Consider the following 57,671-nt stretch of genomic DNA (forward strand, 5'->3'; position numbering starts at 1 on the left):
TCTTTGACTTTTTAATTGTCTTATTTGAAATAAAAAATTTCTTTTTAGTATGTTTATACCAAGATTTTTTGGGATTTTTTTTCCATTTCGCACATACATTAATAAGGGTTGGAGGGTTAACCCTCGCAATTTTATCGACCAACTTGACGGCTTTTTTGGGTTCCATACGATTAAGCCAATCACATAACCACGTATCAAAATGTGATTTTTTACCTGTTAACTGTAGGACGATTAGACCAGCGCATAAATGTTTTTCAATGTTCTTACTATGAGGTTTTTCGTATTTCAGGGCCATATGCAATATGTCATAATTCTGGAGTGCAAGGTCGTTTGATTTTTCAACAGGGTAATGCATCACCGCTAAATATAAAGAGGCCTGTTGATAAACAAACCAAGGAATATTTTCTGTCCCGACTATAACCAAGGCCAACCGTCTCAACTCATTTCTATAGCCCGCAATATCTGAATGCTCAGGATAACTTACATCACGATGAAAACCTGTTTCTATTGCACCAGCTTTCAACAGATCAGCAAGAATATAATAAGCTACTATTTTTTCGTTCTCGTTAATGTCTTGCTGTTTATAAAAAATTTTAGCTTCTAAGGCTTGCAGTACAGGAATAAGCAAATCTGGAGATGGAAACAAATCCATACCACAGCGTAATACACCTGTTAGAGCGGGGTTCTTCGCCCAGCATGCGATCAATTTACGCGCAATGGTTTCAATTTCATGATCTAAAGATTGCTGCTCACTTACCGATTGCAGGGCAACACCATCTTTTATACGTAAAACAGGATCAGCCATACTTCGTCGAAGACGAAGTACGGTCCTCAATCTGTTGGCGGCAAAGCGCTGGATAGTATCATCCCGGACATCCATTTTAGGTTTTGCGATATTTGCAAGAGGTAAATTAGAGTCTGTATCCTTACCTTCCTCAATCGTATCAGCCAACCAAAGCAGATGATCCAAATTTCCTGTAGCATTTGCAAGTGTCGTCGGGTCTGGGGCTTGGCTTATTTGTCCTTGTACGTCCCTCATAAAACGAGATGTACTTCCCTGAACAGCATAATCTTCCCAAGGAACAACCTCCGTTTTTTCTCCATTGAGAGTTAGTTTATTAGAACAGCCCTTGCAATACGCTTTCAGTTTATCCTTAAATAGATTTGTTAGCTTATCGCCTACTTCTAATGCTGAAAATTTCTTTTTAGCAGCAACCACGACCCTCATATCATCAACATACCGACAATAATCTAATAAGCGGAATGTGTCTTCACCTTCAGGTAAATCTTTTTTTATAAGGCCACCGATATCCTTATCAAACTCAAACATATAGGCGTTGGCAAAAAAGCCACCAGCCACTAAGCCTTGTGGTAACCCATCTGGTAATTGAATATTATTTATACTGTCGTCATTATTCCATTTCCATGACATAAGTTGCTTTAAAAGCTTAAAAAACGCTTCCGATTTATCCTTTAAATTTTCATCCTTACGCGTGATGTGAGTACCAAAACTTTCGATATAATCAGCACTAATTTTCGACAGTTTATTAATCAATTTGGTACGATCAATACAATCGTAAAATTTTGATAAATCTAATTTGATTACATATAATTTCTCATCAAATAGTTGACCTAAAGCATCTTGGCAGACTTGGGATGGCCTGTATAAAAATCGCTCATAGTCTTTGAAAAATTGACTATATGTAGCAGCACTACCCCAACGATAACGTGCCTGCTGTTTCCCACCAGAACGTTGAAGCCAGTCACAAAACAGCCGATTCCCATAACTATAAACGCCTTGCTCCTGGGCATCCTGAATGGTTGATTGATCTGTATTACCTTGCATAGATTCAACGGCATCCGCCAAACACAACATTGCGGCAGTAGCAAGCGACTGCTCTCTAATCCCTAAATGAGCTAATGGCCTTAGCGGTGGTCCACAAACTTCATCCTCATTTATGTCATCTTCAGATTTTGCTGGCGCATAGATCCATGATTTTGCAGATTTTTTTTCTTTTATGAATTTCCATTTAGCATTCTTCGGTGCCTGGACCAAACGCATATCGCTTTTTGGTTCAACATCACCTTTTTTAACTTCTATACACCATTTCTTCACCCAAATTGGCACCATTAAGGAGGCTTGCTCTAACTCCAAAATATCGGCATACCAATTGTGCATACGAATATAAATGTCGCACTTCTTCCAAGCTTGCGCCAGCACAGCCTCATCGCTAAGAAATTCAATATCTGGACTCAATCGACGATACTTTTGATCTACAACAGCCATAATTTTCAACCTATGCCAAAAAAATATTATCTTTTTTATTTATTGAATTCTCGCAAAATCCCACACAATACTATGAAAATAGAGTTGTATCACCTTGACTTTTTTCCACTTAACAAACGATGGTAAAAATCAACTTCAGATATAGCTCACCTCACCGCCGAAGGCACGCCCCCCATATTCAACAAATCAAACACCACCCTCGCAAACCCTGCCGCCCGCGCCGGGTCCGACAGCAGCTGCATCATCTGGTTCTTATGGGCCTCGCCGCTGTCCATCACGGCATCGTCAATGGCTTTGGGAAAGCCGCCAAGCATCGCCTGTTCGGGGGTGTTGTTGGCAATCTGCATCATCACAAGCTCGTTTTCCCTCACCTTGTCGCGAATGGTGTAGGCGTAGCTCACCATATCGTTGGTGGTGAGCTCGTCGGTGATGAAGAGTTCGTTCAGGCGGGTGATGATCTGGGAGATGAATTCTTCCTTGATGTCCTTGGCCTTGGCCGTGCCCAGACCTTCGCCCGGTTCCAGCTTAAACTCGGTGCAGTCCTCCCGGAGCTTCAAGTCCTGGCGCCTGATCTCCGAGAGCCGGTAGTGGGTGAGCATCACGCTGTTGAGGTCGATCTGATCATCATCAAGGAGGGTCTCCCGCAGCATGGGGCGCAGGTTGCGGGCGTAGAGGCTGAGCTTCTCCAGATCCTTGTCATCGTAATCTACAATCTGGGACATGAACTCGTAGAAGCGGACAAAGGTGCTTAGATCTTTTTTAAAAATCTCAAGGGCATCTTTCTCTTTCTTGCACTCTTTGAAACTGGTCTCCGCGTTGGCGATGAGGACGGGGTCTTTGGTTTTCTTGGTGCGATCAAACATCTCCTTGGCATTCTTATACGCCCCAACCGCCGACGTGTAGCGATGCTTCCAGCGCTCCACCGCAGGCTTGCAGATGTTGGCGATGGCCGCGCTGCTCTTGCTCTTCTGCAAAAAAGCCTCGCAGAACTGCTCCACCTCGTGCCAAAGGAAAATCCCGGCCTCGCGCAACTTGTCAAAGAGATCAAAAATCAGGTCCGGATTGGAGACATCCGCCAGCTCCGCCGTCTCATAGTAGGCTTGGAAGGATTCCAGGATCACCTCGGGTTCGTTGAAAAAATCAAGGACAAAGGTGCCGCTGTCGGCCTTGCCCGGATAGGTCCGGTTCATGCGGGAGAGGGTCTGCACGCACTCCACGCCCCCAAGCTTTTTGTCCACATACATGGCGCAGAGCTTGGGCTGGTCAAAGCCGGTCTGGAACTTGTTGGCCACGATCATCACCTGATAATCATCGGAATCAAAGGCCTTGCGCATATCACGCCCCTTTAAATTCGGATTCATATTCATCTCGGTGAATTTTTCCCCCAACAGCCCGTCGACGCTGGGATCGTTCTCGTTAAACTCCACCTCGGAAGAGAACGCCACCATGGCGCGGATATTTTTGTATCCCTTCTCGGCGATGTATTTGTCAAACCCGAGCTTGTACCGCACCGCCTCTTTGCGGGAGCTGGTCACCACCATGGCCTTGGCCTGGCCCCCCAGAAGCCCCATCACGTTGTTTTTAAAGTGCTCGGCAATCACCTGCACCTTTTGGGCAATATTGTAATCGTGGAGGCGCACCCACTGTCCCAGCTTTACCCTGGCTTTCTTGCTCTCCACCTCCTGATCCGAGCTCTCAATGGCAAGGGCCAGGTTGTAGGCGACCTTGTAGTTGGTGTAGTTCTTCAACACATCGAGGATAAACCCCTCTTCAATGGCCTGACGCATGCTGTACACATGATACGCCACCGGCATGTTGGTCTTGGATGAGGGTTCCGAAGGATTCGGCAAACGGCCAAAAAGCTCTAAGGTCTTGGTCTTGGGCGTGGCGGTATAGGCAAAATAGCTGAGGTTGGACGAGGCCCTGCGGGAGGCGACCACCGCATCCAGAATATCATCTGACGAGAGCGCGCCGTCATCGTCCGCCTCGGCGTCGATCATCAACACCTCTTTGAGCTGGCGCGCCGTGGCCCCGGTCTGGGAGGAGTGCGCCTCATCGGCAATCACCGCATAGTGACGTTCTTTTAAACTCACGTCGTTTTCAATGGCCTTCAACACAAAGGGAAAGGTCTGGATGGTGACAATGATAATCGGTTGAGAGTTGGTCAACGCAGCCGCCAGCTTCTCCGACTTGGACCCGTTGCCCTCCTTGTTGTTGATGCGCCCCACCACCCCGTCCACATGCTCGAACTGGTAAATGGTATCCTGAAGCTGAGCATCCAGCACCGTGCGGTCCGTGACAATAATCACCGAATCAAACTGCTTGTTGCCCGCCTCGTCATAAAGCGAGGAGAGCTGATGGGCCGTCCAGGCAATGGAGTTGGATTTCCCCGACCCCGCGCTGTGCTGAATCAGATACTTGTGCCCAGGCCCCTCACTCTTCGCCGCAGAAATGAGCTTATTCACCACGTCCCACTGGTGATACCGCGGAAAGATCATCGTCTCTTTTTTGGTTTTGCGCCCCTCCCAGTCCTCCTTCTCCTCGATCTGAAGATGCACGAACCGGGCAAGAATATTGAGAAGGTTATCGGGCAGCAGCACCTCGTTCCACAGGTACTCCGTGGCATACCGGTTCACGTCCTCGGGCACATCATTTCCCGCGCCCCCCTCCTTCGTCCCCTTGTTAAACGGCAGAAAGAAGGTCTCATCCCCGGCAAGGCGCGTGGTCATAAACACATCGTACTGACTCACCGCAAAGTGGACCAGCGCCCCCCGTTTAAAGGTGAGCAGAGGCTCCGGCTTGCGGGTCGCCGGGTCCACCGGCAACCGCGTGGCCTTGTACTGCCTGATGGCATTCTCCACCGCCTGCTTGAACTCGGACTTCAACTCCATGGTAGCCACCGGCAACCCATTGACAAACAGCACCACATCAATGCGCCACGCCTTGGCCTTCACCCCGGTCTCCGCCAGATGCGCGTCCGTTGCCCACGGGCTGTAAACCAGCTCCGGCACCACCCGAAATCGGTTCTGCTCATACCGCTTAAGCGTCTCCGGGTTCAACCCGTGCTCCGGCCGAAACTGACACAACCGAAACCGCGTCCCCCGATCCCGAATCTCATGCCGCAGCGCCCCCAACGTCCCAAAGGTCCGCATCTCCTTGTGCGCCGCATTGGGATCCGCCTTATTCAGCTGCGCAGCCACCCGCCTTGCAAAAACACCTTCAGGATCGTTGGGATACAATTTCTCATACTTCTCCCACTGCTTCCCCTGCGTCTCCTTCACAAACCCAAGCAGATCCTCTTCATAAAGCGCCAACTCACGGTTGTACCCTTCCGCCTTCCCCAACACCCAGCCGTGATCAATCATCTGGCTGATCATCTCATTCTGAAAAACAAACTCCCTGGCCTTGTCTCCACCGTAATAACTCATGCGGCATCATCCTTGTTGGTTGAAACATCAAAAGCGGAAAAAGAAAAAAGCAGCCTCCGGCGGGCAGGGGATAAATCCCCTGCACCCCAGGGTCGCGAATGCTCCCGGCCTTCGTTCCTCAGGCCGATCACATTCGCTGACGGGCTTCGCCCGTGGATAAGGTGTGAAGCATTAAACGCAGCATTTTACGTAAACGGTAACATTAAAACGCGCGTGTGGGTTTTCGCGTTACGCCAAAAGGCCCCATAGCAAACACCATGTCACCTTCACCGGCCATACCACGAAGGCCCGTAGGATGGGCAAAGCGCAGCGTGCCCATCATTGCCCCGTCAACCCTCAACGCGCAATACAACAAAACAGATCGTAGAGATGGCCATACGCATATAAGAATCAGGTTTTAATGAATCATCCATATAAAGTATGGAGCGAAGATGAGCCCAACTCAATTGTCTACGCACTGCGTAGACAATCTCATCATCGGGAACCGTCTCCAGACACGCTCAGCTTTTCGAGTAATGTTCTTCAAAGTTCCTCAAAGGTAACGAGTCTGCCCAATTTTCTTCAGCCTACCAGAATGGCTTTACCGGCTTACATGTGACATCCGGTAGGGTGTGCTTGCGCACCACGTATTCGGAAAACCATCTTCTTTTGCCATGTCTATGCTGCGCGAAGATCATCCGTACATGGGATTTCATGACCGTTACGATTCTTCGGCGGTGCGCAAGCACACCCTACCTCACACAAACCCCACGGCGCAGGGTTCATGTGGCACCAAAGGATCCCATGGCAAACACCATTTCACCGTCACCGGTCATACCACGAAGGCCCGTAGGATGGGCAAAGCGGAGCGTGCCCATCATTGCCCCGTCAACCCTCAACGCGGAATACAGCAAAACAGATCGTAGAACCGACACCACAACCCGGCGTCATCGGTTGAACCCGCGCCCGATGGCACGGCACGCCCTTTGCCATCCTACACATCACGCGGCATTCACCGTGTTGGTTTGCGCTTGCGCCGGGGCCTTCCAATTGCGAACGTCAATTTTGCCGGTGACGGCGGTGGATATGAGAGCTGTGCGGCGCTCGGTTAATGTCGTTACAACCTGTTCTGACTTATCAATTATCAAATCAAAGTGTTCTATTTTCTTTGTTATATGCTCAACAATCATTGCCTGCTCCTCCAAAGGAGGTAATGCAATAGTAAATGCTTCTATATCCGGCATATAAATCGTTTTATGTGTAGAACCCATTGTCAATCGACTCAAATCATTCTTCATCGCCTTAAGGATATAATACAAAAATAATGGCCGAATTTTTTGTCCACAAACCCAATTCGCGAAATCCTGAGTTGTGGCCATATCAACGCTCATTATTCCGGAGAATCCAACAGAAGCCGTTCTCGAAAGAATCACAGTCGATGCTGGTAATAGTCTTGCAGAAGAGTTAGCAAGTCCTATCTCACTCACCTTTTCTTTTGTTTCTTTAACGTAAACTTGCCTCCCATCACGCAGCTGCCACACATCCGCAAGTGTAAACCATGGAATAGTACAATTTTGCCAGTATTCTGCAATCCGACGACTTGGTGTGTGACCCGACTCCAGTTTAGCAATATATTTTAGTTTGCACACCACCCAATGCTCCGGCACCTCCCCCAACCACTCCACCCCCGAATCCCGCATCGGCACACCAGGATCCAACCCTTTGGTCACGGCATGGCTGATCACGGCCTGGCGTTTCTCTTTCAGCAGGGCAATGAGCGTCTGCTGTTTTTCGATGAGGGTGTCGATTTTGGCGGTTTCGTAGTCGAGAAAGGCGGCAATGCTAATTTGACCTGCTAAATCTGGCATTGAGATGGATATTTGATTTAAATGGATAGGCCCATAATGCTGAATAGTAGAGCCTGTTTGCAAAATCCGTATCTGCTCATGATAAGCCTCAGATTTTACGAAATATTTAACAAAGTCTTTCACAATACAATTTGGCTTTGGACGAAGTCTAATTAGGCCAGTATATGGTATTGCACCGACTGTACACGAATCAACTTCTGAAACAAGCCCCGTCGATGCGCTACAACTAATTATAACATCGCCAAATTGGACCTTAAACTGCTTCCATTTATTATTGGCAGTATTGGGATCAAGAAAAGTCTTATAATCATCTGTGACATAATTCTCTTTGATATTTTGAATTCTAAGTAACGGTACCCCAGAGTCAAAAAAATCTTTCGCCAAAATCCCAGGTCCTTCTTGAAAATCGACAACATATTTAAATTTCGTCAACTCCCAATACCTTGGAATACTATCTATAAATTCCACCCCCGAATCCTTATACTCCGGGTACCCCTGATATCTCCCCCCCATCACGAATGCACCTCCTTCAGCAGCTGCATAATCTCCTCACTCACCTGATCCAGCTCTTTATCGATCTCGGCCAGGTCCCGTGGGGGCGTGTACACGTAAAAGTGGCGGTTAAAGGGGATCTCGTAGCCCACGATTCCGATCTCGCCGTCCTTGTCGTCCCGCTTGGTGGCGTCGATCCAGGCATCCGGGACGTGGGGGAGCACCTCTTTGGCAACATAGGCCTCGTTGATTTCGTTGACCGTACGTGACGGATCAAGGGGCACATTTTCGTTGTCCCGGAGGTCCCCGTCGGGCTTGTACTCCACGGTGTGTCCGTCCACCTCAAACAGCCCGTACATGGGATTGGCCACGGCCTTTTTGTGCACCTTCTTGATCACTTTTGCGGCGTCGGGGTTTTTCCAGCTCACGGCAGCGGCGAGCTGTTTTTTCTCTTTGGCGTCGAGCTTGACACCGGATTTTTTCAGGGCGGCATCATATCCATTCATGTCGTCGTGCTGGTCGGTGCCCACGGACTTCTGAATCGTCTTGGCTTTCAGGAGCAGCTCTTTTTGGGCGGTCCAGGTTTTCACGTTCAGGAGATCTTTGATCTGTTTCTCTTTGAGGGTACAAAATTGTAGCTTTATCTGTCGCCGGATTTCGGCTTCGTGTTCGTTGAGTACGCCGTAGCGGGAGCAATCAAGGGCATCGGACCAATCGGTTCCGAACTCATCGTAAACCCACTTCATGGGGGCGCTTAAGGGCTTGGGGGCAAAGCGAAGCTCGCTGAGGCGCTCATCTGTAAACTGGTAGGACTCCCGCAAGGGGCGCTCGATGGTGATGCGGCGATAACCGAACTCATGGGTGGCAAAAATCTTGGCCGCAAAGGTCTTTTTCGTATCACCTTTACCATTGCCATTGGCGGGTTGGCGGCCCCGGTTGCTTTTCTGCGCCACCGGTTTGTCCAGCTCGCGGGCGTCGATCACCTCGAAGGCACCCACGGCACGGGTGATGGTGGCCATGTCGTCGTCATCCATGAGGTTGCGCTTGGAGCCCAGGGATTTTCGCATCTTGCCGCAGAGGTTCACCCCGTTCACCAGCTGAACCGTGCCCTTGCGTTCCTTGGCCTTTTTATTGGAGAGCACCCACACATACGTTGCAATCCCGGTGTTGTAGAACATGTCCGTGGGCAGGGCCACGATGGTCTCCAGAAGATCCGCTTCCAGGATATAGCGACGGATCTCCGACTCCCCCGAACCGGCCCCGCCGGTGAATAGGGGCGAGCCGTTCAGGATAATCCCGATGCGTCCCCCGCCCTCGGAGGCGTCACGCAACTTGCTGATAAGGTGAAGCAGAAAAAGCAAGGAACCGTCCGACACCCGGGGTACCCCCGCCCCAAACCTGCCGTCGTACCCTTTGAGGGTGTTCTCATCTTTGATCTCCTGCTCGATCTTCTTCCAGTCCACCCCAAAAGGCGGGTTGGAGAGCATGTAATCAAATTTATTCGCGTAGAGATGATCATCGGAGAGGGTGTTGCCCAGCTTGATGTTGGAAACCTCCTGGCCTTTGATCAGCATGTCCGCCTTGCAGATCGCAAAACTTTCGGGGTTCAGCTCCTGGCCATAGGCCCGCATCACCGCCTGGGGGTTCAGCTCGTGCACGTACTCCATTCCGGCCGAGAGGAATCCGCCCGTACCCGCTGTTGGATCATAAATCGTTCGGACAATGCCCGGCTTCGTCAAGGCCTCGTCATCATTCATAAAAACAAGAGAGGTGGTGAGCCGCACAATATCGCGTGGGGTGAAGTGCTCCCCTGCCGTCTCGTTGGACCCCTCGGCAAATCTCCGGATCAGCTCCTCAAAGACCAGCCCCATCTCGTAATTGGAGACGGCTGACGGGCTTAAATCTGCGCCCCGAACCTTTTGAACCACCTTGTAAAGAAGGTTGGCGTCGCCCAGCTGGCCTATGAACTCGGTAAAGTTGAAATATTCAAAAATCTCCCGGGCATCCTTGGAGAACCCCTGGATGTAAGATTCCAAGTTATCTTTGATCCCGGTCTCCCCCAGCTTGGAGAGGTCCATCTTGGAGACGTTGAAAAAGGACAAATCGCCCGTGGCCCGGAGGAGCAGCTTCTCTGCGGCCTCTTCCGGCAAGTTTTGCGCAAGAAGGGCCTCATGTTGGGCCAGCACAGCCTCCTTGCTCTCTTCCAGCACCCCTTCCAGGCGCCGAAGAAGGGTAAAGGGCAAAATAATGCGCCCATACTGGCTCTGCTTGAAATCCCCACGTAATAAATCAGCCAATGACCAGATGTATGCGGCCAAGTTGTTTGTTGCTTGCGTCATAACCTCTGCTTTCTTTATGAAAATATATCGGACGCCCACACGGGGCGCGGAAAAAGCCTCCGGCGGCCCTGCCGGGGGCTAAACTTTTAAAAAGTTTAACAAACAGGTTTTGCGTGGTGCCGGATCAACCGAAGATGCTCGTACGGCCATTGTGTTCGCATGCCGAGCAGCTCCACCGAAAAACCATAACGCCAAAGGCATTCTGAATCGTTAATAAAACAAGGGGAAACACGTCCATAGCGACCGCCATAGGAATCACCGATCCCACAGGAACCCCACAGTGGGCCGCGTGTTTCCCGCAAAATATGTAGTCCGTTTTATTCCGTTTGTCACCTTTATATATAGCTGTTCCCCGTGGTGGTACGCAGGACTAACCATAAACCCTTAGATGTATGGTGAAACATATCGCTGTGCTCTTATGATATCGTAAGGACCTGTCTTTGGAGCGCCGCACTCCGTGCGGCATGGGGCAAAAACCAAAAAAGCCGCACGGGAGTGCGGCGCTCCAGGGTTTTAATGTATAGCCGACCATACCGCTCCTCCAGCATGGTCGGTTCCCGTCGCGCCCGATGGGCAAAGCGTCAGCGTGCCCATCTTTTCCCGATCAACCCACATCATCCATCATCATGAAACCCTCGGCATCGCCATACCATTCCCCCGGCAGGGTCGGTCCCCCCGCGCCCGATGGGCACGGCACCACCTTTGCCCATCCTACAATAACCCGAAATACCTTCACCGGGCGCCATGTGTCACCCCGTGGGATACCTCAAAAACCCGTAGGGTGCACTCTGTGCACCATGACACATGGGAAACCGACGTTATTCAGATTATTTCGGTGGATCGGAGGGTATGGTTTTGGTGCATAAAATGCACCCTACAGGGCGAGGTTTGACCAGCCGTGGAAAGGGTAATGAGACTATCCTTTCAAGGTGGCCCACCTTGCTGCCGGAGGCCTTCACTGATACACACCACACAAAATCGAACCAACATGGGGATTTTTCAGATAAAAAGCATTGACATCTTGAAAGGATGAAACTATCGTGGACGGTAATAACTAGTTATTGACGCAATGAAGAGCGACCCGACAGGATGCTGTAACATCCTGCCAGGCCTGACCAAAACAACCTTAGTAGGAGGTCGTCATGGCTACACGGTTTTTTACACCACACCCACCCCCTTTTCAAGTCGTATTTTCCTCATCATGCGGTAACCCGCACCTTTTCACACCACATGTGTGTCGCAACAGATGGCCGCTAAAGACGTGCGTTCCTGATTAACGGGAGGGGGAAGCGCCTCTTCGGATCTCTGCGCGATCTCTCACAGGCCCGTCAGTGCTGGCGATCCACGGGTATTCTACGCCTGATCTCACCGAAGAGGCACTTTTCCTTCACGGCCTTTGTCCATGGGCACGCCTTAATATTTCGTGCCTGACCATCCACTGATTTTCCTCACGCGAAGCGTTGATTTCCTTCTTCCAAAGGAAGGAAATGAGCAAGGGACCACGGTTGCGCGTATTCTCGGGTGGAACCCTGGCTCGTCCAAGCCGGGTGTCACAGCGTAGGGTGCACTCTGTGCACCATGATGGATAGAGCGCCGCCCTTCATGATTCCCCTGATACCGGTGGATACCCGGCAACGGTTTTGGTGCATGGAATGCACCCTACGGGCTGCGGTGCTTCCAGCAAAAACGGGTTTTGCCGACGAGCATTATTCAGATCAAGCAGGGATGACGCCCTGTAGGGTGCACTTTGTGCACCATGATGGATGCAGCGACGCCCTTTATGATTCCCCTTATACGGGTGAATACCAGGCAACGGTTCTGGTGCATGGAATGCACCCTACGGGCTGCGGTGCTTCCAGCAAAAACGGGTTTTGCCAACGAGCATTATTCACGCTCAAGTTTCAAGCGCCGGTATCCGGCTCGTCCCCTGAGACGGTCCACCATGATTCATCCACCACACCAAGGAGGCTTGTCATGACCTCACCCATGTTCTCCGGGGCAGAGATCCCGGAACTTTGCGACGCCATCAAAGATATCCACCGCCTGCTGACATCCGTGGGTGTTTTTTTCAGCGAGCTGGACGGTGCCGAAGACCCCGGCGGCAACGGCCTGCAGATCGATTTCAAAAAATGGGGCATCCGCACCATCGCCGAGGATCTTCTGGCGCGGCAGTACGAGAAGATCGACCGGATTGTAGGGATTTATCAGGAAGAGCAGGAGAAGATGAAAGAGAAAGGAAGACGGAACAGATAACAGGTCATAGGTGATAGGTCATGGGGAAACAGGTCATGGGGAAAAACGGTGGGGGGCAACAGGCGAATGTCATGTGTGAGGTAACATGCTCTATTTCGTTGAAAAACATTTTATAATAACGTAAAGTCGCGGCCACATGGGTTATAGGCCCATCGGAGAAAACCGGAGACAAGGCTGGGCAGCGACCCTGTTGCCCCACTCACCCACGAATCATTCACATCGATTTTATCGAAAAAGGAGGTCTTATGACGATGCATGCAGATCAATTCAGTACCTTACGGCAAACCGACCCAATGAAACGAAGCGTTCAAAAAAATACTATGGAGTCCCATGGGCACATCAGAAACATCGGCGATCATTCGTGTAATCGCCTCCGAAAAAAACTGGATTGAAGGGGCTGCCCTTCAGCAACTGAACACCACCGCAACACTTCCCGGCATGAAGATGGCCATTGGCCTGCCGGATCTTCACCCTGGAAAAGGAACCCCTGTGGGGGCGGCCTTTTTTACCCTCACCACCCTCTACCCCTTTCTCATCGGCAACGATATCGGCTGCGGCATGGGGCTGTGGCAAACCGACCTAAAGCACACCAAAATCAAACGGGATCGCTGGGTTAAAAAACTAACCGGGCTGGATGCACCGTGGAACGGAGACCCCGCGCCTTTCCTTGATGAAGAGCGCCTGACGCCAGGCGAATGGGACCCGGCCCTGGGCACCATTGGCGGCGGAAACCATTTTGCCGAGTTGCAGACCGTCAATACCATTGAAAACGACGCACTTTTCCATAAGGCAGGCTTGTCCAAAGGCGCATTGATGCTGCTGGTTCACAGCGGTTCGCGGGGCCTTGGGGAATCCATTCTGAGGCGTCATGTGGCTGTGTACAAAAACAACGGCCTTGAAGAAGGGTCAGAAGAAGCCGCGGCCTACCTTCGGCAGCACGACCATGCCCTGGCCTGGGCGCGCGTCAATCGAGCCGTCATTGCCCATCGGTTCTTATCCGCCCTGGGCACACGGGGAAATCGCATCCTCGATATCTGCCACAACAGCCTCACACCCCAGACCATCCAGGGGCAAGCCGGTTGGCTCCACCGCAAAGGCGCAGCCCCATCCGATCAAGGACTGGTGGTGATCCCGGGCTCCCGGGGCAGCCTGAGCTACCTTGTGTTCCCCACAGCTCCCAACGAGATGCACGGGGTTTCCCTGGCCCACGGCGCAGGCCGAAAATGGAAACGAAGCGAAAGCAAAGGCCGCCTCCAAAACAGGTACACCCTGGAGGCACTGACGCAGACCGCCCTGGGAAGCCGGGTAATCTGCAAAAACAAAGCCCTGCTTTACGAAGAAGCGCCCCAGGCCTACAAAAACATCGACGTGGTGATACAGGACATGCTGGAGGCGGACCTCATCACCGTTGTGGCCACCCTGAAGCCCCTCATCACATACAAGACCCGGGAGGTGCAGGCATGAGCATCTGGATACAGATCACCGCAGGAAAAGGCCCGGCAGAGTGCGGCTACGCCGCTCACCACGTAATGAGACGATTCACCGGCGATGCCAGGGCGCGCCGTCTCAAGGTCATTCCCCTGGAGACAATCGACGGGCCCCGGCCCGGCACCCTGAAGTCGGCCCTTCTCTCCCTGGATGGCCCGGACATTGAAGGGTTTGTCGCCTCCTGGGCCGGAACCATTCAATGGATCGGGCAGAGCCCTTTTCGGCCCGGGCACAAACGGAAAAACTGGTTTGTGGGTATTTACGCTGTCACGCCCCCTGAAGAGACGGATTTTCGGGATCAAGACCTGAGGATCGACACCATGAGGGCCTCGGGGCCCGGCGGTCAACACGTCAACACATCCAACACGGCGATTCGCATCACCCACCTCCCCTCCCGGCTGGTGGCCGTGGCCCAGGAAGAGCGGTCCCAGCACCTCAACAAAAAGCTTGCCCTGGCCCGGCTGAAAGAGCTGCTTCAGGTAAGAAACGATAAGGCAAGCATGGTCGCCCAGCACGCCCAATGGGAAAGCCATACAGCTCTTGAGCGGGGCAACCCGGTTCGGGTTTTCCATGGACCGGGGTTTAAGGAAAAAAGGTAAGTTCAGGGCGGATTCTTTGCATTTGCCTATAAAAAAGCCGCACGGGAGTGCGGCGCTCCATGGTGGTGGTGCCATGCATGCCGATGGTATCCACCGCTTTGGGACGGCCCTTCATGGGTCTATCAACTCACATTGCCCATTATCAATAAACCATCGGTATCTCCACACCTACCCCGGACACGTTCGGTTTTTGCCGCGCCCGATGGGCACGGCACCACCTTTGCCCACCCTACGAATTCACGAAATATCTCGATGGATCGCCGTGTGTCATGGGTTTGTTTGTTACTTTTCAATGCACTGAAATCATTACATAGACGACAAGAAGGACGACATAGAATTTCCCGAGTTTACACCGGGACGACTTTACGATCATCTTAAAACATTGAAAGCTGAATCCCATAGCCCGGATATTTCAAGGGTGAGAAAAGCGAATAGAAAATTGTGAACTACATTTTGTGTTTTTGGAACAACGTGTTTTCTCGCAACAACCATCTAAAATAATAAATTATTATTTTGGATTCATCGTTTTCTCATAAAATATACGGGATAGGTTACCCGCGGATGGACCATGCCTGAGCTGGGCGAATACGTGTCGCCCGGATTGAGGGTGACTCCAAAGGTCATGGAGCCACACAGACAAACCCGACAACCTGAGAGGTACGTTTATGAAGATACACGGGCAAACAAACTGGATGAAGCGGCTGCTGATCGTGCTGGCGGCCCTTACACTGGTGGCCTGCGGAGACAGCGACAACGACAACCCGATCAGCACAACGCCGACATCCAAGACCATCACCGGCGTAGCGGCCACAGGAGCGGCCATGGCCAATGCAGCGGTAATCCTTGTGGACAGCCAAGGCAGGCGCCTGGCCGGCACCACCGATGCATCAGGAAAATACCGCATCACCGGTAATAACCTCACCCCGCCCTTTGCCGTCACAGTGACCGATGGGGACGGCAACAGGCATTATGCCGTCTCCATGGACGTGGGATGCATCAACGTCACCCCGTTGACCGGGGCCATCACCTCAGCCGTGCTGGGCGGTGCCGATCCGTCAACCATCATGGAAAAATTGTCGACGGTAACGGCTGCGAAGATCACCACGGCACAAAATGAACTGAAGGCGGCCATGGCCCCCCTTCTCGAAGCTTTCGGCGCCGTAGACATGGACTTTATCTGCGACGAATTCCAAGCCAACAGCCGAGGAATTGACGGCCTTTTGGATGTCATCCGGGTTGAAATCGACGGAGCCTCCGGAACCCTGACCCTGAAAACCACCACAGACCAGGTACTCATGGAGGCCAGGCTGGATGAATCAGGGGCCACAGTCACCACGCCCCTCACCCAAGGGGACCTGTCCAACATCCCCCAACTCGACAACAAAGTGTACGGAGACGGCGACTACCATGTGGTGGATTTCAATGCGTCCACCACCGATGAAATCACGGAGATGAACTGGGGCTCGGCCCGGTTTACGGCGGACGGATTCGTTACCCTCACCTTTACGCACTCCAACAAGGGAATCCCGGGGCAGGAAATCCATGACTATACCCTGGCGGACGATGGGATCCTGAGAATTGACGGAGACTCAGGCGTGGAAGGGGCCTTCAACACAGACAAATCACTGATGGTGCTGAGCGACATCCACCCAGGCGACGGGGACACGGGCGTGGTCTTTTTTATTGAGAAAGGAACCGCGACTCCGGCCATCGACGGAGACTACGCCCTGCTGTACTTTACGCGCAACAACACCGGGGAATACGAGACAGACAGCTGGCCCACGGACCTTCATTTTACCTGGGACGCCAACAACAAAGAGGCTGCCTACGTTGACGAGGGCACTCCCAGCGTGCTGAGCTACAGCCCAGACGGGTCCCTTAGCGGCCCCAACGGCCTGACCGTCTTCCCGGCATGCGAGGGTGCCATCCTTGTGGCGCCCCATGCCTCACCGGACGACCCCGGGGTCACCTTGCTGGTGAGAAAACCCACGGCGCCCTATCCGGATTTCTCGGACACCAATGTCAATGCCATGGCGGACTTCATCACCCCGGGTTTTGTCATCAACACGGAATCCGACGGCTTTACGGGGCACCGAAATAACATGAGATTGGAAAAACAGACCGATACCACCGGGGCATTAACATTGGAAAGTATCGTCACCGAGGCAACGATTCAATGCGAGAACGGGGTCTTTCAAAAGATGAATGGCGCAACTCCCGTGGAAGGGTCTTTCGGGGTATACCCCCACGAAGGGATCTTCCTATGGGTGGATGAAAAGGAGGGGGATGGCGACCACAGCTTCGGTTTCCATGTGGGATTCAGGACAAATCCATAGATTTGGGGACGCGGGGGCTCTCCTCTGAAGAGGCTCCGTAGGCGTAAACCTTTTCCAGGAGTTCCTTGCGGTTCTTGCAATCGAACTTCTGGAAAAGGCGCTGCATGTACGTTTTGACCGTGGATTCGGCGATCCCTTCGAGTTTGGCGGTCTCTTTGTAGGTTTTCCCCGCCACCACGTGGGAGAGCACCGCCCTCTCCTTCTCGGAGATGCGCTTTAAAAGCCCTTTGGGAAGAAGTTCCGCCAGAATCGATGAGGGTTCTTCGTCGCCCCGGTTCCCCTGGCGGTGGACCAGGACCTGGATCTTCAGGTGGGAAAAAAGGGCCAGGGTGAGCACCAGCACCACATTGGCCACCACGATGAGAAAGGAGAGATAGGGGCTGAAAAGAGTCACGATCAGGCTGCCGAGAAAGATCCCCCCGCACATGGCGCCCATCATGCAGAACTGTTCACTTAAGGTCCGCTTCGGCGCGATGACCAGGGCAATGACCAGCAGGTCGAAAACCCCGAATGAGGCGTAACTCGCGAACATCCCGATCTGGAGCAGCAGAAGGGAGTTAAAGGCCACCATGGAAAACGCGATGATGCCCAGAATAACGGCGAGGTAGATGGCTGCGTCATGGGATTTTTTCAGGACATACACGGTGAGGGGCAGCATCGCCAGATACGCAAAGATATAGAGGCGGCTCGTGTCCCCGGCCTCCGTAAGAGCAGGCGAGATGTACCCGTGCATGAGCCCGCCGGTGACGTAGAAAACAGCAAACAAAAGGTACACAGCCAAAAAGGGGCGCACCCACAGGACCGGAGACGACGCCGTGGACTCGGTGCGGTCCGTTGACAAACTGTCGGACGCCTGCATCCAGATTCCGGTGAGAAACATCATCACGCTGATCCCCCCCACCTTCAAGGGCAGGCCCACCGGGAGCCAGTAGATTGAAAAAGGAATCAGGTTCCCTGCAACGCAGGCAATGGCTGCGGCAAACAGGGGCTGCGGTGCTGCCCTCAAGGCATTCATCACCCCCACCACAAGGGGCGCAGCCAAGGCGCCCATGACCATAAAGAGAATGGCGGTGTGGGAGGTGACCACCAGGAGCGAGGCACTGAGCACCCCAAGCAGGGGGAAGGCGTACCGCGAGACATCATTCAAAAACGAAGCGGAGAGCCGGGAGCACAGAAAAAGGGCCGCGGAGTGAACAGACAGGAAATGGTACACATGCAGGGAATCGGCCCAGGATGGAAGCAGGACCCCTTCAAGGGGGATGGCATTGAGCCAGACCAGATAGAGGGCAAGCCCGGCCGTTGCCTTAAGAAACCCTTTATAAAACATAACGCCCCCACCAATACCTATCCGTAAAAAAACGATACGACCCTAACTCGACCCCATTGGGGCCGGGCCGGAGTTCCCCGACCGTTGTCATTGCATCGTATAAACTTAATACAAAACAAGCCGGACCTTCAAGGGCGATTTCTCTGATTTTAAATTACCGGAGATGTCGTAAGACGGTATAAATGCGGACTGTTCACACAGGCCAATGCTCAGGGTTCCATCAAGTCGGGTCAATGGGTTCCATGCATCCGGCCCGCCTCACCGGTTTGATCACCTGGCTGTAATCGGTGATCCACTCTTCCACGGTCAAAGGCTCCTGCTCATACAGGAGAGGCTTGGCCGGGCTGGGGACACGGTTCCACGGGGCCTTCTTGTCATCGGGGGTATTGTAGTTGCTGGGTGCAGGGAATTTAAACTTGTGTTTACACGCTTCACATTGAAGCCCGGACTTGTCCGGCGTGCTCACCTCCATATAATATTTATAGTGATCTCCGTGCTTTTTCATATCCCCGAAGGGACGGATACCATCGACATATGCACCCTTTAATGACGAGTAGTGCATCTTGAACCTGGCGGCAAAGACATGCCTCTCCTCTCCGTGCTTTTTCGAATCCAGATGGTAGTCCTCCTTGCTTACATCCAGTCTGAAATCATCTGTCATACCGAGGATCAGCCAGCGATTCATCAGCGCAGCAGCACGCTTGTGCTCTGAGGGGGTTTCAAACCAGGAAATGATCTCATTGAAGGGAGAGTTTTTTTTCTTTTTTCCCGTGTAGCCATTTGTAAAATGGATATCATCGCTTCCCAGCCTGGCAACGCCGAGATATTGCATATTCCCCGAGCTTGAATACGTGGGGCCCGGGATATTCTTAAAAAAAACCGTCCTGAAAAAGGGTAAGGGTTGCAGGGATAGACGTCCATTTGAATCCTCTCTTTTCATAATCCTCCCTGGATGACTCTTTGACCTTTTTGCAGGACGCAACCACCATGAACTCCACGGGCTTATCCCACGTGAATCCGTCCAGCGTCAGAGTTTTTCCGCTTTTATCGTCCTGACGAAACATCCGATGACCGTTCACCCACTCACCGTCTCCGACTTTGATGAGAGCCGTTGCGTGGATATCGTCCTCCATCAGCGTGGGATACGCATCCGCAGAGGTAAGGGAATTCAAAAAATCCTTTTCAAGGAACAGGTCTTCGTCTTTGACAAGATAATGCCCGTCGCCGTTCATTTTATACTCAGCATCCTTATACATCTTTTTTTCAAGGACGGAGAGGCATGCAGGATCGACGACATGCTCCTTGTCTGGGTCAACGGTCAGCAGGAACCATCCGTAGTCGCGGCTGTAACGTTCCATCATCTTCTTAAAATGATCATGGCTTTTGGGGTAACAGATCACTTTTTTGGTTTTCGGAGCATGGGCCACCATCACCGAAAGATAGTAAGGCACATCCTCCAGCAACCCCATGGCCTCGTATATGCCCATGGGCATCAGGTTCATAGGGAACCCCGCCATGGGTTTTAAGCCTCGCACGGTCTGGAACGCCAGTTGATAAAACGGCTCGAATACGACCCCGATCCGGCCTTTGAAGGCCCTCTCCTCATCGGTGATGAGCTCGGCCCCGACCAGGGGACGCATGATGGTTTTAAACTTGATACCCGGCTTGTTTTCATTTCCCCGGTGGAGCTGAATGGATGCCGTACAGGCTTGTGTCGCTTCTTTTTTCAGCACCACGATCACCCGCACCTGATCAAAGGGGCTTAAGGCATCAAAGTGGTCCCCATCATCCATGGGCGTTCCGTCGGGCAGGTATAAATTGGCATAGTCACTCTCTCGGCGTCGCCTTGCCATGGGGACCCAGTCTTCATCTTTTTTCTGTTCACGCCGCCGGGTGTAGATGTTCATGTACTCATAGATATCCTCACCGTATTCACCGGCACGTGTGGGCGCAAACATCTCGGATAGTCGGTTGACATCCTTTGAATCCATGGTGTGTATCGGAAAATTTTTCTGGAAATCAGACACCACATGGTCCCCGCGATGCATCATGTAGGCAATCTGGTAGGACGAGGGGATAAAAGGATCTCCGCCCCTGGAGCTCCCATGGAAGGATAGGGGCTCGGCCTGTTTCTCAGACGTACTGTCCGCCCCGGGAGGAAAATTCATACGCCCCGTGGTGCGTCCCTCACCAAGAAAGAAAAAATCCTTATCAAGAAAGAAATTTCCCCTGTAGCTAACGGACAGCACACCGTCTTCGTCCTGCTCAACGCCTTTTGTGTTCACGGCAAGCTGCCAGAACTCGGCCAGGGACGATCGTTCATGGCGCTCCAGGGGAAAGGACCACCCGTCGTTTAAGATAAAATTGGTGATGTATTCGGCAACCCGGTTCTTTTGAAGTTCATGCTGAACCCGTTCAATGGGGGACTCTTTCGGGTTTTCTCCGGTATCCCGCCAGTACTTTTCACAGGCCGACAGCTGGGCCCTGTAGAGGAGATTAAACAACCCGGCAACGGCTTCGGAACGGATACGAAAATTGGAGTCCATCAAATCGATGCTCTCAACGAACTCATCGGCGGAGAGCTTCTGGTTGTCCGCCACCTTCTCATCAATGATGAGAAGGGTATTTCCATGGGAGTTCTTGGTAAACGACTGAAGATCCTTTTCCAGGGTTTTGATCCTGTTCATCAACCCGTCAAACATCCAGTTGTCCACAACGGTAAAGGCGTTATCGTAAAGTTGAAGCCCTGCCTTGCCCAGTTCTATTGCCGCGACGAGATAAAGGGCCGGGGCAGCTGTAAGGGGGATAACAGATCCCACGCTCAGCACCGCATCAAAGACAGCCAGCAGCGCCTTCTTTTGGGTGTCATCCATCTCAAGCATCGTGGCAACGGTGAGCTTTCTCTGTTTTTCAAGGTAGTCCATCCCATCCCGAAAGCCCCCCTGGGACCAGGCCCCCTCGCCAAAATGAATATCAGACCGCCTGTTCTCGGCTTTTTTGGCTTCGTCCCCGATGTCCTGCCCTGCATACTTTTCCCCGTACCCCAGGGTGAGGATACGATCGGATAAGGCGTTCAGGTGAATCTTCTCCCCTGCCTCTTTCCGATTTTTGAGTTCGCTGACAATGGCCTGTTTCACCCCGGAGGCTCGGTTAATCGACAGCTCCAGGTTGTGTGCCGCCGACGCAGTTGAATCCGTATACCCTTTTACAAAAACAAGCCGTGAGGTGTCATTCCGGTGATCAAGGAGGTACGCAGCGGCAGCATCTACCTGCCCTTTGTGCTCGGCAGTCACCTCAAAACGGTCGCTGTCATAAAACACCTGCTGCATGGACTCTTCGGTAAAAAAAGTCTCCCCGCCCTTCTCCTCATCCTGGTCAATGAAAAAGGTCCTGTCGAAATAATCCCGCACTATGTGCTGATAATTTTTCACGGACACATCAAGGGAATCAGATGCCGCCGAATAGTCATCAATGCCTTTTTTAGCCACCGATATATTCGATGCGATCTCAACGGGCTTCATCAACCGGTTGATGGGCGTCAAAATCTTCTGGCTTGCCTCTGGAAGATCAAACCGCAGGATTTTCTGGCTCATCTTTGAGGCCAGGGAGGCGTCAAATTTATTGATCTTCTCTGCCTTTTTTAAGAACCCGCGCCCCACATAGCTCTTTTTAATCGCAGCCGTTACAGCATCTCCATCCTTGGCCCCATTGGCATAGGTCAGAAGCCTGGTCCCGTTCTCCTTGAACGCTTGCATGCTCTCCCAGGTTTTGATGGTGCTGAAGGCGAGGTTCATGGAATCAACAGTTTTAACATCCGCTACATTCATCCTGTCCTGTAAGGCCTTCCCCAAGGCAAAGGTCAAACCGGTCCCCGAATCCGAAAAAGCCACGCCATGGACCAGTTCTGCGATCTCTTTTTTCCGTTTGAGCATGGTGGCAAGCCGGTCAAATCCATTCAAGGACGCCTTTTTCGCTCCCCCCTTTTTATCATCTGCCGTTGTGTTTGCACCGATCTTCGCAAGGTGCATGTACTGATCGGGAAACTGGTTGACCAGGGCCTCCTCTACGGAAATCGGATCACACAGGATCACATCCATCTCGGTGAAATGGCTCCTCAGGGGAAACCGGACGTAATCGATAATGGTGTAACATCCGGATTCTGCGGTTCCCCGGTACCAACGGTTGGTGTCTGAATTAGGTCTCCTGCCCACATCCACTTCAACCCGGTACTGCCCCACGGGAAGGGTTTTGTCGGTGCCGTACAATACATAACCATAAAAACCTTCTGCCCCTTTAAATCTAAACACTTGGAACTTATCGTTCACCCCTTCAGTATATTTTTTCCCATTAATATAGATTGTTAGCTGAGAGTTTGCATACCTCTCATAAACAACAAAAAAAACAGCTCGAGTCTTGGGGATGACAATCCCTTTGATGCCGTGGCTGTCTTTTTTTATGGTCTTGTACCAGACTCGATACCCTTCATCGTCGTCCACCCCATCATTGGGAATGTCTTTGGGCTTTCTCAAGAGATCAAAGGAAATCTTTTGCGTCCGAAACGCCACCCTTTCCAACGCCGAATTCTGGCGGATCGCCTCGCCGATTTTTACTTTCCAATCGAAACCGTTGGTATCATATTCGTAAGCTGTAGCAGCGTGTGCCATCATCTCAGCCGGAGGCATCACCATGTGGTGGACCTCCACCAACCCGATGGGCGCCACCCCTCTGAAAGTTTTTGTCATTGGCCGGAGGGCCCCGTAACTGTTGGTTGTGCAGGCAACCAAAGGAGTTTCTTTGGGGTTGCCATTGCCGTCAACGGCATAGGTGACATTGCTGTAAACAGTCCAGTTCTTCACCGGTTCAAGCTTTGAAATAAGTTCTTCACGATGATAATATCCGGTCAAAACGATTTTTTCATGGATGGTTCCATCGATCCGCCTTTTTTTTGTCTGCACAGCCGCCTCCTTCAGATATTTATCAATGTAAGACTTTTGCAGTCAATCGGGAGCTTAGCATCAAGCACAACCTTGCCATCCGAAATACTTTTTTTTTCAAAACCGTCATAGCTGGGAACGTATATATGATAAGAGTCTTCAGAAAAAATGGCGATGTATCTATCACTTTCAAATTTAGAAATCACGTCTCCCGTTTTTGTCGAATAGACAGTAAAATAGTCTGAAAAATTTCCCCGAATAACGTATTCACCATCTGGAGAAACATCAAAACTGTACCCCCCGTCGGTTATCAACATCCTGTGCTTGGACCAGTCGGGGTTAAAAATGCAGACTCCATACGTTTCAACCAAATTTTCAGGTCTTTTTTTTAACCCGCCATGATTCAGGGGAATTGATCGTTCATATCCCCTAACGATAATCCTGTTCGTTGGAGAATGAATAAAAAAACTGTCAATGCTAAAATAAATATTATTTGACCAATCATAGGGCGTAATATTTTTGGTCTTTATGTCATATTTATAAAGCTTGGTTAACCGGTCGTTTTTTAATGTCACTCCTCCGCCGCCAAAAAAAACAATGGTTCTGCTGTCATTTTGCCACCCCATATTCCTTGATTGCCCGTGCCGGGTTATCACATCCTTTTGACCCGTCTTCAAATCGAACACCACTTTATGAAACCCATTGGGGTTATCATTCAATGTCATACAGATATACCTGTTATCTATAGAGCGCCGAGGGATATCCGCGATGATCGCATCCCCCTCAGGCGAAAGCTGAGTATTGGAAAGCACCCGTCTTAAGTCCGTTCCGTCTGTTTTTACACTCCAGACAGAATCACAGTCTGACTTTGACATATCTGAAAAAACAAACTGAATCCTCGGGCTATCAAAAATATCCGGGTCACCGTAGACCTCCTCTTTGATGTCAAAGGTCCCGTCGGGTGCTACCTCATAAAGGGCTTGGGGTTGGACAGACTCTTTTTTCGCAACGGTTTTAGCATGGCCCGCCTCTGCCCGCCTTTGGTTATCCTCGTCCCCTCCGGAAAGCAAAAAGACAAGGCCTGCGACAAAAAGGGCTACCATCGCGATTTTTTTCAGGGCATCCACCTTGCCATTTCCCATGGTTTTTCTCCTCTCTCTATCAGTCTATTCATTACATTATGATCATTCAGGTTACATTCTCTTTTAAATCAACTAAGGATCTCGTCGTACCCATCTTTGCTTTTGAAACCACTTATCTCTCATTTGAAATAGCGGGTGGTTCGCCGCGCCCGATGGGCACGGCACTGCCTTTGCCCAGCCTAACGCAATCTCAATTTATCGCCGCCGGTCGTTGGGCGTCATCCCGTTGGAGGGGCAAAGCGGAGCGTGCCCATCTTTCACGTATAGAGGAGAGGGCTCCGGCTGTTCTCATGGGATCAAAATATCTTGTCATTGATAGTAAATATGGCCCTGTTTCGCAGTGGTTCAGGGCGAATTTCGTCAGCGAATCATTGCTCAGATAACTACAGGCAAATGTGAATGTCAAGTAAATAGCAGTGAGATATATTACAGAGGAAAGAGATATGGAACTTGGTGGGTTATGTCGTTATTTGCATACGACAAGGTAAGGAATACAGCATTCGACATCGAGGGATGGATACGGGTGTCCCCCGAAGGAGGCATTTGCCCGACAAAAAAAGCCGCCCCCAGCACAAGTGGGGGCGGCTCTAAACCGGGTAGTTCAGGAAAAAGCGATCATACCGCAGCGATTTGACCCGAGGAACGAGGGGCAAATCGCTGCGGCAACAAGCTTTCAAGGTGGCTCACCTTGCCACCGGAGGCATCGCTTTTTGTCGCCCTGGTCTGGGCAAAAACCGTGACACGGTTTCTATGCGACACGCATGGTGGGCACCTCATGGGGAATGATCAGGTCGGCGTCGGTCTTTTCCACCACGTCCTCCACGGTGAGGCCCGGGGCAACCTCTTTCAAGACGAGCCCAGCGTCGGTGACCTCCATCACCGCCATGTCCGTGACGATGAGATTCGCCTGGCCCACGGCGGTCAGGGGAAGGGTGCAGCGCTTGAGAATTTTGGATGAGCCGTTTTTGTTCACATGGTCGGTGGCGATGATCACGCGCTTGGCGCCGGTGCAGAGGTCCATGGCGCCCCCCATGCCCGGAACCATCTTGCCGGGGATGATGTAGTTGGCGATGTTGCCCTCCTGGTCCACCTCAAGGGTACCCAGGACCGTGGCGTCCACATGGCCGCCGCGGATGATGCCGAAGGAGGTGGCGCTGTCGAAGAAGCAGCCGCCCTGCTTGATGGTCACCGGCTTGTTCCCGGCGTTGATGAGATCGGGGTCCTCCTGGCCTTCGGGCGGACAGGGACCGATGCCGATGAAGCCGTTTTCAGACTGGAGAAAGATCTCCACATCGGCGGGGACGTGGTCGGCCACCATGGTGGGCATGCCGATGCCCAGATTCACCACGTCGCCGTCCTTGAACTCCCGTGCGATTCGTTTGACGATCATTTCGCGCTTGCTGATTTTCTCTGCCATGTTGTCTACCCTCCTACCACTGCGTCGACAAAAATACCCGGCAGCATCACGTGGTCGGGATCGATGGCCCCCACGTCCTCCAGATATTCCGCTTCTACAATCACATAATCACAGGCCATGGCCATGAGCGGGTTGAAGTTCTGGGCCGACTTGCGGAAAACAAGGTTGCCCTGTCTGTCCGCCCGGAAGGCCTTGATCAGGGCCACGTCGCCTTTGATGGGCGGCTCCAGGAGAAACTCGCGGCCGTCCACGGTGAGCTTTTCTTTGCCCTCTTCCACATGGGTTCCCACCCCGGTGGGGGTAAGAATCCCGCCAAGGCCGACTCCTGCGGCTCGGATCCGCTCGGCCAGGGTGCCCTGGGGCACCAGGACGGCGTCAATCTTATTCTCGGACATCAGCTTCCCAAACTCTGGGTTAAGTCCCACATGGGATGCATAAAAGCAGGAGGCCATGTCGTTGCGGATCAGCTTCCCCGCCCCTTTACCCGGAACCCCTGCATCGTTGCAGACCACGGTCAGGTCCGTCACCCCTTTCTCGACGACGGCATCCACCAGCGCCTCCGGGGTTCCCACCGTCATAAATCCGCCGATCATCACAGTCATCCCGCTCTCGATCCGCGCCACAGCGTCCTTCATTGTCGTGATTTTGTTCATCCTGCTTATCCTTAAAGTAGCGACCGCGTCATGGTAAACGCCCCAGAAACCCAGGAAAACACCGGCCGTCACAGAAATCGGATCCTGCCGGGCTTGAAAAGGATGGTTTCTAAAACAGGGCTGCATCTCAACGGGTTTCGGACCCTCCGGTAACCGCGGCCAAAATCCGGAAAAGGCCAATGGAGAGTCCTGTATCTCAGAGGGAAAAACACCCCCCGGAAGTCCCGCTGCTCACCCTAACAAGCGTTAGGTAGACACTTATATAGCCACCCCAAAAGCGTATTGTCAAGGGTCTTAAGATGATAGAAGGCTAACCTGTTTTGTACTCATGCCCGTTTTTTCGAAAAGCATGCCTCAAGGGGGCAATCGAAACCACCCGCCTCAAGACAGCGAGACGCCGACAAAAAAAAATTAACCGACCGTAAAAACCCTGCAATTACATGCCAATACTGTGCCAAAATCATGATTTTCTCCAGGTTGATTTTTTTCATGGATACCCTGCTTTTTTCCCTTGACTTTATCCGATCCGTGGCCCTACCCTAACAAACGTTAGGTTTTGTGTCGGCAGCATGCCACCCCATTGACCTGTAACCCAAACCACAAGGATAGCCGTCCATGAGCACCACGACCATATCCACACGCAAGACCATCATCTTCCGTGAAGCCGCCCATCTCTTTCGAGAAAAGGGATACAGCGGCTCCACCCTCCGTGAGCTGGCCAAACGCGCCGGCGTCAAGGGCGGCAGCATCTACCACCACTTCAACTCCAAGCAGGAAATCCTCTTCATGATCATGGAGTACACCATGACCAACCTCATCACCAAGGTCTCCCGGGAGATCGAAGGTGTGGAGAGCCCCCTTGCCAAACTGCGCAGCGCCATTCGCGTCCACGTCGAATACCACACCGTGGATGCCGACGAGACCTACGTGGCCGACGCCGAGCTCCGCAGCCTTGATGTCACCAACTACAAAAAAATCGTTAAAATGCGAGACCGCTACGAGCGGCTCTACAAAGATATGCTTCAGGAAGGGATAGAGAAAGGGGAGCTGGTCGTCGACAACGTCACCATCTCCTCGCGGGCGCTGCTCCAGATGTGTACCGGCATCTCATACTGGTACAACCCGGAAGGCCCCCTCTCCATCAAGGAGATTGCCGACAGCTATGTGGACCTCTTTTTTCACGGGGTCTGCGGCAATGTGGCCAACTGAACCGCCACCGACACCGGCTCAAACTGTTGTACCCCACCTTATGGGGACCATACCGCAGCTATTCAATAATGTAAGGAGTGTGATACCATGTCTTTGGAAGTGATCAAAAACGGCAACCCATTTGGTGCTCACAGGGTGATCGAGCCACGGGATGTCCTGCCCCAACCTGCACAGAAAATCGACAACAATTTAAGCCGTATCTGGGACAACGAACTCCTCATCGACGTCCAGTTCCTCAACATCGACTCTGCCAGCTTTACACAGATCAAAAACGACGTGGGGGCCGACGACGAAAAGATCAAGGCCAGAATCCTTGAAATCGTCGGTGATCGCGGCAAGATGCACAACCCCGTCACCGGCTCCGGCGGCATGCTCATCGGCACCGTCAACACCGTTGGCGAAAAGCTCAAAGAGACCTGCCCCCTTAAAGAAGGTGACCGTATTGTCAGCCTTGTCTCCCTGTCCCTGACGCCCCTTGCCATCGAAGAGATCCTGGAAGTTAAAAAGGAGACCGACCAGGTAAAGGTAAAGGCCAAAGCCGTTCTCTTTGAAAACTCCCTCTACGCCAAGCTCCCGGAAGACATGCCCGAGACCCTGGCCCTGGCGGTTCTTGATGTCTGCGGCGCCCCTGCCCAGACCGCCCGGCTCGTCAAACAGGGCGACACCACCGTCATCATCGGTGCCGGCGGGAAGTCAGGAATCCTTTGCGCCTGGGAAGCCAAACGCCGCGCAGGCGTCACCGGCCGCATCATCGGCGTGGAGTACTCCGATGCAGGGGTGGCCTCACTGAAGGCCCTCGGCATCTGCGACGACGTCGTCAAACTCGACGCCTCGGACGCCCTCACCTGCTACGACACCATCAGCGCCCTCACCGACGGCAAACTGGCCGATGTCATCATCAACTGCGTCAACATCGAAAACACCGAACTGGCCTCCATCATGATGTGCAGGGACAAAGGCGTGGTCTACTTTTTCAGCATGGCGACCTCCTTTACCAAGGCAGCCCTCGGCGCCGAAGGCATCGGCAAGGACGTGGACATGATCATCGGCAACGGCTACACCGCCGGGCATGCAGAAATCGCCTTGAATGTTGTCAGAGAATCAAACGATATCAGAAAGATGTACGAAAAACTTTACGTATAAGATAAAAAAAATACGCCATAGGGACCGCTTCTCCTCCTGCTGATTCTCCTCCCACTCTCCGTCTCCCTCGCGAACTCCCCTCCGGCGTCGGCATAGAATCGTCACTGTCACCTCAACAGCATACAAGAGGGTTTTCACAGCATGAAAGAGTACAAACGTCACGACTACAAGGAAATCGAACTTTACAAGGACGTCCCTGAAGAGGATTGGAACAACTGGAAGTGGCAGCTCCGAAACGTTGTCACCGACATCCCCACCTTGAAAAAAATCATGCCCATCGACGCGTCCATGGAACAGGATCTCGAAAAATGCCTTGAGAAATTCACCATGGCCATCACCCCCTACTACGCCTCCATCATGGAGAAGGACTACCACCGCGGCGTCATCCGACTCCAGGCCGTCCCCTCCATCAACGAACTCCATGTGGCCCCCGATGACCAGGATGACCCCCTGCACGAAGACGTGGACTCCCCGGTTCCCGGCCTCACCCACCGCTACCCCGACCGCGTACTGCTCCTGGTCACCCACATCTGCTCCATGAACTGCCGCCACTGCACCCGGCGCCGCATGGTGGGCGACCACGACACCCACCTCTCCCGGGCGTCCATCGACAAGTGCATCGATTACATCCGCGAGCACAAAGAGGTGCGTGACGTGCTGATCTCCGGTGGAGACCCCTTCACCCTCACCGACGACTCCCTGGAGTACGTCCTCAAAAAGATCCGCGCCATCGACCACGTGGAGATCATCCGCATCGGCTCCCGCACCCCGGTGGTCATGCCCCAGCGTATCACCGACGACCTGTGCAACATGCTGAAAAAGTACCATCCCCTCTACGTGAACACCCACTTCAACCACCCGGACGAAATCACCGCAGATTCCAAGGAGGCCTGCGAGCGACTGGCCAACGCCGGGATCCAGATGGGCAACCAGACCGTCCTCTTACGGGACGTCAACGACTGCCCCAACATCATGAAAAAGCTCATGCACGAGCTGCTTCGCATCCGCGTAAAGCCCTACTACATTTACCAATGCGATCTCTCCATGGGCATCTCCCACTTCCGCACCTCCATCACCAAGGGCATGGAGATCATTGAAAACCTGCGCGGCCACACAACCGGCATGGCGGTCCCCACCTTTGTGGTGGATGCCCCGGGGGGCGGCGGCAAGATTCCCGTGATGCCCAACTACCTGCTCTCCCAGTCCGACCGGCGCTTTGCCCTGCGAAACTACGAAGGGGTCATCACCACCTACACCCAGCCCGAAGAGGTCTTCTCCAACTGCGGGCGCTGCAACATCTGCAAGGAAAACGAGAAGCAGTACAAACCCCTGGACGGCGTGGCAAAACTCCTCTCAGGCGAGAAACTCTACCTGGAGCCCGCCAACCTTCAACGCCGCAAGCGGGACTGATCGTTAAAAAAAACGCCTCCGGCGGCCCTGCCGGGGGCCAACCTTTTAAAAAGGTTGCCAAACAGGATTTTGGTTGTTTCAGCACTAACTTCGCGCTTGCTCTTGCCCGAGGAACGAGGGGCAAGAGCAAGCGCAACCTGGGGTCCAGGGGATCATCCCCTGGCCGCCGGAGGCATCGTCCCTTCATGAAAACGTACTGTTTCATCGGAACCGATAAAAACGCCGGAAAGACAACGGCTTTCAACGCCGTCTATGCCGAACGGGTGCGCAGGGGGCAGACCCTGCTCCTCACCTCCATCGGTATCAACGGCGAGACCACCGATGAATTCGACGGGGGGATCAAGCCCGGTATCCGGGTGATGCCCGGCTCCTTTTTCGTGACGGCCGGAGAGCACCTCACCGGCCACACCGGCAAATACGATACCTGGGCCACCTTTGTGCCGCCGCGTTTTGCAAAGCCCCTGGTACTTGGCCGCTGCACCCTGGCCTTTGACATCCTTTTGGAAGGGCCCAACACCGGAACGGAGCTGTCCCTTTTAAAGGGTGAACTCAAAGGGCTTATCCCTTCCGAAACCATCCTTCTTGTGGACGGCTCCATCGACCGGCAGTTCCTGGCAAGCCCCGATCTCTGCGACGCCTTCTACTTCTCGGTGCTTTTTTCCAAACGAGAGCCCCAGAGACGCAAGGCCGAGGCCTTTCTCTCCGCCCTTTACTTTAAAGGATGCAGCGAGCAGGAAGCCGGGATGATTTCCCAGGTAAAGGGAGAAGCCACCCGCGCCGTTCTCTTTGACAAGGATGGAAACGTGATCCACCACGGAGAGGCCATGCCCTTTGCGGACAAGGCCCTCCACGAAAAACTGGGCAAGCTGGGGGCACGGCCTGCCGTGCTCTACTTAAACGGCGCCCTCACCCTGACCCTGGCCGAGTACCTGGCGCCCCTTAAAGGGCTCACCCTGGTCCTCGACAACATGACCCTCTACCAGAACGTCTCCGCAGGCCCGAAAAAAGCCCTCCTCTTCAAGCCGGAAATTCGCCTCCTTCACACGGTGAAGGTCAAGCGGATCTTCATCCGGGAAGAGGCCCCCTTTGATCGCAGCCTGCTTCCGGCTGACACACACGTTGAAAATCTCTTCAGGGACGGTACCCATGGCATTGGAATTTAGACAGGACCTCATACCCCGCGCGCTCAAGGAGGAGCTGGCCTTCGACGCCTATCTCGCCCTCTTCGATCTGGGCCTGCCCCTGATCCCCTCCACCATCCTGGAGCCCATGGGAAAAGCCGAAGGGGCGGCGCACTTTGAGGCCCTTAACAGGATCGAGGCCGCGTTCTCGCCGGAGACCCTGGCCGAGCTCATTGAGGTGAGCGCAAGGCTTCCCCGCCTGGAGTCTTTGCTACCCCACTTTGAGGGAGCGGGCCTCCAGCAGTTCCATCTCTTTGAGTTGAACCGGTTCCTCACCGTGACGGCAGAGCTCACCGCCCTTGAACAAAATCTGCCCACGGCTTTGGAATCCCACGGGGCCTTAAACGGCATGCGCGAGGCCCTGTCCCGCCATACGGAACGGGAAGGCGCAGCCCTTTCCGTTAACGAGGCCACGGCACGGGTAAAGGAAAAACTGGAAGAAACCGAAAAAGCCCTGCACGAGGAGATCCTGACCCATGAAAAGGCCGTAGAAGACGCCATGGGCCTCCGCATGATCTACCCCTTTCCCAGGGAGATTGAAGGAGGCGGCCCCGTCCTTGAAAAAGCACGCGGCTGTGCCCTCCTCCAGGTCACCGACACCGGAGAGGCCCACCGTGTGGACCACCGCCCCGGGACTTCCCTTTTGGCAAAGGTCGCGGAAAAAGAGGCCCTCACCGTGGAGCTGGAAGCCTGCACCGAAGGCCTCCTGGCTGAAATCAACGCCGAGATGGTTCCTTTTTTCAACGCGTTTTACACTTTGTACGAAGAGCGGAAAAAACGGTGCCATCTCTACACCCTCGTGTTTGTAAAACAGCGGGAGGGGCTTGCCTTCCCCGAATTTGTGGAAGGGTGCCGCTTTCACCTTGAAGAGGGGCGCTCCTTTGCCCTTGCCCTTAAGAAAGGCAGGGACTGCGTTCCCCTCTCCATCGACCTGGGCCCGGGCTCCAATGTGCTCTACGGAGCCAACATGAGCGGCAAGACCACGGTCCTCAAGACCCTCTACTTCCTGCTCACCGCCATCCGCGCGGGCCTTCCGGTACCGGCTGAAGCCATCACCCTGCACTACCCGGAGTCGGTGCGGCTGCTCCTCAAGTCGTCCGGGGACATGGGCAAAGACCTCTCCTCCTTCGGTGAAGAGCTCCAGTTCTTCGCCCGGGAGCCCGAAGAGGGAGCCTTTATCCTGGCCGACGAGCTCTTTCTCTCCACCGACCCGGTAAACGGTGCGGAGCTCTCCCGCATCTTCATCGACAATTACGGCAAGCGCCCCTTGATCTTCTTCTGCACCACCCACTACCCCAGGGTGCTGGAGATGAACACCCCGCGCCTCTTCCGCATGCTCGACGTGGAGTTTGCAGACGAGGCCGGACAAGCCATGGATCTTTCCAACCTGGCGTCCCTGATGCCCTACAGGCTGGAACACATCTCGTCTGAACATGCCGCATCTGCGGTGCGCGCCAACCGCAAGCCCTTAGAACTTGCCCTCTGCTTTCCCCTGCCCGAAAGCATCAAGGCGCGTATCAGAGAAACGGTTGAAGGCACGAAATAACCCGAAGCCGGAGATGTCACACTCGCACCTCTCCGGCGGACCCATGAATCAGGATATGCACTATGGCAACAATTGATTTAAATCACGAGCAGATCGACCGACTGAAGTCCAAGGCAAAAACCATTGCCGATCAGGTCCAATCCATGATCGACCGCTACTCCTCGGTCTCTGTTGAGCGTGCCGTGCTGAGGCTGTACGGCGTGGACGGTGTCAACGAAGAGGGCACGCCCCTTCCCAACCGACTGGTGGAGATCCTCCAGGAGAAAGGCGGCTTGGACGACGGCGTCTCAGGTCACTTTGCCGCCGCTGTCCTGGACTCCGGCCGGGATGCCGTCACCACCGCCGAGCTCATCGAACAGGGCCGCATCGACTTCGGGAACATCACCCGATTCTCCCGTGAGGAGGTGTCTCTCAAAGAGAAGCAGCTCTGCGCCGCCGCCATCAGCCGCCTTGACGCCACCCGCAGGTCCAAGGCCGAAAAGATGGAGAAGTACCCCGAGGGGCCCCAGCCCTGGAAGTACCTTATCGTGGCCACGGGCAACATCTACGAAGACCGCCTCCAGGCCAAAGCGGCGGCGGGCTCCGGCGCCGACATCATCGCGGTGATCCGCTCCACGGCCCAGTCCCTTCTGGACTACGTGCCCTATGGCCCCACCACCGAAGGGTTCGGCGGCACCTTTGCCACCCAGGCCAACTTCAAGATCATGCGCGAAGCCCTGGACGAAGCCTGCGAAGAGAACGACCGCTACATCCGCCTGGTGAACTACGCCTCGGGCCTCTGCATGGCCGAGATCGCCGCCTGTGCGGCCATGGAAGACCTCGACATGCTCTTGAACGACTCCATGTACGGCATCCTCTTCCGGGACATCAACTTAAAGCGTACCTTCATCGATCAGCACTTCTCCCGGCTCATCTGCTCCCGGGCCAAGATCATCATCAACACCGGCGAGGACAACTACCTCACCACCTCCGACGCCGTGGAGAACGCCTACACCGTCACCGCCTCCCAGCTCATCAACGAGGCCATGGGCAAGAACTCCCTGCTCACCGACGACCTGCTGGGCTTAGGGCACGCCTTTGAGATCAACCCCACTATCGAAAACGGCTTCCTCTATGAGCTGGCCCATGCCCAGATCGCCCGGCAGCTCTTCCCCAATGCACCTTTAAAGTACATGCCGCCCACCAAGTACAAGAGCACCGACATCTTCTTCTCCCACTGCATGGACACCATGTTCAACCTGGCCTCGGTTACCACCGGTCAGGGCATCCACCTGGCGGGCATCCTCACCGAGGCCATCCACACACCGCTCCTGCAGGACCGCTACCAGGCCATCGACTCCATCAACTACGTCTTCAACAACGCCCGCGGCTTAGGGGACGAGATCGAGTTCAAAAAAGACGGCATCGTGGCCACGCGTGCCCAGGCTGTCCTTGATGAGGTGGAAGAGTTCCTCACCGAGGTGTGCCAGAAGGGTCTCACTGTCGCCATCAACGAAGGCCGGTTTGCCGATATCAAACGCGCCGACGACGGCGGCAAAGGGCTTGAAGGGGTCTTTGCCAAGGGCCCCTCCTACAAGAACCCCATCCTGGAACTGCTTGAGAAAGAAGGAGTCATCAATGAGTAAGGAGATGATCAAGCCCTATGGCGACACACTGAACGACGGCATTGTCCAGCTGGCCTTCACCCTTCCGGTCAAAGACGGGGCCCGGGCCAAAAAAGCGGCGGAACTCTACGCCGGAAAACTCGGTCTCACCGATGTTTCCGTCTCCTTTTCCAAGGAGATCGCCGAAGGCTTTACCTATTTCGTGGTCTTCGGCAAGGCCCAGCCCGAGCTGGACTTCTCCCAGGTCCATGCCTCCGAGGCCAAGGTGGAGCGCCTGGACTTTTACGAGATCAACAACCTCATCAAGACCAAGCTCAACCGCAAGGTCCCGGTGGTGGGCGCTTCCATCGGCACCGACGCCCATACCGTGGGCATCGACGCCATCATGAACATGAAGGGCTACAACCAGGACTACGGCCTGGAACGCTACCCCGAGATAGATGCCTGCAACATGGGGGCCCAGGTCCCCTGCGAAGAGCTCCTCAAAAAAGCTGTTGAGATGGACGCCGACGCCATCCTCGTCAGCCAGACGGTCACTCAGAAAGACGCCCACATCCGAAACTTCACCGAGATGATCGAACTCCTTGAAGCGGAAAACATGCGGGATCGGTTTGTCCTGCTGGCAGGGGGCCCCCGGGTCACCAACGACCTGGCCGTGGAGCTGGGCTACGACGCGGGCTTCGGCCCCGGCACCGTCCCCTCCCACGTGGGGTCCTTCATCGCCACCCAGCTGGTGAAACGCAAAGGCAGGGAATAAAAGGTTTGCGAATGCGACAACCCTCGTTCCCCGGGTTGTCGCATTCGCTGACGGGCTACGCCCGTGAGAGCAAAAAAGAAACACATCACGTTTATCTGTAGCGATGACGACGTTAATTTAGGAGACAACATGAACACACTAGTAGAATCACTGATCCGAATCAGAATAAGCGCACACGACGCACATTACGCGGGGTCGCTTGTGGACGGAGCACGCATGCTCAACCTCTTCGGAGACGTGGCAACAGAGCTGCTCATCAAGTACGACGGCGACGAAGGCCTCTTCCGCGCCTACGACAGCGTGGAGTTCCTCGCCCCGGTCCGAGCAGGGGATTACATCGAGGCCAAGGGCCGCATCGTCACGGTGGGCGGTACCAGCAGGCGCATGGAATTCGAAGCGTGGAAGGTCATCGCCCCCACCCCCGAACACGGAGAGACCGCCGCAGAGTTGCTTGCCGAGCCTGTTCTTGTCTGCAAGGCAAGCGGCACCTGTGTCACCCCCAAAGAAGCCCAGAGGATTCGCCATGAGTAACGCCCCCCTGATCATCTCGGCAGCCATTGTGGGAGCGGAGCACAGCCGCGACACCTACCCCCACCTTCCCCTGACCCCCGACGAGATCGCTGCGGCCGCGGAAGAGGCCGTAAACGCCGGTGCCAGTATCATCCACCTCCATGTACGCGATGAAAAGGGGCTCCCCACCCAGCGCGTCGACGTGTTTGAAACCGTCACCGAAAAGATCCGCAACCGCTGCGACTGCATCCTGCAGTACTCCACCGGCGGTGCCGTGGGCACCCCCGTTGAGCTGCGCTGCAACCCGGTGGCGTTAAAACCCGACATGGCCACCCTGTCCATGGGCACCATGAACTTCGGTTCCGAGATCTATGAAAACACCGAAGAGACCATCGCCACCATTGCCGGGGCCATCACCGACAACGGCGTCATGGCCGAGCTGGAGGTGTTTGACTTCGGCCAGATCGAAACCGTAACGCGCATGGTCAAAAAAGGCCTGGTCCCGGAGACACACCACATGGACTTTGTCCTGGGGGTTCCCGGCGGCATGTCGGCCACCATCTCCAACCTCGTGATGCTGGTGAACCGCCTCAAAGAGGGCCAGACCTGGGCCGTTGCAGGCTTAGGGCGCGGCCAGCTCCCCATGGCCATGCACAGCATCGCCATGGGCGGCCATGTGCGCGTGGGCATCGAGGACAACATCTATTACCGCAAAGGCGAGCTTGCCGTCTCCAACGCCCAGCTCGTGGAACGCGTGGTAAGAATCGCCCGGGAGTACGACCGGCCGGCGGCCACCGTGACCCAGGCCCGCCAGATCCTCGGTCTGGACAGATAGCAAAAAAAAGGCATCACCCCGCTCTTTGACAATACACAGGACACAACGCTGCCCAAACACTCTGGTCTGTTTCTCTGCGCTGAAGCGGCAGCTCCTTACACGGATGGTCAACCCATTTCAGGCCGCAGATGCCTTGAAATGAGACGATAGCCCCCCCAAACCAACCAAGGAAAGAGAAGGAGAAAGGGAAAAAAATGCAAGACCGCCCAATCTGAAGCAGTCGTTTTACAAGGGTCTCCCTTGGAACAACAACACCACGAACCTGAACATGAAGTGACAAACACGTCGGACAACGAGGTTCGACAGAAACAAAAAACTCCAAGCACAGGTAGGGAAGAGATTTATGTTTTCCGGTTTGTTGAAATTAAGCCCTGTTTTTGTCATGGCAGGCCTGATGATTTCAGGCTTTGATGCTTTGCTCGCAGCCCCCCTTGCGACCATTTATGCTGCCATCGTGGCCTTCGTTACAGAAAAGATGAAGTTTCAGAATATTGTCGATGCCGCCGTCGATAACGTCAAAGAGATGCAACTCGTCTTTTTCATCCTGATGCTCGCCTACGCCATGGCAGAAGCCTTTATGGCCACCGGTGTGGGGGCATCCATCATCACCATCTCACTGCACCTCGGCCTCACAGCCAAGACCGTTGCCGTCACCGGCCTGGTGGTCACCGCCATTCTTTCCGTGGCCACGGGTACCTCCTGGGGAACCTTTGCCGCATGCGCCCCGGTGTTCCTCTGGCTCAACCACATCGTGGGAGGCGACATCGTCCTCACCACCGCAGCCATCGCCGGTGGCGCCTGCTTCGGCGACAACATCGGCCTCATCTCCGATACCACCGTTGTCAGCTCGGGCATCCAGAAGGTGGAGGTCATCGACCGAATCCGCCACCAGGGGATCTGGTCCGTACTCTGCCTTGTGGCCACTGCCGTGGTCTTTTATATGGTCAGCTCCATAATGGGCCTGCCCAATGAAGTGGGCAACGCCTCCGAGGCCATCAGCCAGATTCCCGACACCGTCTGGAGCGCCCTGGCCGAAAAGCGTGCCTCTGCCGTGACCCTCCTTGAGCAGGTCCAAAACGGTGTCCCCCTTTACATGTGCGTCCCCCTTATTCTCGTCCTTGTGGTGGCCATCATGGGCCTTCCCACCCTTGTCTGCCTGGGCATCGGCCTCATCTCCTCCCTGCTTCTCGGCCTTGTGGCCGGTACCGTGGAGTCCGTCCAGAGCTACCTCGACCTCATGTACAGCGGCTTTGAAGGAGCCGGATCCTGGGTCATCGTCATGATGATGTGGGTGGGTGCCTTCGGCGGCATCATGGGCAAAATGCACGCCTTCGAGCCCGTCTCCAGGCTCATCACCACCCTTGCCAGGAGCGTGCGCCAGCTCCTCTTCTACAACGGTGTCCTCTCCATCCTCGGCAACGCGGCCCTGGCTGACGAGATGGCCCAGATCGTCACCATCGGTCCCATCATCCGAAACCTCACCGATGAGAACGTGGAGGCGTCCGAAGAAGAGATGTACAAGCTGCGCCTGCGTAACGCCACCTTCGGCGACGCCCTGGGCGTCTTCGGATCCCAGCTCATTCCCTGGCACGTCTACGTGGGATTCTACGTGGGCATTGCAACGGCCGTGTACCCGCTGCACACCTTCGTGCCCATGGACATCATCAAGTTTAACTTCATGGCCATGATCGCCGTTGGATCCATCCTGCTCCTGACCCTCACCGGTCTTGACCGGCTTATCCCCCTCTTCGGGCTTCCCTCTGAGCCCGACGTCAGCCTCAAAAACAAAGAGAAGTACGCCGGAGACCTCGCCCCTGAAAAAGCGTAGCAGACCCATAGCGGTTTTCGCCCAACAGGCGGCCTGAACAAAAAACGCCCCTTCCACTTCTGTGGACGGGGCGTTTTGTTTTTACTGGACGTCAAGGGAGGGTACCGACGGCATCCCCCACGTGGGTCACCGGTACTCCGTGTACTTCTTCGCCTTGCCCCGCACCTTATCGGCCGGGTACTTGGCCTCATTGCTTTTCATTTTCCGCTCCACCGCGTCTTTGATGTCGATATTCAGCACGTCGGCCAGGCGACAGAGGTAGATCTGAACGTCGGCGATCTCATCGGCCACGGCCGACAGTTTCTCGGTGTCCAGCTCAGAGGAGGCTTCCTGGGTCAGCCACTGAAAATGTTCGAGAAGCTCTGCGGCTTCCACCATCAGGGCCATGGAGATGTTTTTGGGGGAATGGAACTGCTCCCAGTCTCGCTCTTGGGCGAACCGTCTCAGCTTCGCCTGGATTTTTTCTGTATTCAAAACGGAATGTCCTCATCATTTTCAGGTATAGGGTGATCGCAGCGGCAATGCTCCTCGTCGTAAAGCGGCAGATACTCCCACATCTCGTTTTCGTGAAGCCAGATGGGATCGGCATTGCGTCGGATGAACTCATCCGGAGTCAATCCGTCGATCATGGGGGGACGCTTAACGCGTTTTTGCTTTCCCCCGATAAAAACAGTCATGTATTCTTTTTTTCGGGCTTTCTTTGCCGCTTTTTCAGCAGCTGTGAGTTTTCGTTTTTTTGCCATGATCACCTCCTGGTGCTCTTATTATCAATCAACGCCCATGGAAATACACCGACCGAAGCCTTGTGGCGAGCTCTTTTCGTTTCCCCCAGCATTTTTTGAGCCCGTCGGCTCTGTGGACCCGGCAGGGCGAACCATGGGGCGGCCCCTCACCGGGACGCGTGCCCCGATACCAGGAAAAAAGGCACCCGAGCCTTCTGTTTTCGCCTATCCTGCGAATTTCGTTGCCCATCCCCCGCGTTCCCCCCTCACCCCCTTTTCGGCCTGACAAAATAAATCCGACAAAAGCTCGAAAAGGCTTGATTGGCGGGCAAAGCGCTGCTATAAGTCCTCTCACAAATCGCCGAAGTGGTGGAATTGGTAGACGCGCTAGTTTCAGGGACTAGTGAGAGCAATCTCGTGGGAGTTCGAGTCTCCCCTTCGGCACCAGATAAAAGACAAAAGCCTCTGCATGAATATGCAGGGGCTTTTTTGTTTCCAGCGCCCCTGCCATCCAGAGAAATGGTCATAAACCGGCGGCAGCGAACCGGAATGTATCCACCTGCTCCCACGTTCCCCCGGAGCCCCTTTCCCGCCTGTCAAGAAAAATGGACGAATCGCATGAAAAGGCTTGATTGACGGGCAAAGCGCTGCTATAAGTCTTCTCACAAATCGCCGAAGTGGTGGAATTGGTAGACGCGCTAGTTTCAGGGACTAGTGAGAGCAATCTCGTGGGAGTTCGAGTCTCCCCTTCGGCACCAAGAATAAAGATAAAAGCCTCTGTACAAACGTGCAGGGGCTTTTTTGTTTTCCGTCAAACCGAAAAATCCATAAAAATCCGCACCAATGAGCCCAAGTTTATGGTTCTCCGACCGCCCGAGCCGTGATAAAGATAACGTACGTTTCCCGAAACATGATTTTCCCCACACACCACAAGAAGGTTTGCATGAACAGATCACGTTTTTACAGCCTTGTCCTGATGCTGGGAATTTCGCTGTGCACCACGGCTCTGCCGACCGCTGCCTCAGCATCGGATGATCCCAACACAGCGTATGTGGAAATCGCGGGAAACCACAACCCGAATGCCGGAGGTGGCGGCGGAGGGCTCTCCCTCTACGGCGACCACACGGCCTTTATGGCCGGCGTCTCGGTATTCAGCTCCTCTGAGCTTGACGACTTTTTTATCGGCTTCAGCCTCGGTGCGCGTTTTCACCGCAAAAACCCGTTTCGATCGTCCGTCACACCTTTCATCGGCCTGGGCGGCTTTTTGGGGTTCACCGAAGAGGAAGAGGAGGCCGAAGACGATGACACCGACAACGACATGGATGGGGAAGTGGACGAAGAGGGTGAGACCGAATCGTCCATTGCAGATACCCTGGCCACCATCTACCCAGAAGTGGGCCTGCACATAAACATCCCCGGCGACGGCATCCTCACCCTGTCGGCACGCTACAACATAACAAGCAAGGGACGTGACTTTGACAGCTGGATTTATGCGTTAGGGTTCACCATCCCCTTCTACTTCTAAGGAGAACCGTAATGCCCCCGCAGCATCTGGAACTGGCCCCCTTCAGCCCAAGCGACTACCCCACCCTTGCCTCATGGATCACCGACGAGCGGATCCAGGCCGTCTGGTCCGCCAACACCTTCCCCTACCCCCTGACCCGCGAAGACCTCGAAGATTTTATGGTCCTTTGCCGCACCGACACCCCTTACCGCGAGTTCATGAAAGCCACGGACGCGGAGACCGGCGACATGGTGGGGGTCTTCAGCCTGAAACGCATCGACAGCATGGGACGCACCGGCCACCTCAGCATGATCATGGTCTCCCCCGAGTGCAGGGGCCGGGGAACAGGCTCGGCCATGGTCCGGGCAGCCATCAAACGGGGCTTTGAAACCAAAGGCTTTCGCCGCATGCAACTCTATGTTTTCAACTTCAACTCCGCCGCCAAAACCTGCTACGAGGCCTGCGGCATGACCAACGAAGGACCGGGCAACCTGAAGATGACGTACAAGGGGGAGCATTGGCAGGTGGAGGTGATGGGGATAGAGAAAGAGGTGATAGGTGATAGGTGATAGGTGATAGGTGATAGGGCGTGTACCGGTGGGGCTCTCCGATCAAGGGAAAATGTCCCCTGCCTTTACCCTGTGAATCTCAAGGGTGTATTCGCTTACAGGGTGGGCGGAAAGTTCGATGGAGATCAGGGCGTCCATGGAGAGAACCTCGACGAGACAGGTGTCGTCGTCGGGGGTTGACGTCAGCCTGGCGGAGGGGCCGGGGTCAACGCTCATGTAGAGATTTTCCCCGCTGCCGGTAATGAGATACCGCTCACCCTCAAAGCCCAGGATCCGGTACCGCGTGATGTGCTCGCCGCCCACGATGTCGCTGACCACAAAGGGGGTTTTCGCTTCTTCCACCCGGATCCAGGTGGTGTCCCGGGAAACGCCTTCATGGGTGTGGATCACATGGTTGACGCAGCCCGGGGCAAGCAGGAGGGACGCCATCAGGAGCACAGCAGCCATCGTTGTTTTCTTCATGGTGAGTCCTTTGACACGAACAAACCGGATAATCAAGCATTCCTTGAATCCCAAGGCCCTTGATCATCCGGTTGTGTCTTTATACGGATGACATTCCCGATCAGTCCTCTTTAATGACGATGCGTTCCAGTCCGTGGGTTTCGAACTCGGTTTCGTATTTGGCGCTCATCTCCCCGAGTTTTTCCATCAGGACCTCTGAGCCCATCGCCTTGATCTTCTCTTCGTCTTCTTCTTCCTCAAAAAGATCCCGCATGCCAAGGCGCTGGGAAAGCTGTGCCCAGAACTCGTGTTCCACGAAGTTTTCCATGATCGCCATGTGACGGCTGTCGGCCAGGGAGTCTTCGGTCTCGATATAATCGTTGTGCTTCTCGCTGAAGGTAAAAAGCGACTCCAGGCCCATTTTTTTGTAATGGGAGAAAATTTTCTTTCGCAGCTCACGGTAGTCCGCGGTCTCTTCCGAGGGCTCAAATTCGTGGGAATGCATCACGTAATCGGCCACCTGGATCATCTCCACCAAAAGGCGGTACTCTTCTTTGGATATGTTCAACAGCATAGGGTGCTCCTGTGTATTCGTACGGTTTATAAGGGTTATAAAAAGGCCCCGTTCAAGCCACCCCGAAAAAGGATCGCCGAGGCCATATGGAATCTATCATGGAACCGGCAGCATATCCCGGTCAAATGCAAGCATCACAAAATAAGTCGGTAGCGCCGTTCAGGCAACAGCCGTCCCCACTGAACACCCTCCCACCTCGATTCAAGGACAAAACCAAAGGATTCGTAGATGCTGCAGGCAGCCCCAAGCCCTTCAAAGGTTTCCACCACCATCTCACGGGCACCGGTCTCCCTTGCAAAACCCACGGCCCGGGCCATCAGAGCCTTTCCAAGGCCATGCCCATGCAGGGACGGGTGAAGAAAAAACCAGCGGAGCGAAACCTCTCCGGGTCTTTCACGACCCGATCGGTCCACGGCCAGAGAGCCCATGACGGCATCGCAGGAAGATGCCATACAGCCTGTATCATTTGCATGATGCATCACCTTGAAAAAAGCGTCCACCCCGGCCTCGTAGCGGTTGAAAAATTCGGAAAGCCCGGTGGCAATCACCCCTTCAAAACGCCGCCCGAGCTGCCAGTGCTCCCGGTAGAAGGCTGCTTCAAGGGAGGTTATCCGGCCGATGAGACCCGTGACGTACCCTTCTTCGACGGCAAGGCAGCCTCCATCCCGAAGGGCCGGGGGTATCGGCGAAGGGCATATCGAATCGTTTGGTACATGGGCCTGCATGAACCGAACCTCCTTATTCAGTGTTCAGTTAGATTGCAAAAAAATAAAAAACATGCCTTCTATGGTTAAAGCCTGATGAATCACAGGGTCAGGAAAAAACAAAAGCAATGCCTCCGGCGGCGAGGTGTACCACCTCGAAAGCAGGTTGCGAATGCGCTTTCCCCTTCGTTCCTCAGGGAAAATCACATTCGCTATTGATTTTGATTGGCCTGAGTCTGTTTTTTAAAACCTGTTTATTAAACTTTTTAAAAGTTTAGCCCTCGGCAGGGGCGCCGGAGGCTTCTTTAACTTGGCTGCCTCCGGCGGCAAGGTGTGCCACCTTGAAAGCAGGTTGCGAATGTGCTTTGCCCCTCGTTCCTCGGGTCACATCACATCCGCCTTTCAAGCAAACGTCGGCCTTAGTCATCGTTTGGGCTACATTACCCCCCCCGAACCCCTTTGTCCCCTGGAGCGCCGCACTCCTGTGCGGCACGGGTAACGACGGACTAAAAAGCCGCACCGGAGTGCGGTGCTCCGTTTCGGTCAATTTTTATCAATTTTTTTTTGAAGCTCACGACCAAACGCTTAGCCCCGGTAGGGCCGCCGGAGGCATCTTTAACCGGGCTGCCTGCTTGAAAGCGCCACGCCGGACAGGATAAACCCGGCGCTGACCAGATGAACCCATCCGATGGGTTCGCCTAAAAAGATCATGGCCTCCACCCCGCTGAACAGGGGAAGAAGATAGTAACAGACTGCGGTGCGCCCCGGCCCGATGAGCATGATGGCCCGATTCCACAGGGCATAGGCTATCAGGGCGGCAAAAATCCCTAAGTAAGCCACCACTCCCATGGAGGCAAGGGGCATCAAAGGGGCTATGGAGAAACCCCGTTCCCAGAAATACGCAGGTGCCAGCATGGCCAGGCCCATAAAAAAGGTGGACGCAAGAAAGGTCAGCATGGAAAGCCCCTGGGGCTTTTGCCTCACCAGCAGGGAGTAAAAGGCGAAAATCAGGGCCGCCACCATCATCAGAAGGTCTCCGCTGTTAAAGCGCATTTTAAGCAGCACACCGGGTGAGCCCCCGGTGATAAGAAGCAGCACCCCGAAAAAAGCCATGAGGGTGCCCACGACCTTGGCTCCGTGCATGCCCTCCCCCTGAAACAGCCAGGCCAGGATCACGATAAACAATGGGGAGACCATGGCAATAAGGGACAGGTTCAAGGCCGTTGTGGCAAGACCGGCTACATAGACAAGGGTGTTAAACAGGGTGACCCCTGAAAAGGCGGTGAGGCAAAGGTACCCCAAGTGCTCTTTCACCCGGGCCCTTTCCCTGATGAGATGCGGCAGGGCAAAGGGAAACAGTACGGCCGAAGCGAAGAACCACCGCCAGAAGGCAAGGGTCACCGGAGGCAGGCTGTGATGGAACCCCCGCGCAACGATGAAGTTCCCCGCCCAGAGAGCCGTGGCTCCCAACGCGCACATAATTCCAAGCCATAATGTTTTCCGATCTTCCATGCCCACACTCCCTTAATCTATATACCTATTCCCTGTGCCGGGCCACCGGGCAGGGTCCCGCCTCACCCGGCGAGGCTTAAGGCTGCCGCCCCGCTCACCAGCGCTGAGGGTATCTCTTCTTTTGACTCGGCCAAAGATTCAGTGGTTACCCCAATTCCCACAGCAAGGCAAGCCCCCTGTGGGAGCACGCCTTCGTTTTCAGCAGGAACACCGGTTCCCGGTATCACTTTTACTGATCCGCGGCCCAAAACACCTGTTGTTCGGCAAATCAAGACGTGATACTCTGCAAAATGGTCATATGGTCGAATTCCGACTGTCTTGACCATTTTTCAACCCACTGAAACACAAAGGTTTGTGAACCATGACCATACTTGACATCGTGACGTATCCGGATAAGAGCCTTGCAGAACACTCAGAAAAAATCACCGAGATTGACGAGACCCTGAAAACCCTCATCGAAGACATGGCCGAGACCATGTTTGAAGCCCCCGGTGCCGGGCTTGCCGCTGTTCAGGTTGGCGTCAGCAAGCAGTTGATTGTTATCAACACCACAGGTGAAGACGAAGAAAACAGCTACATGGCCCTTATCAACCCCGAAATTGTGGAAGCCGACGGCGAGTTCATCTCCGAAGACGAAGGATGCCTGTCCGTTCCCGAATTCCGTGCCACGGTCAAGCGATTCAACCGCGTAAAGGTCACGGCCCAGGATATCGACGGCAACCCCATGGAACTCAATGAAGAAGGATTCCCCGCCGTGGTGCTCCAGCACGAAATCGACCACTTGAAAGGCGTCCTTTTCATCAACCGCATCAGCGCCCTGAAACGTGAGATGTACAAACGAAAAGTCAAAAAATGGATGAAAGGCCGCTAAGCCATGACCAAACCGTCCATTATCTTCATGGGGACCCCCGACTTTGCCGTGAACGCCCTAAGGGCCCTTCACGAAAGCGGGCTCTTTGAGATTGCCCTGGTGGTGAGCCAGCCCGACCGCCCCAAAGGACGCGGCCGGAAACTGGAGCCCACCCCGGTGAAGGCCTATGCCCAGGCCATGGGGTATCGGGTGGAACAACCCGAAACGGTGAAATCCGAGGAGTTCATCCGCCTGGCCGAAGAGATCGCGCCGGACTTTTTTGTGGTGGTGGCCTTCGGCCAGATCCTCAATCAGCGCCTCCTGGATGTGCCCAAGGTATGCCCCGTGAACATCCACGGTTCCCTGCTCCCCAGATACAGAGGGTCCGCCCCCATTCAGCGTGCGGTCATGAACGGTGATGCCGTCACCGGCGTCACCACCATGGTCATGGACCGCGGCATGGACACCGGCGACATGCTCCTCACCGTGAAGACCCCCATCGGACCGGAAGACACGGCAGCCACCCTCCACGACCGCCTCTCCGAGCTGGGGGGCGAGCTCATCGTCAAGACCCTCCCCGGCCTCCTGGACGGAAGTGTGGTGCCCGTGCCCCAGGACAACGAGGCGGCCACCCACGCCGCCATGCTCTCCAAAGCCGAAGGGGAAATCGACTGGAGCGCTCCGGCCCGTATCATCGACTGCCGCCTGCGCGGCATGACCCCCTGGCCCGGTGCCTTCACCTTCCTGGACGGCAAGCGATTGCGTATCCACAAGACCCAGCCTCTTGAGATGCCTGCCACCGATGCCCCCGGCACCGTGGTGACCGGCGGTTCCGAGCTGGTGGTGGCCACAGGCGAAGGGCTCCTGCGCATTGTGGAGCTCCAGGGAGCCAACAGCAAACGCATGCCAGCCGAGGCTTTCCTCCGGGGCAACCCCATAGAGCCGGGTGCCCGCATGGGAAGCTGAAACGGCCCCATGCCCTTCCCCTCATTTGAATCAAACGCCGCCGATGGAATCATGGGCGGCGTTTTTGATGGGCTGAAGACCAATGGATGGCATTTTTCGAATGCCCCCCAGCCCGTAGGGTGCACTCTGTGCACCATGTTCGGGTCTCCAGGGCCTTCGACTTTACCGAGGCCTCAGGGACATGCCACAGCGTTGTTTTGGTGCACGGAGTGCACCCTACAGTTCGCGTTCCCCGTGGGTTTCGGGTTTGGATAGCCGGTTTCGTAACCCCACAGCTCCGGGCGGGGTGTGATATTTTTCGAGCGGCCCTCAGCCCGTCCGGTGCACTCCGTGCACCATGCTCGGGTCACCTATAGAAAACATATTTTTCAATCACTTTAAAAAGCAGGACAACACATGACCCAAGACGCCCGAAGTCTGGCCTTTGAGATACTCACCACCTTTGACAAAAACGCCGAAGCCACCCTGGATGCCGTGATGGACCGAATCACCGGCAAAGCCGAGTTGGACAGGCGAGAGATGGGCCTTGCCAACGCCCTTGTTTACGGGGTTCTTCGCCACAGGGGGCAACTGGACTACACCATCGACCACTTTGCGGCCAAGGGCATCGCCAAAATCGACAAAAAGCTCCTCACCATCCTGCGCATTGCACTCTTTCAACTTCGGTTCATGGACAGGATCCCCGAATCCGCGGCCGTAAACACCGCCGTGGAGCTGGCCAAGGTCCACGCCTCCGAAAAATCCGGCGGGTTTGTCAACGCCCTGCTGCGCAACTGCCTCAGGGAACCGGATCAGCCGTCCCTGGACGATCTCTCCCCGGAAAAAAAGCTGGCCGTCACCACCTCCATGCCCGTGTGGCTGGTGGAAAAATGGATTGAACGCATGGGCCATGAAGAGACTGCGGCCCTGTGTCGGGCCTCCAACGAGATCGCCCCCATCACGGTGCGCACCAACTCCCTGAAAACCACCAGGGAAGAGCTCTTTGAGCGCCTGGCGCCCCAGGTGGAGACCCTTTCCCCCACGCCCGTATCCCCTCTGGGCCTCTCCTTTACCTCCCCGAAAGCCCCCATTTTCGAAATGGACGCCTTTAAAGAGGGATTGTTCCAGGTTCAGGACGAAGCAGCCCAGCTCATCGCCCTCATGGTGAACCCAAAGCCCGGCTCGCGGATTCTTGACGTCTGTGCGGGAGTGGGCGGCAAGTCCGGCCACCTGGCCCAGGTGATGGAAAACCAGGGGGAGCTGGTCTCCATGGACGTGGAAGCGTATAAACTCCAGAGCCTTGCCCGGGAGATGAAACGCCTCGGTATCACCAACATCACCACCCACGCCTGCGACCTCACCCGCGAGAGCCCCGATCTCATCGGAGATGGCTTTGACGCCGTCCTCGTGGACGCCCCCTGCTCCGGCCTCGGCGTCATCCGCCGAAACCCGGACACCAAGTGGAAATACTTCAAGCGCAACGCCACCCGCCATGCAAAAAAACAAAAGGCCATCCTCTCCGCCGCAGCCCGCTGCGTGCGCCCCGGCGGCACCCTTGTCTATGCGGTCTGTTCCATGGAACCCGAAGAAAATGGAACCGTGGTGGAGGCCTTCCTTGAAAAACACACGGATTTTCGTATGATGAAACCCTTTGACACCGTTCCCCAAGGGGCCGAGGCCTTCATCACCTCCGAAGGGTACGTGGCCACCCTGCCCCACAAAAACGGAATGGACGGCTTCTTTGCCGCCCGCATGGTGCGGAAAGAAAAGTAAAATTTCAGGTAACTATTCAGTTTATGCCTCCGGCGGTCCTGCCGGGGGCTAAACGTTCAATAAGTGAAACAAACAGGTCGTAAAACACATTTCAGATGAAGTCTCTTTCAAAGGCGGATGTGGTTTGACCCGAGGAACGAGGGGCAAAGCGAATCCGCAACTGCTTTCAAGGTGGCACACCTTGCCGCCGGAGGCTTTTTTGCAATCGGCACCTCTGCATGCCGAATTAAAATCGGGGAATCATCATGTTCAAGGGTCTTCTCAAGTTCGTCACTCTCTTCATTCTCTTCGTCACCGCCGCCGGTGCCGCGTCCTTTGTGACCCTTACCTACATCATCGGCAATGAAAAGAGCGTGGTGGTCCCCGACCTGGTGGGGCGCGACGTTATCTACGTCCTGGAGACCCTCTCCACCATGGAACTCAACACCAAGGTCAAGGGCTCCGAGTTCTCACCCCGCATCCCCAGAAACCGCGTCATCTTCCAGGACCCTGAGCCCGGAACCCGCATGAAACGGGGCCGGGACGTGCGGATTGTCTTCTCCAAAGGACCCCAGCTGGTGGCCATGCCGTCGCTGAAACACCTGGCCCTTGCAGAAGCCAAAATCCAGCTCACGGAGATGGGCCTTGAATTCGGCGTCACCTCCGCCCTCTTCCACCCGGGGGTTGAGAAAGGGGCCGTCATCGCCCACGTACCGTCACCCGGCGCCCTTGTCACCCGAGGGGACAAGGTGGACCTGCTGCTGAGCAACGGGAAAAAGCCCAAAGCCATAATGATGGCGGATCTCACGACCAACCCCCTGGACATGGCCCTGGAGCGCATCGAATCCATGGGTCTAAAGGTGGGCACCATCACCTCCACCCCCTCAAAAAAAGCCGAACGCAACAGCGTGCTGGACCAATCCCCGAAACCCGGCTTCAAGGTCACCCAGGGCCAGATCGTGGACATCACCATCAACAGGGCCCCACGCCCCGACTCCGAAGCCACCGGCACAGGAGCCACCGGATCCCGCCTCTTTACCTGGCGCATAGATGAAGGCTTCCTCAAAAAAAGAGTGAAGATCCAGCTGGTTGGAGATCGCCACACCGATACCATCCTGGACAGGGAAGCGCTTCCCGGAGAAGAACTTTGGGTCCTTGTCCCCACCTTTGAACGCACAACCCTCTTCCTTTATGAAAACGGGCATCTCAAAGAGACGCGTTTTTTTGATTAAGGCGATTGATTTTCAGGGCTGTTCGGGATAAGAAAGCATCAAATCACTTTTTATCAACCCCATGAAATATCAGGATGTTATCCATGTCCATTATTGCACCTTCCATATTGTCGGCAGACTTTTCGAAACTTGGAGACGAAATCAAGGCGGTGGAGGCTGCCGGAGCCGGCTGGATCCACATTGACGTCATGGACGGCCACTTCGTGCCCAACCTCACCTACGGCCCCATCATTGTGGAAGCCTCCAAAAAGGTAACGGACCTGCCCCTGGACGTTCACCTCATGATCGAAAAGCCTGACCTTCTCATCCCGGACTTCGTCAAGGCCGGTGCGGACTGGATCTCCGTTCACGCCGAGGCGTGCACCCACCTCAACCGTTCCATTCAGCTCATCAAATCCCTTGGGGCCAAAGCAGGCGTGGCCTTGAACCCGGCTACCCCGGTGAGCGCCATCGAGTGGGTCATCGACGAGCTTGATTTTGTCCTTGTCATGAGCGTGAACCCCGGATTCGGCGGGCAGTCCTTCATCGAGAACAGCCTCGACAAGGTGCGGGAGATCAAGAAAATGATCACCGACAAAGGGCTCTCCACCCTCATCCAGATCGACGGCGGGGTCAACAAAAAGACCGTTCGCGATATTGCTGCAGCCGGTGTGGACTCCTTTGTGGCCGGTTCCGCCATCTTCGGCAGCGAAAGCTACGAGGAGACCATCTCCTTTCTCAAAAAAGAGATCGAGGACGCGGCACACTAAAGGCTGCGCCTGCAACGGATTGCTCCGGCGGCCCTGCCGGGGCAATCCCGCTGAAAAACATTTTATCTGAGTGTGTTCCCAACCAACCACGCAAGACGCGACGGCCCCGGCCGTTGCCATCCGAAGGGAGGCCCCTTGTGAAGCCCATGGTCATCGACGTTATTCATGGCCCCAACCTCAACATGCTTGGGCGCCGGGAACCTGAGATCTACGGCACCACCACCCTTGCCGACATCGACCGGGAGCTCGAAGCCCTGGGAACCACCCACGGGGCGGATGTGGAGAGTTTTCAGTCCAACTCCGAAGGGGAGATCGTGGACCGCATCCAGGAGGCCTACGGACGGGTCAGCGGGCTCATCATCAACCCGGCGGCCTACACCCACACCAGCGTTGCCATTCGGGACGCCCTGGCCATGCTCTCCTGCCCCATTGTGGAGATCCATCTCTCCAACATCCACAAACGGGAACCCTTCCGCCACCACTCCCACGTCTCGGGTGTGGCAGACGGGATCATCGCCGGTTTCGGTGCCAGGGGCTACCGGATGGCCCTTGAAGCCGTCCTCGATATGATCCGTGAACAGAAATAACAAGGCCTGCCTGAATGGAACCCAATCAAACCTTTCTCAACCTGCCCGATGAAAAAAAACGCCGCATCGAAAATGCGGCTGCCGATGAATTTTCAGACAACGGGTACCGCAGCGCGAGCATCAACGCCATCGTCTCCAGGGTCGGCATTGCCAAGGGCTCCATCTTCCAGTATTTCGGTGACAAAAAAGGACTTTTCCTTTTTATTTTCGGGCAGTCCGTGGAAAAGGTGAAGGACTACTTAAAGGAGGTCCGAGACGCCACCGCCGATGCCCCCTTGGGGGTTCGCCTGGAAGAGACCCTAAAGGCCGGGGTGGGGTTCACCCGAAAACACCCTGTGATCTACCGGCTCTATGTCCGCACCCTGGCGGAAAAAGAGATCCCTTTTCGCTCCGAGATCCTCACCTCCATCCGGCGCTACAGCCTGGAGTACCTTCGTTCCCTCCTTGAAACAGCCCGGGAAAAGGGAGAACTCCGGGACGGGGTAAATGTCGAGGCCGCCTGTTTTATCATCGATGCCGCCATGGACCGCTTCCTCCAGGCCCTGACCCTCCCCCACATGGACGGCGGGCTGGGCATCCACAACGCCGATGACGAGGAGCTAAAGCAGCGGATAAAAATCCTCTGCGACAGCCTCCTCACCGGGGTGACCCCATGAGCCCGATCCTTATCCTCGCCGCGGTCCACGCAGAGCTGGCCCCCATGCTGGCGCGCCTTGACAGCCCTGAGCCCATGAACATTGCCGGTCGCACCGCCTTTACCGCCACCATGGGCAATAAAAAACTCATCGCCCTTGTGGGCGGCCCCGGGGCCGTAAACACCGCCCAGGCCCTCACCGCAGCCATCGAACACCTCTCTCCGTCCCTTATTGTCCAGACAGGATGTGCAGGGGGCTTTGCAGAGGCGGGAGTATCCGTAGGGGACGTGGCCGTGGCCACCGAAGAGATCGACATCCACATGGGCCTTGAGGCCGACACCGAAGAAAAAAGCGTGCGCCTTGCCCCCCTGCCCTTTGCCCTGATGGAAAGAAACGGAAAAGAGTACAGACACCGCTTCCTGCTGGACCGGGACCTCGCAGGGGATGCCATGGCCGCCATACGAAACCGGGGCCTTTCAGGCTTTCACCTCCACAAAGGCTCCTTTGTGAGCGGCTCCACCATCACGGCCACCCAGGCACGGGCAAAAAGCCTCTTTACCCTTTACTGCCCGGTCATGGAGTCCATGGAAGGGGCCGCCGCCGCCCACATCGCCCTGCACTACGGCATCCCCTTCCTTGAAATCAGGGGAGCCAGCAACCTGGTGGGCGCACGCAACAGAGACGCCTGGAACCTGCCTTTGGCCTTTGAAAACAGCTGCGCGTGCCTGATGGCGGTGTTACAGGAGACCATGTAACGGCAGGGGATAAATCCCCTGCACCCCAGGTTCGCAAATGCTCCGTCCCTTCGTTCCTCAGGGACCTCACATTTGCTGAAGGGCTGTGCCCGTGGCTGAACAGCTCCCTTTTGTAAAAATAGCGACCTTTTGAGGCGCTTTTCATAAAGCTGACCATATAAACACGCCATAGAACACAAACGACATTTAGACCCACAGGCACATGCAATGAATCGAACCCTGGCATACTCCACCTGTCCCAACGACACGTTCATTTTCCATGCCCTCGTCCACGGCCTTGTGAAAGCGGAAGGCACTGACTTTAAAACCCACCTCCACGACGTGGAAGCCTTGAACGGCTTTGCCACAGAGAGAACCTTTGACGTCACCAAGCTCTCCTTTGCGGCGTTGGGCCACCTGCGCCACCGCTACGCGCTCCTGCGCAGCGGTGCTGCCCTGGGCAGGGGCTGCGGCCCCCTCATCGTGGCAAAGCCCGGTTTCGACCCCAAACGCCTGAAAGAGGTCCCCATCGCCGTTCCGGGCCTCATGACGACTGCCCACCTCCTGCTGGGCCTCTACCTTGGCCAGTCCCCCAACTCCGCCCCCATGGTCTTTGACACCATCATGCCCAAGGTGGCCGCAGGAGAGTTCGAGGCAGGCCTTATCATCCACGAAAGCCGTTTCACCTATGCCGACCATGGCCTCACCTGCGTGGATGATTTAGGAGCCTTCTGGGAGCGTGAAACCGACCTTCCCATACCCCTGGGGGGCATTGCCGCCGCCCGTGACCTGCCCAAAGACGAGATCACCCGCATCGATGCCGCCATCTCCCAGAGCGTGACATACGCCTTTGCCCACCCCAACGCCTCCCGGGACTACATCCGCAGCCACGCAGTGGAGCTCTCCGACGAGGTCACCCAGAGCCACATCGACCTCTACGTCAACGATTTTTCCATTGATTTGGGCGACGAAGGCATCGCCGCCGTGGAAGCCCTCATGGACAGAGCAGAAAAGAGCGGGCTCATCCCGCAGTCTGAGGCGCCCTTGTTTGTGTAAGGGACCAGAAAAAAGACAAAAGCAAAAAAATGATGCCTCCGGCGGCAAGGTGTGCCACCTTGGGAGCAAATTTCCGCAGGGCTTTGCCCCTCGTTCCTCGGGTCAAATCCCTGCGGTATTCCGGCAAGACATTGTATTATTTTATTTCCAGCACCATACGAAAGGTGTTGGCAGTCCCGAATCTGATCGGGACGCTATACCGGCAGGATAATCCAAATCCCCACGGTACGCGATGAACCGTAGGGTGCACTCCGTGCACCAGAATGACACCTTCCAATAATCCCTGAACATATCTACTACCAATTCCCCTGGATACCCGAACATGGTGCACAGAGTGCACCCTACGGGCTGGCGGCTTCACGGGAGATGTCGGTAACCCCAAACCTGGTCGGGACGCTATACCGGCAGAATAATCCCAATATCCCCGATACGCGATGAACCGTAGGGTGCACTCCGTGCACCAGAATGACACCTTCCAATAATCCCTGAACATATCTACTACCAATTCCCCTGGATACCCGAACATGATGCACAGAGTGCGCCCAACAGGCTGGGGGCTTCACGGGAGATGTCGGTAACCCCAAACCTGGTCGGGACGCTATACCGGCAGAATAATCCAAATTCCCCCGGTACGCGATGAACCGTAGGGTGCACTCCGTGCACCAGAATGACACCTTCCAATAATCCCTGAACATCTCTAATACCAATGCCCTTGGATACCCGAACATGGTGCACAGAGTGCACCCTACGGGCTGGCGGTCATTCGGAAAGATGGCATCATCCCTCGAAGCTGGATAGAGAGCACAAACCGACCGATTCAATCACACAGCAAAAGCGCGGGGATGGGGTATGGAATGGGGAAATTCCCTTGAAGGCAGGATGTCAAAAGAAGAGGCAAAAGCGGGGACGACTTTCTTGGGGAGAAGGCCGTATCGGTAAAGCTGCTCAAAGTAGAGGGAGAGACCTTTGATCTCTGCCTCACCCAGGGAGACCACGAGGTGGTTAAAGTAGCGCGTCAGAACCTCGTCGGAAAGCCCTGTTTTTGCCTGGGTATCAGCCACAATGCCCGGCATATCCGAAAGCCCCCTGGCCCGGGAACGATGGAACAGCTCCACGAGACGATCCACCACAGCCGGGGCCATGGCGCAAAAATCCTTCCGTATGGCCCACACGGCAAAAACAAAGGGCAATCCCGTCATCTTCTTCCATTCAAGGCCCAGGTCATAGACATACGGAAACTGACCTTGCCAGTCCGTAAGAAGGGCGGAGTCTCCGATGACCAGGGCGCCTTTCACCCCCTCGGGGAGATCCGAGGGCGTGTGGACCCGACCCGGCTGGATCTCCGGGCGTACCCCTTTTTCCCGTAAAAGAATCCGCAGCAGCTCCACTGAAGTTGCCGACTCCTCCGTCACGATAACGCGTTGCCCGTCCAGCTCTTCCATGGGCGTGTCTGAGACGAACAGGACGCTCAAGACCTTTCCGTCACAGGCAATGGAAAGATCGGGCAGGAGCAGCCACTGGTCTGCGTTGCGTGCATAGGCCACCGAGGAGACCGGACTCATCACCACCTCGCCGTCCCTGAGCATGGTGTTGAGGGTCGCCGGGGGCTCGGTCACCATGGAGAGCCACGCCGGACAGTCCCCATGGTCGATACCATGGTAAACCGGCGATACGTTGATATAGCTGATACGTCCTATGGGAATCTTGCTCATGACGGTGCCTTCTGTGGTTAAATTCGGAAGAAAAGCAGCCTCCGGCGGCAAGGTGTGCCACCTTGAAAGCTGGTTGCGGATGCGCTTTGCCCCTCGTTCCTCGGGCCAAAGCGCATCCGCATGTAAACAAGATGTATTCAAGCGGTTTTCTATAAGCGTTCAATGTGACAACCAGGCCTAAACCAACCCATAACCTATTGTCAGAATAACCAATATAAAGAATCCTGCACTCTGCCTTTAACAAAAATGGTCACCGAATGGCGCACGCCACGCGAATGCCTCAAAAAAGCCTGCATCAAGACGGCCCCCCATGCATTCGCCACAGGGTTTCCAGGTGCCCCCACCTGGCCGCCGGAGGCTGTTTTTAGCTGTCTTCATTCGTTTTCATTGCAGAGCACGCACAGCCAGCCCCTCGTCAAAAAACCACCCATACGAAAAAGAGCGTACGGAAGATGTCGGGGTCACTTCAAGGCACCGGGCGGAGCAACCGGGTACAAGGCGTCCGAAACGCTCGCTGAAGCCCAGGGCTCTGGCCCCGTTTTCCGTGGCCATGCGAAAGATCTCTGCCGGAGAAAGACCCGGTGCGCAGGTGGCCACGGCCCGCATTTCATCCAGAATGGAGAGACTCTCGCAGCTCGCCAGGCTGTCGGTGCCCAAGGCCACGGTGAGCCCGGCCCCGACCATGGCCTCGATATCCGGAACCCGGCCATGGAGAAGTCGGTTGCTCCGAATACAGCAGACGGCCGTTGCCCCGGCGTCTGCCAGGCGCCTGAGCTGGGGAACCCCGGCCTGCAGGAGGTGAACCACGAGGGTGGATGAATCCACCACCCCCAGGTCCAGAAGATAGGAGACCGGGTCGTCTGCTGGCAGGGGCCATGAAGAATAATCGATGCCTCGTTCCGTGAGAAACTCGGCCCAGGGGCCCTTGCCGGTGGTGAGGAACTCCCGCTCGGCATCGGACTCGTCCAGGTGGATGCTGAAAGGGCGCCCTGCCTCGGCGGCAAGGGCTTTCATGGCTTTTATCGCACCGGGAGCTGTTGTGTGTGGGGCATGGGCGGCAAGGCTGACCCACGGCGCATCCTTGCTTCCCGCAGGCATGGAAAGGGGTTCAGGAGACCCCAGGAGTTCCTGAAACCAGATGCCTTTGGTGCCTTTATTTTCAAACAGGGGCCGGGTGATCCCAAGGGTCGAGATCTCTCCAAAAAGAAGGGTTCCCGAGGCCTCAGCCTCCGTCACCGCCCGTTGTGCCGCCAAAACAAGCTCGTCCCGGGGGATGCTCTCCCGAACGGCCAGAAGGTCCCTCACCCATGGGGCAAACCCGTCGGTGCCATTGACCCTGCCGGAAAGGGCCGACAGCTCCAGATGGGTGTGGGCATTGACAAAGGCGGGAACAAGGGCTGTATCGCCGTGCTCTTCAACCTCTACCCCCTTGGGCCCCTTTCCGGTACCCACGGAGACAATGGTCCCGTTTTCCACCACCAGGTGGCCGTGGTTTATGACGGTGTCGGCGTCAGCGACCACCCATCGGGCCCGGTGCAGCCGTCTCATGCACACACCGCAAGGTGGTTGTAGAAGCAGTCCCGTTGGACCGGGGTAAACCCGGCGGAGGCCACCACGCGGATCAGCTCCTCCTTGGGCAGCATGTGATCCACGCCTGCGGCGGAGACCACATTCTCTTCGATCATGGTGGAACCCATGTCATTGGCACCGAAAAAGAGAGCCACCTGGGCGATCTTCTCTCCCTGGGTGACCCAGGAGGCCTGGATGTTGTCCACGTTGTCCAGAAAGATCCGAGACAGGGCCAGGACGCGCAAATAGGCGTCGGCTGTTGCTTTTTCCACGTCCAGATCGGTGTTGGTGGGCTGGAAGGTCCAGGGTATGAAGGCGGTGAACCCGCCGGTCTCGTCCTGGAGGTCCCGGATCCGGGTGAGGTGCTCCACGATCTGGGCCGGTGTTTCCAGGTGGCCGAACATCATGGTGGCCGTGGACCGCATGCCCGCAAGGTGTGCCTGGCGCATCACCTCCAGCCATTTGTCCACCCCGCATTTGTTGGGAGAGACCTGCCTGCGGACTTCGTCCACGAGGATCTCGGCCCCGCCCCCCGGAATGGATTTAAGCCCCGCTTCCTTGAGCTTTTCCACGGTCTCGGCGATGGAGAGCTGGCTCTGGTCGGCAAGCCAGGAAATTTCAGGGGGCGAAAACCCGTGGACATGGATGGGAAAGGTGGTGGTAAGCCAGCGCAGGAGGTCCACGTACCAGTCCAGGGTCAAGGCGGGATTCATCCCTCCCTGGAGAAGGATCTGGGTTCCACCCAGCTCCAGGGTCTCCTCGATCTTCTGCCGGAACGACTCCCGGCTGAGCACGTACCCGCCATCCTCCCCCACCCTGGAGTAGAACGCGCAGAACTTGCACTCCGAGGTGCAGACGTTGGTGTAGTTGATGTTCCGGTCCACCACGAAGGTCACCGTAGTGTCGGGGTGCTTGGCCAGGCGGACGGCGTGGGCCAGGGCGCCGAGTTCAGAAAGGGTTGCCCCGTTTGAAAGTTCGAGCAGCTCCTGAGGTGTTACCCGGTAACCGGATGATATTTTTTCTGATAGAGACTCCACAGACACCTCCCTAAGCGATATGGTTGTAAAAGGAATCCCGCTCCACGGGTTCAAACCCGGCCCCGCGAATCATGACGGCCATCTCGGCGCGGGTCAGCCCCTTGGCCGACGTGGCACCGGCGGTATGGGTAATCCGCTCTTCGATGATGGTCCCGTCCAGGTCATCCGCCCCGAAGGAGAGGGCCACCTGGGCCAGCTTCTCGCCGATCATCACCCAGTAGG

The 57,671-nt window shown here is 55.1% G+C and carries 45 protein-coding genes and 2 tRNA genes (2 of these 47 cut by a window edge); 27 read left to right on the forward strand and 20 right to left on the reverse strand.

The window, feature by feature from the left end:
* From BLQ12_RS18230 to BLQ12_RS18245, 4 genes are all read right to left on the reverse strand, one after another.
* Window positions 1-2,287: the 5' portion of a reverse transcriptase domain-containing protein gene (locus BLQ12_RS18230; RefSeq protein WP_092212726.1), read on the reverse strand. Its footprint begins 1,559 nt before the window's first position; 2,287 of the gene's 3,846 nt are visible here — the first part of the coding sequence; it begins with the start codon at window positions 2,285-2,287; the stop codon falls past the left edge of the window.
* Window positions 2,288-2,433: 146 nt separating this feature from the next.
* A complete protein-coding gene (locus BLQ12_RS18235; protein WP_092212728.1) occupies window positions 2,434-5,715 on the reverse strand; it encodes a type I restriction endonuclease subunit R in 3,282 nt (1,093 codons plus the stop codon).
* Window positions 5,716-6,695: 980 nt separating this feature from the next.
* On the reverse strand, window positions 6,696-8,030 hold the full coding sequence (locus BLQ12_RS18240; RefSeq protein ID WP_175469921.1) for a restriction endonuclease subunit S: 1,335 nt from the start codon (window positions 8,028-8,030) through the stop codon (window positions 6,696-6,698).
* Between the two features lie 44 nt (window positions 8,031-8,074).
* Window positions 8,075-10,393: a type I restriction-modification system subunit M gene (locus BLQ12_RS18245; protein WP_092212732.1), complete on the reverse strand. Its 2,319-nt coding sequence runs from the start codon at window positions 10,391-10,393 to the stop codon at window positions 8,075-8,077.
* Between the two features lie 1,974 nt (window positions 10,394-12,367).
* Here BLQ12_RS18245 and BLQ12_RS18250 point away from each other — a divergent pair.
* The 4 genes from BLQ12_RS18250 to BLQ12_RS18265 all read left to right on the forward strand — a co-directional run bounded on the left by BLQ12_RS18250 (window position 12,368) and on the right by BLQ12_RS18265 (window position 17,069).
* On the forward strand, window positions 12,368-12,646 hold the full coding sequence (locus tag BLQ12_RS18250) for a hypothetical protein (protein ID WP_092212734.1): 279 nt from the start codon (window positions 12,368-12,370) through the stop codon (window positions 12,644-12,646).
* Between the two features lie 330 nt (window positions 12,647-12,976).
* Window positions 12,977-14,110, forward strand: a complete 1,134-nt coding sequence (locus tag BLQ12_RS18255; protein ID WP_092212736.1) for an RNA ligase RtcB family protein — start codon at window positions 12,977-12,979, stop codon at window positions 14,108-14,110.
* Window positions 14,107-14,733, forward strand: a complete 627-nt coding sequence (gene prfH / locus BLQ12_RS18260; RefSeq protein ID WP_092212739.1) for a peptide chain release factor H — start codon at window positions 14,107-14,109, stop codon at window positions 14,731-14,733. Before BLQ12_RS18255 ends, prfH begins: the two co-directional genes overlap by 4 nt.
* 665 nt (window positions 14,734-15,398) lie before the next feature.
* Complete coding sequence (locus BLQ12_RS18265; RefSeq protein ID WP_139164024.1) at window positions 15,399-17,069, forward strand: hypothetical protein; 1,671 nt, start codon at window positions 15,399-15,401, stop codon at window positions 17,067-17,069.
* On the opposite strand, the gene BLQ12_RS18270 is transcribed toward BLQ12_RS18265, so the two are convergent.
* The 6 genes from BLQ12_RS18270 to BLQ12_RS18295 form a co-directional block, all read right to left on the reverse strand.
* Window positions 17,053-18,396: a helix-turn-helix transcriptional regulator gene (locus tag BLQ12_RS18270; protein WP_092212743.1), complete on the reverse strand. Its 1,344-nt coding sequence runs from the start codon at window positions 18,394-18,396 to the stop codon at window positions 17,053-17,055. The genes BLQ12_RS18265 and BLQ12_RS18270 overlap by 17 nt on opposite strands.
* A 220-nt stretch (window positions 18,397-18,616) precedes the next feature.
* Window positions 18,617-19,336 carry a hypothetical protein gene (locus BLQ12_RS18275; protein ID WP_175469922.1) on the reverse strand — a complete coding sequence of 240 codons (720 nt, stop codon included), beginning with the start codon at window positions 19,334-19,336 and terminating at the stop codon, window positions 18,617-18,619.
* Window positions 19,266-23,351, reverse strand: coding sequence for an OmpA family protein (locus BLQ12_RS18280; RefSeq protein WP_092212747.1), 4,086 nt, complete (start codon window positions 23,349-23,351; stop codon window positions 19,266-19,268). The genes BLQ12_RS18275 and BLQ12_RS18280 overlap by 71 nt, the downstream gene beginning before the upstream one ends.
* 11 nt (window positions 23,352-23,362) lie before the next feature.
* Window positions 23,363-24,472 (reverse strand): hypothetical protein, encoded by a 1,110-nt coding sequence (locus tag BLQ12_RS18285; protein ID WP_092212749.1) that lies wholly within the window; start codon window positions 24,470-24,472, stop codon window positions 23,363-23,365.
* 748 nt (window positions 24,473-25,220) lie between these two features.
* On the reverse strand, window positions 25,221-25,889 hold the full coding sequence (locus BLQ12_RS18290) for a 3-oxoacid CoA-transferase subunit B (protein ID WP_092212751.1): 669 nt from the start codon (window positions 25,887-25,889) through the stop codon (window positions 25,221-25,223).
* A 5-nt stretch (window positions 25,890-25,894) separates the two neighbouring features.
* On the reverse strand, window positions 25,895-26,542 hold the full coding sequence (locus BLQ12_RS18295) for a CoA transferase subunit A (protein ID WP_092212753.1): 648 nt from the start codon (window positions 26,540-26,542) through the stop codon (window positions 25,895-25,897).
* A gap of 615 nt (window positions 26,543-27,157) precedes the next feature.
* Between BLQ12_RS18295 and BLQ12_RS18300 the strand changes: the two genes are divergently transcribed.
* The 10 genes from BLQ12_RS18300 (at window position 27,158) to BLQ12_RS18345 (ending at window position 38,565) form a co-directional block, all read left to right on the forward strand.
* Window positions 27,158-27,751 (forward strand): TetR/AcrR family transcriptional regulator, encoded by a 594-nt coding sequence (locus BLQ12_RS18300; protein WP_092212755.1) that lies wholly within the window; start codon window positions 27,158-27,160, stop codon window positions 27,749-27,751.
* A gap of 87 nt (window positions 27,752-27,838) precedes the next feature.
* On the forward strand, window positions 27,839-28,894 hold the full coding sequence (kdd, locus tag BLQ12_RS18305) for an L-erythro-3,5-diaminohexanoate dehydrogenase (protein WP_254782079.1): 1,056 nt from the start codon (window positions 27,839-27,841) through the stop codon (window positions 28,892-28,894).
* Between the two features lie 141 nt (window positions 28,895-29,035).
* Window positions 29,036-30,304, forward strand: coding sequence for a lysine 2,3-aminomutase (gene kamA, locus BLQ12_RS18310; RefSeq protein ID WP_092212757.1), 1,269 nt, complete (start codon window positions 29,036-29,038; stop codon window positions 30,302-30,304).
* A gap of 185 nt (window positions 30,305-30,489) precedes the next feature.
* Window positions 30,490-31,467 carry a hypothetical protein gene (locus BLQ12_RS18315; protein ID WP_092212759.1) on the forward strand — a complete coding sequence of 326 codons (978 nt, stop codon included), beginning with the start codon at window positions 30,490-30,492 and terminating at the stop codon, window positions 31,465-31,467.
* Entirely contained in the window at window positions 31,451-33,031 is a 1,581-nt protein-coding gene (locus BLQ12_RS18320) for a P-loop NTPase family protein (protein ID WP_092212761.1), read from the forward strand. Before BLQ12_RS18315 ends, BLQ12_RS18320 begins: the two co-directional genes overlap by 17 nt.
* A gap of 62 nt (window positions 33,032-33,093) precedes the next feature.
* Window positions 33,094-34,656 carry a lysine 5,6-aminomutase subunit alpha gene (gene kamD, locus BLQ12_RS18325; protein ID WP_092212763.1) on the forward strand — a complete coding sequence of 521 codons (1,563 nt, stop codon included), beginning with the start codon at window positions 33,094-33,096 and terminating at the stop codon, window positions 34,654-34,656.
* A complete protein-coding gene (gene kamE, locus BLQ12_RS18330; RefSeq protein ID WP_139164025.1) occupies window positions 34,649-35,392 on the forward strand; it encodes a lysine 5,6-aminomutase subunit beta in 744 nt (247 codons plus the stop codon). The genes kamD and kamE overlap by 8 nt, the downstream gene beginning before the upstream one ends.
* 129 nt (window positions 35,393-35,521) lie before the next feature.
* On the forward strand, window positions 35,522-35,923 hold the full coding sequence (gene kal, locus BLQ12_RS18335) for a 3-aminobutyryl-CoA ammonia lyase (RefSeq protein WP_092212765.1): 402 nt from the start codon (window positions 35,522-35,524) through the stop codon (window positions 35,921-35,923).
* On the forward strand, window positions 35,916-36,737 hold the full coding sequence (gene kce, locus BLQ12_RS18340) for a 3-keto-5-aminohexanoate cleavage enzyme (protein ID WP_092212767.1): 822 nt from the start codon (window positions 35,916-35,918) through the stop codon (window positions 36,735-36,737). Before kal ends, kce begins: the two co-directional genes overlap by 8 nt.
* Before the next feature lie 343 nt (window positions 36,738-37,080).
* The gene (locus BLQ12_RS18345) at window positions 37,081-38,565 is read left to right on the forward strand and encodes a Na+/H+ antiporter NhaC family protein (protein WP_092212769.1); all 1,485 of its coding nucleotides are present in this window, start codon (window positions 37,081-37,083) and stop codon (window positions 38,563-38,565) included.
* Window positions 38,566-38,691: 126 nt separating this feature from the next.
* Here the strand turns inward: BLQ12_RS18345 and BLQ12_RS18350 are convergent, their stop codons facing one another.
* A complete protein-coding gene (locus BLQ12_RS18350) occupies window positions 38,692-39,039 on the reverse strand; it encodes a nucleotide pyrophosphohydrolase (protein WP_254782080.1) in 348 nt (115 codons plus the stop codon).
* Complete coding sequence (locus BLQ12_RS18355; protein ID WP_092212771.1) at window positions 39,036-39,308, reverse strand: hypothetical protein; 273 nt, start codon at window positions 39,306-39,308, stop codon at window positions 39,036-39,038. Before BLQ12_RS18355 ends, BLQ12_RS18350 begins: the two co-directional genes overlap by 4 nt.
* A gap of 339 nt (window positions 39,309-39,647) precedes the next feature.
* Here BLQ12_RS18355 and BLQ12_RS18360 point away from each other — a divergent pair.
* From BLQ12_RS18360 to BLQ12_RS18375, 4 genes are all read left to right on the forward strand, one after another.
* Window positions 39,648-39,734, forward strand: a tRNA-Leu gene (locus BLQ12_RS18360).
* Window positions 39,735-39,958: 224 nt separating this feature from the next.
* Window positions 39,959-40,045 (forward strand) — tRNA-Leu (locus tag BLQ12_RS18365).
* A gap of 185 nt (window positions 40,046-40,230) precedes the next feature.
* Window positions 40,231-40,812, forward strand: a complete 582-nt coding sequence (locus tag BLQ12_RS18370; protein ID WP_092212773.1) for a hypothetical protein — start codon at window positions 40,231-40,233, stop codon at window positions 40,810-40,812.
* Window positions 40,813-40,823: 11 nt separating this feature from the next.
* On the forward strand, window positions 40,824-41,360 hold the full coding sequence (locus tag BLQ12_RS18375; protein WP_092212775.1) for a GNAT family N-acetyltransferase: 537 nt from the start codon (window positions 40,824-40,826) through the stop codon (window positions 41,358-41,360).
* A gap of 42 nt (window positions 41,361-41,402) precedes the next feature.
* Here BLQ12_RS18375 and BLQ12_RS18380 read toward each other — a convergent pair whose 3' ends face one another.
* From BLQ12_RS18380 to BLQ12_RS18395, 4 genes are all read right to left on the reverse strand, one after another.
* Complete coding sequence (locus BLQ12_RS18380) at window positions 41,403-41,822, reverse strand: hypothetical protein (protein WP_139164026.1); 420 nt, start codon at window positions 41,820-41,822, stop codon at window positions 41,403-41,405.
* A gap of 100 nt (window positions 41,823-41,922) precedes the next feature.
* Window positions 41,923-42,375, reverse strand: a complete 453-nt coding sequence (locus tag BLQ12_RS18385) for a hypothetical protein (RefSeq protein ID WP_092212779.1) — start codon at window positions 42,373-42,375, stop codon at window positions 41,923-41,925.
* A gap of 134 nt (window positions 42,376-42,509) precedes the next feature.
* Window positions 42,510-43,100, reverse strand: a complete 591-nt coding sequence (locus BLQ12_RS18390; RefSeq protein WP_092212781.1) for a GNAT family N-acetyltransferase — start codon at window positions 43,098-43,100, stop codon at window positions 42,510-42,512.
* Between the two features lie 594 nt (window positions 43,101-43,694).
* Window positions 43,695-44,558, reverse strand: a complete 864-nt coding sequence (locus BLQ12_RS18395; RefSeq protein ID WP_175469923.1) for a DMT family transporter — start codon at window positions 44,556-44,558, stop codon at window positions 43,695-43,697.
* 394 nt (window positions 44,559-44,952) lie between these two features.
* Here BLQ12_RS18395 and def point away from each other — a divergent pair, with 394 nt between their 5' ends.
* The 9 genes from def to BLQ12_RS18440 all read left to right on the forward strand — a co-directional run bounded on the left by def (window position 44,953) and on the right by BLQ12_RS18440 (window position 53,131).
* Window positions 44,953-45,462 carry a peptide deformylase gene (gene def / locus BLQ12_RS18400; RefSeq protein ID WP_092212785.1) on the forward strand — a complete coding sequence of 170 codons (510 nt, stop codon included), beginning with the start codon at window positions 44,953-44,955 and terminating at the stop codon, window positions 45,460-45,462.
* A 3-nt stretch (window positions 45,463-45,465) separates the two neighbouring features.
* Window positions 45,466-46,407 carry a methionyl-tRNA formyltransferase gene (gene fmt, locus BLQ12_RS18405; protein ID WP_092212787.1) on the forward strand — a complete coding sequence of 314 codons (942 nt, stop codon included), beginning with the start codon at window positions 45,466-45,468 and terminating at the stop codon, window positions 46,405-46,407.
* Window positions 46,408-46,803: 396 nt separating this feature from the next.
* Window positions 46,804-48,159: a 16S rRNA (cytosine(967)-C(5))-methyltransferase RsmB gene (gene rsmB, locus BLQ12_RS18410; RefSeq protein ID WP_092212789.1), complete on the forward strand. Its 1,356-nt coding sequence runs from the start codon at window positions 46,804-46,806 to the stop codon at window positions 48,157-48,159.
* Between the two features lie 245 nt (window positions 48,160-48,404).
* Complete coding sequence (locus BLQ12_RS18415; RefSeq protein ID WP_092212791.1) at window positions 48,405-49,370, forward strand: PASTA domain-containing protein; 966 nt, start codon at window positions 48,405-48,407, stop codon at window positions 49,368-49,370.
* Between the two features lie 83 nt (window positions 49,371-49,453).
* Window positions 49,454-50,119, forward strand: coding sequence for a ribulose-phosphate 3-epimerase (rpe, locus tag BLQ12_RS18420; protein ID WP_092212793.1), 666 nt, complete (start codon window positions 49,454-49,456; stop codon window positions 50,117-50,119).
* 146 nt (window positions 50,120-50,265) lie between these two features.
* Window positions 50,266-50,706 (forward strand): type II 3-dehydroquinate dehydratase, encoded by a 441-nt coding sequence (aroQ, locus tag BLQ12_RS18425; protein WP_092212898.1) that lies wholly within the window; start codon window positions 50,266-50,268, stop codon window positions 50,704-50,706.
* Between the two features lie 14 nt (window positions 50,707-50,720).
* Complete coding sequence (locus BLQ12_RS18430) at window positions 50,721-51,362, forward strand: TetR/AcrR family transcriptional regulator (protein ID WP_092212795.1); 642 nt, start codon at window positions 50,721-50,723, stop codon at window positions 51,360-51,362.
* The gene (gene mqnB, locus BLQ12_RS18435) at window positions 51,359-52,096 is read left to right on the forward strand and encodes a futalosine hydrolase (protein WP_092212797.1); all 738 of its coding nucleotides are present in this window, start codon (window positions 51,359-51,361) and stop codon (window positions 52,094-52,096) included. Before BLQ12_RS18430 ends, mqnB begins: the two co-directional genes overlap by 4 nt.
* A 207-nt stretch (window positions 52,097-52,303) precedes the next feature.
* On the forward strand, window positions 52,304-53,131 hold the full coding sequence (locus BLQ12_RS18440; RefSeq protein WP_092212799.1) for a 1,4-dihydroxy-6-naphtoate synthase: 828 nt from the start codon (window positions 52,304-52,306) through the stop codon (window positions 53,129-53,131).
* A gap of 821 nt (window positions 53,132-53,952) precedes the next feature.
* Here the strand turns inward: BLQ12_RS18440 and BLQ12_RS18445 are convergent.
* The 4 genes from BLQ12_RS18445 to mqnE form a co-directional block, all read right to left on the reverse strand.
* Window positions 53,953-54,843, reverse strand: coding sequence for a menaquinone biosynthetic enzyme MqnA/MqnD family protein (locus tag BLQ12_RS18445; protein ID WP_139164027.1), 891 nt, complete (start codon window positions 54,841-54,843; stop codon window positions 53,953-53,955).
* A 384-nt stretch (window positions 54,844-55,227) separates the two neighbouring features.
* Window positions 55,228-56,391, reverse strand: coding sequence for an amidohydrolase family protein (locus tag BLQ12_RS18450; RefSeq protein ID WP_092212803.1), 1,164 nt, complete (start codon window positions 56,389-56,391; stop codon window positions 55,228-55,230).
* Entirely contained in the window at window positions 56,388-57,449 is a 1,062-nt protein-coding gene (mqnC, locus tag BLQ12_RS18455) for a cyclic dehypoxanthinyl futalosine synthase (protein WP_092212805.1), read from the reverse strand. Before mqnC ends, BLQ12_RS18450 begins: the two co-directional genes overlap by 4 nt.
* 10 nt (window positions 57,450-57,459) lie before the next feature.
* Window positions 57,460-57,671, reverse strand: partial view of an aminofutalosine synthase MqnE gene (mqnE, locus tag BLQ12_RS18460; RefSeq protein WP_092212807.1) — the end only. 871 nt of this gene lie beyond the right edge of the window; the window shows 212 of its 1,083 coding nt (coding positions 872-1,083); the start codon falls outside the window, past its right edge — the gene reads right to left on this strand; the stop codon is at window positions 57,460-57,462.

Origin of the sequence: Desulfoluna spongiiphila, assembly GCF_900101345.1 — a bacterium.
GTDB classification, from domain to species: Bacteria; Desulfobacterota; Desulfobacteria; order Desulfobacterales; family Desulfolunaceae; genus Desulfoluna; species Desulfoluna spongiiphila.

Bases quoted from the DNA above. Each gene is read 5' to 3' on its own strand.
- rsmB (WP_092212789.1), top strand. From the start codon at position 46,804: ATGACCCAAGACGCCCGAAGTCTGGCCTTTGAGATACTCACCACCTTT.
- BLQ12_RS18290 (WP_092212751.1), bottom strand. From the start codon at position 25,889: ATGGCAGAGAAAATCAGCAAGCGCGAAATGATCGTCAAACGAATCGCA.
- kal (WP_092212765.1), top strand. From the start codon at position 35,522: ATGAACACACTAGTAGAATCACTGATCCGAATCAGAATAAGCGCACAC.
- BLQ12_RS18275 (WP_175469922.1), bottom strand. From the start codon at position 19,336: ATGAAAAGAGAGGATTCAAATGGACGTCTATCCCTGCAACCCTTACCC.
- BLQ12_RS18235 (WP_092212728.1), bottom strand. From the start codon at position 5,715: ATGAGTTATTACGGTGGAGACAAGGCCAGGGAGTTTGTTTTTCAGAAT.
- BLQ12_RS18255 (WP_092212736.1), top strand. From the start codon at position 12,977: ATGGGCACATCAGAAACATCGGCGATCATTCGTGTAATCGCCTCCGAA.
- BLQ12_RS18415 (WP_092212791.1), top strand. From the start codon at position 48,405: ATGTTCAAGGGTCTTCTCAAGTTCGTCACTCTCTTCATTCTCTTCGTC.
- BLQ12_RS18285 (WP_092212749.1), bottom strand. From the start codon at position 24,472: ATGGGAAATGGCAAGGTGGATGCCCTGAAAAAAATCGCGATGGTAGCC.
- kamD (WP_092212763.1), top strand. From the start codon at position 33,094: ATGGCAACAATTGATTTAAATCACGAGCAGATCGACCGACTGAAGTCC.
- BLQ12_RS18450 (WP_092212803.1), bottom strand. From the start codon at position 56,391: ATGAGACGGCTGCACCGGGCCCGATGGGTGGTCGCTGACGCCGACACC.
- BLQ12_RS18445 (WP_139164027.1), bottom strand. From the start codon at position 54,843: ATGAGCAAGATTCCCATAGGACGTATCAGCTATATCAACGTATCGCCG.
- kamA (WP_092212757.1), top strand. From the start codon at position 29,036: ATGAAAGAGTACAAACGTCACGACTACAAGGAAATCGAACTTTACAAG.
- BLQ12_RS18315 (WP_092212759.1), top strand. From the start codon at position 30,490: ATGAAAACGTACTGTTTCATCGGAACCGATAAAAACGCCGGAAAGACA.
- BLQ12_RS18295 (WP_092212753.1), bottom strand. From the start codon at position 26,542: ATGAACAAAATCACGACAATGAAGGACGCTGTGGCGCGGATCGAGAGC.
- fmt (WP_092212787.1), top strand. From the start codon at position 45,466: ATGACCAAACCGTCCATTATCTTCATGGGGACCCCCGACTTTGCCGTG.
- BLQ12_RS18300 (WP_092212755.1), top strand. From the start codon at position 27,158: ATGAGCACCACGACCATATCCACACGCAAGACCATCATCTTCCGTGAA.
- kdd (WP_254782079.1), top strand. From the start codon at position 27,839: ATGTCTTTGGAAGTGATCAAAAACGGCAACCCATTTGGTGCTCACAGG.
- BLQ12_RS18320 (WP_092212761.1), top strand. From the start codon at position 31,451: ATGGCATTGGAATTTAGACAGGACCTCATACCCCGCGCGCTCAAGGAG.
- BLQ12_RS18265 (WP_139164024.1), top strand. From the start codon at position 15,399: ATGAAGATACACGGGCAAACAAACTGGATGAAGCGGCTGCTGATCGTG.
- kce (WP_092212767.1), top strand. From the start codon at position 35,916: ATGAGTAACGCCCCCCTGATCATCTCGGCAGCCATTGTGGGAGCGGAG.
- mqnB (WP_092212797.1), top strand. From the start codon at position 51,359: ATGAGCCCGATCCTTATCCTCGCCGCGGTCCACGCAGAGCTGGCCCCC.
- prfH (WP_092212739.1), top strand. From the start codon at position 14,107: ATGAGCATCTGGATACAGATCACCGCAGGAAAAGGCCCGGCAGAGTGC.
- BLQ12_RS18380 (WP_139164026.1), bottom strand. From the start codon at position 41,822: ATGAAGAAAACAACGATGGCTGCTGTGCTCCTGATGGCGTCCCTCCTG.
- BLQ12_RS18395 (WP_175469923.1), bottom strand. From the start codon at position 44,558: ATGTGCGCGTTGGGAGCCACGGCTCTCTGGGCGGGGAACTTCATCGTT.
- BLQ12_RS18370 (WP_092212773.1), top strand. From the start codon at position 40,231: ATGAACAGATCACGTTTTTACAGCCTTGTCCTGATGCTGGGAATTTCG.
- BLQ12_RS18355 (WP_092212771.1), bottom strand. From the start codon at position 39,308: ATGGCAAAAAAACGAAAACTCACAGCTGCTGAAAAAGCGGCAAAGAAA.
- BLQ12_RS18345 (WP_092212769.1), top strand. From the start codon at position 37,081: ATGTTTTCCGGTTTGTTGAAATTAAGCCCTGTTTTTGTCATGGCAGGC.
- BLQ12_RS18375 (WP_092212775.1), top strand. From the start codon at position 40,824: ATGCCCCCGCAGCATCTGGAACTGGCCCCCTTCAGCCCAAGCGACTAC.
- BLQ12_RS18270 (WP_092212743.1), bottom strand. From the start codon at position 18,396: ATGTTTTATAAAGGGTTTCTTAAGGCAACGGCCGGGCTTGCCCTCTAT.
- def (WP_092212785.1), top strand. From the start codon at position 44,953: ATGACCATACTTGACATCGTGACGTATCCGGATAAGAGCCTTGCAGAA.
- aroQ (WP_092212898.1), top strand. From the start codon at position 50,266: ATGGTCATCGACGTTATTCATGGCCCCAACCTCAACATGCTTGGGCGC.
- rpe (WP_092212793.1), top strand. From the start codon at position 49,454: ATGTCCATTATTGCACCTTCCATATTGTCGGCAGACTTTTCGAAACTT.
- BLQ12_RS18385 (WP_092212779.1), bottom strand. From the start codon at position 42,375: ATGCTGTTGAACATATCCAAAGAAGAGTACCGCCTTTTGGTGGAGATG.
- BLQ12_RS18250 (WP_092212734.1), top strand. From the start codon at position 12,368: ATGACCTCACCCATGTTCTCCGGGGCAGAGATCCCGGAACTTTGCGAC.
- BLQ12_RS18390 (WP_092212781.1), bottom strand. From the start codon at position 43,100: ATGCAGGCCCATGTACCAAACGATTCGATATGCCCTTCGCCGATACCC.
- BLQ12_RS18245 (WP_092212732.1), bottom strand. From the start codon at position 10,393: ATGACGCAAGCAACAAACAACTTGGCCGCATACATCTGGTCATTGGCT.
- BLQ12_RS18440 (WP_092212799.1), top strand. From the start codon at position 52,304: ATGAATCGAACCCTGGCATACTCCACCTGTCCCAACGACACGTTCATT.
- BLQ12_RS18430 (WP_092212795.1), top strand. From the start codon at position 50,721: ATGGAACCCAATCAAACCTTTCTCAACCTGCCCGATGAAAAAAAACGC.
- kamE (WP_139164025.1), top strand. From the start codon at position 34,649: ATGAGTAAGGAGATGATCAAGCCCTATGGCGACACACTGAACGACGGC.